This window comes from Paenibacillus sp. Soil750 (assembly GCF_001428045.1).
Classification (GTDB): Bacteria; Bacillota; Bacilli; order Paenibacillales; family NBRC-103111; genus Paenibacillus_E; species Paenibacillus_E allorhizoplanae.
In genome coordinates this window covers 517,913-575,583 of record NZ_LMSD01000034.1, presented here as the reverse complement: position 1 = coordinate 575,583, position 57,671 = coordinate 517,913, and the positions used below count along the sequence as shown (strand labels likewise).

At 43.5% G+C, this 57,671-nt stretch carries 52 protein-coding genes, 1 riboswitch and 1 other annotated feature (1 of these 54 cut by a window edge); of the genes, 8 read left to right on the top strand and 44 right to left on the bottom strand.

From position 1 onward, the window contains the following. The 5 genes from ASL11_RS27245 to ASL11_RS27225 all read right to left on the bottom strand — a co-directional run. Positions 1-837, bottom strand: partial view of an ABC transporter substrate-binding protein gene (locus ASL11_RS27245; protein ID WP_056621757.1) — the 5' portion only. The gene continues 810 nt to the left of window position 1, outside the view; the window shows 837 of its 1,647 coding nt (coding positions 1-837); its start codon is at positions 835-837; the stop codon falls past the left edge of the window. A gap of 14 nt (positions 838-851) precedes the next feature. Further along, positions 852-1,745: a carbohydrate ABC transporter permease gene (locus ASL11_RS27240; RefSeq protein ID WP_056621755.1), complete on the bottom strand. Its 894-nt coding sequence runs from the start codon at positions 1,743-1,745 to the stop codon at positions 852-854. Between the two features lie 13 nt (positions 1,746-1,758). Then, positions 1,759-2,733, bottom strand: coding sequence for an ABC transporter permease (locus tag ASL11_RS27235; protein ID WP_082595866.1), 975 nt, complete (start codon positions 2,731-2,733; stop codon positions 1,759-1,761). Between the two features lie 96 nt (positions 2,734-2,829). After that, positions 2,830-4,635 carry a sensor histidine kinase gene (locus ASL11_RS27230; protein WP_056621752.1) on the bottom strand — a complete coding sequence of 602 codons (1,806 nt, stop codon included), beginning with the start codon at positions 4,633-4,635 and terminating at the stop codon, positions 2,830-2,832. Next, entirely contained in the window at positions 4,635-5,657 is a 1,023-nt protein-coding gene (locus tag ASL11_RS27225; RefSeq protein ID WP_056621751.1) for a response regulator, read from the bottom strand. The genes ASL11_RS27230 and ASL11_RS27225 overlap by 1 nt, the downstream gene beginning before the upstream one ends. A 521-nt stretch (positions 5,658-6,178) precedes the next feature. On the opposite strand from ASL11_RS27225, the gene ASL11_RS27220 reads away from it, so the two are divergent. Further along, complete coding sequence (locus tag ASL11_RS27220; RefSeq protein ID WP_056621749.1) at positions 6,179-7,150, top strand: helveticin J family class III bacteriocin; 972 nt, start codon at positions 6,179-6,181, stop codon at positions 7,148-7,150. Between the two features lie 88 nt (positions 7,151-7,238). Here ASL11_RS27220 and ASL11_RS27215 read toward each other — a convergent pair whose 3' ends face one another. Further along, positions 7,239-8,159, bottom strand: coding sequence for a hypothetical protein (locus tag ASL11_RS27215; protein ID WP_056621747.1), 921 nt, complete (start codon positions 8,157-8,159; stop codon positions 7,239-7,241). A gap of 203 nt (positions 8,160-8,362) precedes the next feature. Between ASL11_RS27215 and ASL11_RS27210 the strand changes: the two genes are divergently transcribed. After that, positions 8,363-9,427: an LLM class flavin-dependent oxidoreductase gene (locus ASL11_RS27210; protein WP_056621745.1), complete on the top strand. Its 1,065-nt coding sequence runs from the start codon at positions 8,363-8,365 to the stop codon at positions 9,425-9,427. A 192-nt stretch (positions 9,428-9,619) separates the two neighbouring features. Here the strand turns inward: ASL11_RS27210 and ASL11_RS27205 are convergent, their stop codons facing one another. From ASL11_RS27205 to ASL11_RS27195, 3 genes are all read right to left on the bottom strand, one after another. Next, complete coding sequence (locus tag ASL11_RS27205; RefSeq protein ID WP_157257066.1) at positions 9,620-9,931, bottom strand: hypothetical protein; 312 nt, start codon at positions 9,929-9,931, stop codon at positions 9,620-9,622. A 115-nt stretch (positions 9,932-10,046) separates the two neighbouring features. Then, positions 10,047-10,979, bottom strand: coding sequence for a D-2-hydroxyacid dehydrogenase (locus tag ASL11_RS27200; protein ID WP_056621741.1), 933 nt, complete (start codon positions 10,977-10,979; stop codon positions 10,047-10,049). A 386-nt stretch (positions 10,980-11,365) separates the two neighbouring features. After that, on the bottom strand, positions 11,366-12,433 hold the full coding sequence (locus ASL11_RS27195; protein WP_056621739.1) for a metallophosphoesterase family protein: 1,068 nt from the start codon (positions 12,431-12,433) through the stop codon (positions 11,366-11,368). A gap of 469 nt (positions 12,434-12,902) precedes the next feature. Here ASL11_RS27195 and ASL11_RS27190 point away from each other — a divergent pair, with 469 nt between their 5' ends. Continuing rightward, entirely contained in the window at positions 12,903-13,343 is a 441-nt protein-coding gene (locus ASL11_RS27190) for a DUF6376 family protein (protein ID WP_056621737.1), read from the top strand. 91 nt (positions 13,344-13,434) lie between these two features. On the opposite strand, the gene ASL11_RS27185 is transcribed toward ASL11_RS27190, so the two are convergent. From ASL11_RS27185 to ASL11_RS27155, 7 genes are all read right to left on the bottom strand, one after another. Continuing rightward, a complete protein-coding gene (locus ASL11_RS27185; protein WP_056621735.1) occupies positions 13,435-13,875 on the bottom strand; it encodes an SRPBCC family protein in 441 nt (146 codons plus the stop codon). Positions 13,876-13,880: 5 nt separating this feature from the next. Next, on the bottom strand, positions 13,881-14,378 hold the full coding sequence (locus ASL11_RS27180; protein WP_056621733.1) for a MerR family transcriptional regulator: 498 nt from the start codon (positions 14,376-14,378) through the stop codon (positions 13,881-13,883). A 136-nt stretch (positions 14,379-14,514) separates the two neighbouring features. Next, the gene (locus ASL11_RS27175; RefSeq protein WP_056621731.1) at positions 14,515-15,036 is read right to left on the bottom strand and encodes an SRPBCC family protein; all 522 of its coding nucleotides are present in this window, start codon (positions 15,034-15,036) and stop codon (positions 14,515-14,517) included. Between the two features lie 48 nt (positions 15,037-15,084). Further along, the gene (locus tag ASL11_RS27170) at positions 15,085-15,426 is read right to left on the bottom strand and encodes an ArsR/SmtB family transcription factor (protein ID WP_056621905.1); all 342 of its coding nucleotides are present in this window, start codon (positions 15,424-15,426) and stop codon (positions 15,085-15,087) included. Between the two features lie 160 nt (positions 15,427-15,586). Further along, positions 15,587-18,754 carry an ATP-binding cassette domain-containing protein gene (locus ASL11_RS27165; protein ID WP_056621729.1) on the bottom strand — a complete coding sequence of 1,056 codons (3,168 nt, stop codon included), beginning with the start codon at positions 18,752-18,754 and terminating at the stop codon, positions 15,587-15,589. Between the two features lie 52 nt (positions 18,755-18,806). Further along, positions 18,807-19,334 (bottom strand): DinB family protein, encoded by a 528-nt coding sequence (locus ASL11_RS27160; RefSeq protein ID WP_442953096.1) that lies wholly within the window; start codon positions 19,332-19,334, stop codon positions 18,807-18,809. A 16-nt stretch (positions 19,335-19,350) separates the two neighbouring features. Continuing rightward, positions 19,351-20,085 (bottom strand): MBL fold metallo-hydrolase, encoded by a 735-nt coding sequence (locus tag ASL11_RS27155; RefSeq protein ID WP_056621727.1) that lies wholly within the window; start codon positions 20,083-20,085, stop codon positions 19,351-19,353. 285 nt (positions 20,086-20,370) lie between these two features. Between ASL11_RS27155 and ASL11_RS27150 the strand changes: the two genes are divergently transcribed. Continuing rightward, complete coding sequence (locus ASL11_RS27150; protein WP_082595863.1) at positions 20,371-21,594, top strand: epoxide hydrolase family protein; 1,224 nt, start codon at positions 20,371-20,373, stop codon at positions 21,592-21,594. Positions 21,595-21,652: 58 nt separating this feature from the next. Here the strand turns inward: ASL11_RS27150 and ASL11_RS27145 are convergent, their stop codons facing one another. From ASL11_RS27145 to ASL11_RS27095, 11 genes are all read right to left on the bottom strand, one after another. Then, positions 21,653-22,264 (bottom strand): class I SAM-dependent methyltransferase, encoded by a 612-nt coding sequence (locus tag ASL11_RS27145; protein WP_056621723.1) that lies wholly within the window; start codon positions 22,262-22,264, stop codon positions 21,653-21,655. Positions 22,265-22,429: 165 nt separating this feature from the next. Further along, positions 22,430-23,152, bottom strand: a complete 723-nt coding sequence (locus ASL11_RS27140; RefSeq protein WP_056621721.1) for a DNA alkylation repair protein — start codon at positions 23,150-23,152, stop codon at positions 22,430-22,432. An 83-nt stretch (positions 23,153-23,235) separates the two neighbouring features. Next, positions 23,236-23,712 (bottom strand): MarR family winged helix-turn-helix transcriptional regulator, encoded by a 477-nt coding sequence (locus ASL11_RS27135; RefSeq protein WP_056621719.1) that lies wholly within the window; start codon positions 23,710-23,712, stop codon positions 23,236-23,238. 12 nt (positions 23,713-23,724) lie between these two features. Then, complete coding sequence (locus ASL11_RS27130; RefSeq protein WP_056621717.1) at positions 23,725-24,498, bottom strand: pirin family protein; 774 nt, start codon at positions 24,496-24,498, stop codon at positions 23,725-23,727. A 220-nt stretch (positions 24,499-24,718) separates the two neighbouring features. After that, complete coding sequence (locus tag ASL11_RS27125) at positions 24,719-25,855, bottom strand: NAD(P)H-dependent flavin oxidoreductase (protein WP_235550590.1); 1,137 nt, start codon at positions 25,853-25,855, stop codon at positions 24,719-24,721. Then, a complete protein-coding gene (locus tag ASL11_RS27120; protein ID WP_056621715.1) occupies positions 25,821-26,054 on the bottom strand; it encodes a tautomerase family protein in 234 nt (77 codons plus the stop codon). Before ASL11_RS27120 ends, ASL11_RS27125 begins: the two co-directional genes overlap by 35 nt. Before the next feature lie 60 nt (positions 26,055-26,114). Further along, the gene (locus ASL11_RS27115; protein WP_082595860.1) at positions 26,115-26,747 is read right to left on the bottom strand and encodes a DsbA family oxidoreductase; all 633 of its coding nucleotides are present in this window, start codon (positions 26,745-26,747) and stop codon (positions 26,115-26,117) included. Further along, positions 26,744-27,286 (bottom strand): NAD(P)H-dependent oxidoreductase, encoded by a 543-nt coding sequence (locus ASL11_RS27110; protein WP_056621710.1) that lies wholly within the window; start codon positions 27,284-27,286, stop codon positions 26,744-26,746. The genes ASL11_RS27115 and ASL11_RS27110 overlap by 4 nt, the downstream gene beginning before the upstream one ends. A gap of 58 nt (positions 27,287-27,344) precedes the next feature. Continuing rightward, on the bottom strand, positions 27,345-27,668 hold the full coding sequence (locus tag ASL11_RS27105) for an NIPSNAP family protein (protein WP_056621708.1): 324 nt from the start codon (positions 27,666-27,668) through the stop codon (positions 27,345-27,347). 44 nt (positions 27,669-27,712) lie between these two features. Next, complete coding sequence (locus ASL11_RS27100; RefSeq protein WP_056621706.1) at positions 27,713-28,456, bottom strand: SDR family NAD(P)-dependent oxidoreductase; 744 nt, start codon at positions 28,454-28,456, stop codon at positions 27,713-27,715. 68 nt (positions 28,457-28,524) lie between these two features. Next, positions 28,525-29,103 (bottom strand): TetR/AcrR family transcriptional regulator, encoded by a 579-nt coding sequence (locus tag ASL11_RS27095; protein ID WP_056621704.1) that lies wholly within the window; start codon positions 29,101-29,103, stop codon positions 28,525-28,527. Positions 29,104-29,245: 142 nt separating this feature from the next. On the opposite strand from ASL11_RS27095, the gene ASL11_RS27090 reads away from it, so the two are divergent. After that, positions 29,246-30,613, top strand: a complete 1,368-nt coding sequence (locus tag ASL11_RS27090) for a catalase (protein ID WP_056621899.1) — start codon at positions 29,246-29,248, stop codon at positions 30,611-30,613. 204 nt (positions 30,614-30,817) lie between these two features. Continuing rightward, a complete protein-coding gene (locus ASL11_RS27085) occupies positions 30,818-31,915 on the top strand; it encodes a phosphodiester glycosidase family protein (RefSeq protein WP_056621703.1) in 1,098 nt (365 codons plus the stop codon). Between the two features lie 61 nt (positions 31,916-31,976). Here the strand turns inward: ASL11_RS27085 and ASL11_RS27080 are convergent, their stop codons facing one another. From ASL11_RS27080 to ASL11_RS27070, 3 genes are all read right to left on the bottom strand, one after another. Beyond that, positions 31,977-32,420: a cell wall hydrolase gene (locus ASL11_RS27080; protein WP_056621700.1), complete on the bottom strand. Its 444-nt coding sequence runs from the start codon at positions 32,418-32,420 to the stop codon at positions 31,977-31,979. 162 nt (positions 32,421-32,582) lie between these two features. After that, complete coding sequence (ileS, locus tag ASL11_RS27075) at positions 32,583-35,663, bottom strand: isoleucine--tRNA ligase (RefSeq protein ID WP_056621698.1); 3,081 nt, start codon at positions 35,661-35,663, stop codon at positions 32,583-32,585. Positions 35,664-35,746: 83 nt separating this feature from the next. Next, positions 35,747-36,004 (bottom strand) — a binding site (T-box leader). Between the two features lie 54 nt (positions 36,005-36,058). After that, complete coding sequence (locus ASL11_RS27070) at positions 36,059-37,060, bottom strand: glycoside hydrolase family 130 protein (RefSeq protein WP_082595856.1); 1,002 nt, start codon at positions 37,058-37,060, stop codon at positions 36,059-36,061. A 108-nt stretch (positions 37,061-37,168) separates the two neighbouring features. Here ASL11_RS27070 and ASL11_RS27065 point away from each other — a divergent pair, with 108 nt between their 5' ends. Then, entirely contained in the window at positions 37,169-38,026 is an 858-nt protein-coding gene (locus ASL11_RS27065) for a helix-turn-helix transcriptional regulator (RefSeq protein ID WP_056621694.1), read from the top strand. A 330-nt stretch (positions 38,027-38,356) separates the two neighbouring features. Here the strand turns inward: ASL11_RS27065 and ASL11_RS27055 are convergent, their stop codons facing one another. From ASL11_RS27055 to ASL11_RS27010, 10 genes are all read right to left on the bottom strand, one after another. Beyond that, complete coding sequence (locus tag ASL11_RS27055; RefSeq protein WP_056621688.1) at positions 38,357-39,568, bottom strand: VWA domain-containing protein; 1,212 nt, start codon at positions 39,566-39,568, stop codon at positions 38,357-38,359. 3 nt (positions 39,569-39,571) lie between these two features. Then, positions 39,572-41,938, bottom strand: a complete 2,367-nt coding sequence (locus ASL11_RS27050) for a DUF5682 family protein (protein WP_056621686.1) — start codon at positions 41,936-41,938, stop codon at positions 39,572-39,574. After that, positions 41,896-42,987 (bottom strand): ATP-binding protein, encoded by a 1,092-nt coding sequence (locus tag ASL11_RS27045; protein ID WP_056621897.1) that lies wholly within the window; start codon positions 42,985-42,987, stop codon positions 41,896-41,898. The genes ASL11_RS27050 and ASL11_RS27045 overlap by 43 nt, the downstream gene beginning before the upstream one ends. Then, on the bottom strand, positions 42,963-44,801 hold the full coding sequence (locus tag ASL11_RS27040; protein WP_056621684.1) for a HEAT repeat domain-containing protein: 1,839 nt from the start codon (positions 44,799-44,801) through the stop codon (positions 42,963-42,965). The genes ASL11_RS27045 and ASL11_RS27040 overlap by 25 nt, the downstream gene beginning before the upstream one ends. A gap of 24 nt (positions 44,802-44,825) precedes the next feature. After that, on the bottom strand, positions 44,826-46,262 hold the full coding sequence (locus ASL11_RS27035; protein WP_056621682.1) for a hypothetical protein: 1,437 nt from the start codon (positions 46,260-46,262) through the stop codon (positions 44,826-44,828). A 259-nt stretch (positions 46,263-46,521) separates the two neighbouring features. Continuing rightward, positions 46,522-47,481: a D-2-hydroxyacid dehydrogenase family protein gene (locus ASL11_RS27030; RefSeq protein WP_235550589.1), complete on the bottom strand. Its 960-nt coding sequence runs from the start codon at positions 47,479-47,481 to the stop codon at positions 46,522-46,524. A gap of 18 nt (positions 47,482-47,499) precedes the next feature. Continuing rightward, complete coding sequence (locus ASL11_RS27025; RefSeq protein ID WP_056621680.1) at positions 47,500-48,483, bottom strand: glycoside hydrolase family 43 protein; 984 nt, start codon at positions 48,481-48,483, stop codon at positions 47,500-47,502. A 45-nt stretch (positions 48,484-48,528) separates the two neighbouring features. Beyond that, positions 48,529-49,038 carry a GrpB family protein gene (locus ASL11_RS27020; RefSeq protein WP_056621678.1) on the bottom strand — a complete coding sequence of 170 codons (510 nt, stop codon included), beginning with the start codon at positions 49,036-49,038 and terminating at the stop codon, positions 48,529-48,531. Between the two features lie 42 nt (positions 49,039-49,080). Continuing rightward, positions 49,081-49,875 carry a Nif3-like dinuclear metal center hexameric protein gene (locus ASL11_RS27015; protein WP_056621676.1) on the bottom strand — a complete coding sequence of 265 codons (795 nt, stop codon included), beginning with the start codon at positions 49,873-49,875 and terminating at the stop codon, positions 49,081-49,083. 42 nt (positions 49,876-49,917) lie between these two features. Then, on the bottom strand, positions 49,918-50,346 hold the full coding sequence (locus ASL11_RS27010; protein WP_056621674.1) for a GNAT family N-acetyltransferase: 429 nt from the start codon (positions 50,344-50,346) through the stop codon (positions 49,918-49,920). Between the two features lie 234 nt (positions 50,347-50,580). Between ASL11_RS27010 and ASL11_RS27005 the strand changes: the two genes are divergently transcribed. After that, positions 50,581-51,630, top strand: a complete 1,050-nt coding sequence (locus ASL11_RS27005; RefSeq protein ID WP_056621672.1) for a rod shape-determining protein — start codon at positions 50,581-50,583, stop codon at positions 51,628-51,630. A gap of 47 nt (positions 51,631-51,677) precedes the next feature. Here ASL11_RS27005 and ASL11_RS27000 read toward each other — a convergent pair whose 3' ends face one another. The 4 genes from ASL11_RS27000 to ASL11_RS26985 all read right to left on the bottom strand — a co-directional run bounded on the left by ASL11_RS27000 (position 51,678) and on the right by ASL11_RS26985 (position 57,286). Then, positions 51,678-53,072 carry a sensor histidine kinase gene (locus ASL11_RS27000; RefSeq protein WP_056621669.1) on the bottom strand — a complete coding sequence of 465 codons (1,395 nt, stop codon included), beginning with the start codon at positions 53,070-53,072 and terminating at the stop codon, positions 51,678-51,680. A gap of 224 nt (positions 53,073-53,296) precedes the next feature. Further along, entirely contained in the window at positions 53,297-54,244 is a 948-nt protein-coding gene (locus ASL11_RS26995; protein ID WP_056621666.1) for a sensor domain-containing diguanylate cyclase, read from the bottom strand. A 159-nt stretch (positions 54,245-54,403) separates the two neighbouring features. After that, on the bottom strand, positions 54,404-56,092 hold the full coding sequence (locus tag ASL11_RS26990; protein WP_056621664.1) for a methyl-accepting chemotaxis protein: 1,689 nt from the start codon (positions 56,090-56,092) through the stop codon (positions 54,404-54,406). Positions 56,093-56,160: 68 nt separating this feature from the next. Next, positions 56,161-56,258, bottom strand: a riboswitch (guanidine-I (ykkC/yxkD leader). 128 nt (positions 56,259-56,386) lie between these two features. Continuing rightward, complete coding sequence (locus ASL11_RS26985; RefSeq protein WP_056621660.1) at positions 56,387-57,286, bottom strand: polysaccharide deacetylase family protein; 900 nt, start codon at positions 57,284-57,286, stop codon at positions 56,387-56,389. Positions 57,287-57,671 lie beyond the last annotated feature (385 nt).

Sequence of the window (57,671 nt, the reverse complement as noted above, 5' to 3'; positions counted from 1 at the left end):
GTACTTCAAAGCTTCTTTCCACTCTGGTTGATTATAGGCAACTTGAACTTTTCCATCCTTCACAAAGCGCAAGTTGAAATCCTTCTCGATAAAAGCGCTAGGCAGGAAAAGATCTAACGTCGAGGATGGTCCATTCGTGGCACCAACAAGTGGGATCTCATCTGCTTTACCGTTGCCATTCGGATCTTTTTCTTTAAAAGCTTTAAGTACTTGATAAAACTCTTCCGTCGTTTCTGGCATTTTTAATCCAAGCTTGTCAAGCCATGGTTTATAAATCCACATTTTTTGACCAAGCGAGCAATGGTAACAATCATTTACCTGTGGGACGGAATAAATTTTACCATCAGGCATCGTAATCAGATCTTTTACATAAGTAACCTGTTCGAACATCTTTTTCATTTCGACACCATATTTGTCGATGTAGGGATTCAGCGGAATAAAGACGCCGTCTTTCCCATATATCGATTGCTGAACCGGTGATACACTCATGTTAAGCAGCACGTCAGGGTAATCACCACTTGCGAGTGAAACGTTAAGCTTTTCTGCAAACGTTTTTTCCGGAGCGACTTCCCAGTCGATATGAATATTTGTTTTCTCTTCCAGCCACTTGGTGAACTCATTTGTTGCGAAGTTTTCGACAATGCTGGAGCCTTTTACCATAACTTTGAGCGTTGTCTTTTCTTTCGTGATCGGGAATTGACCAGCTGGCGTTACTTGATCATCGATTATTGCTTCCGTCTGTTTGGCAGCCTCCTTCGATCCACTGTCCGAACAAGCGCTTAGGAGTACTACTGACGATGCCGTAATTGCTACTAATGCTTTTAACCCTCTTTTCATGTGAAAACCTCCCTTTAGCCTTTTAATGAGCCAATCATCATGCCTTTGACAAAATGCCTTTGTATGAACGGATAGATGATGAGCACGGGAAGCGTAGACACGACGATAAGGGAAAACTTCAACAACTCCCGCAGACCATCTCTTGCCGCTTGATCAGCAATGTCGGTTATCATCGACGCGTCGACCTCGTTTTGCACCAAAATATCCCTTAACACCAATTGAATTGGGTACAACTCCTGATGTTTCAAATAAAGCAATGCGCTGAAATATTGATTCCAATGTCCAACTGCGTAAAACAAGGAAATCACAGCAATGATGGGGCCTGACAATGGAAGTACGATCTTTCGTACAAACGTAAAATCACTACAGCCATCCATTTGAGATGCCTCAAGCAATTCTTCGGGAATAGTCGTTTGAAAATACGTACGGGCAATGATCATATTCATAACACCAAGTGCTCCTGGAATAATTAAAGACCACCTGGTGTCGATCATACCGAGCTCCTTCACAACCAGATAAGACGGGATCAATCCCCCTGAAAACATCATGGTGAATACGAACAAAGCCATGACTGCATTGCGTGGCATAAAATCTTTTCTGGAAAGCGGATACGCCGCAATGAGTGTAAACAGGACATTAATTGTCGTTCCCACTACGGTATAAAATACAGAATTCAAGAAGCTCGACATAATCAAACGATGCTTAAATACGGCTTCATACCCCGCTAGCGTCGGCTCAACCGGATACAACCAGACTTTGCCGGAAATAACCGCGGTGGATGAACTGAACGAAGCACTAACAATGTAAATCAGCGGATAAAGAATCGTAATTGTAAAAATGAATAAGATGATGTAATTCACTATTGTAAAAAGCCTGTCATCCGTACTTTCTTTAATGCTTCCCGTCATTGACGCGCCTCCTTTACCACAGACTGGTTTGCCCTAATTGTCTAGCTATCCGATTAACCAGAACCAGCAGGATCAAATTAATAACTGATTTAAACAACCCGATGGCAGATGAATAGGAATAATTGATTGCAGTTGAAGCCAAACCGACTTTGTACACAAAGGTATCGATGACCTCAGATGAGCTCATATTCAGTGGATTCTGCAACAGCAACACCTTCTCGAAGCCGATGTCTAACACATGTCCGGTGTTCATGATTAACAGAATCACGGCAACCGGCAGAATACCTGGAATGTCCACGTGCCACATGCGTTGTACCTTATTGGCTCCATCCACAACAGCAGCCTCATGGAGCGAAGGATCAACGGCTGCAAGCGCTGCCAAGTAAATGATGCAAGAAAATCCAACATTCTGCCAAATACCGGACCAGACAAAAACATGTGAAAACCATTCGGGTATGCCCATGAAATTGATGGTAGGGAGTCCGATAAATTTCATAATCTTTTGAATGAGGCCAACCCGAGGGTCCATCATTTGCAAAATGATACCTACCATAACGACCACGGAAATAAAATGCGGCGCATAGGTGATCATTTGCACGGATTTCTTAAAGAATCGAGAATTGACGTAATTCAGAGAAAGCGCCAGTATGATGGGGAACGGAAACCCCGCAAGTAAACTATAGATGCTGAGCAAGACTGTGTTTTTCATAATCCGAACAAATTCATAAGAATGAAAAAAGCGATCGAAATGCTTCAGTCCCACCCATTCACTGCCCCAGACACCTTTTGTCGGAAGATAATTTTTGAACGCAATCAAAGCGCCATACATCGGCACATACTTGAAAATGATCAAATAAATAATTGGCAGCAGCATCAGCACATAGAGCTGCCAATGGTTAGATGCATTTTTCTTAAACCTAAACAAGTAATTTTCCTTTTTAACGACAACTGTAGACAGTGTGTCACTCTTGCTAGCCGATATGTCCATAAATCCCTCCCTATTTCGATGACCATAACTCGGTATGTGTATTGTACTTCTGTATACAGCATACAAAAAGCGAGGTGTGCCGAGCATTGTGTTCATTTACACTGCTATGACTTTTTTTGCACTGGAAGATGGCATATGAATCGTAACTTTCGTACCGATCCCCTGCTCGCTTTGAACAGAAAGACCATATTGCTGCCCGAACACCATCTGAATCCGGTTATGTACATTAAGCAGCCCGATGCTGCCTTCAAATGTGGGTTGCGAATCCACCAGCTTCTCTTGTCGACTGTTCAGGAGTCGTGTGTTTAATTGCTGAAGGGATTCCGCGTCAATGCCGCAGCCATTATCTTGTACGACGACATAGAAATCCGCTTCCTCCTTCCATGCGTCAATAATTATCGTGTGCGTATCCTCGATCCCATAGGGAAATGCATGTTTAAATACATTTTCGACCAAGGGCTGAAGCGTCAAGCGAACCATGCTGTCCAATAAGTAATCCGTAGAGATCCGAACATCAATCTCGAATTCGCGTTGGTTGCGATATTTCATAATCGACATGAAGTACAGAATGTGTTTAAGCTCATTCGCCACCGTAATTTCCTCCAAGTCCGTGCGGATGGAATAACGCAGCATGTACGACAGAGAACGAACGATGTCTTTGATTTCGCTTGATTTTTGAATGACGGCGTAGCAAATAATGATTTCCAACGTGTTGTACAAGAAATGTGGGTTAATCTGTAATTGCAGCGATTGAAACTCGGCTTGCTGCCGTTTCATTAAATTATCCTGATTGCGCAGCTCGGTTTCGTAAACTCGCTCAACAAGCTCTTCGAGCCTAGAGACCATCGTATTGTAGCTGATAATAAGCTGATCCATTTCATCAAGACTTCCAGTAAGAGGTACTCGAGTCCATAACCCTTTTGCCGTCTGACGCATCCCATTCTCTAGTAGACGAACTGGACGAACAATCGATTGACCGAAACGATAAGCTAGGAATGTGGCCAAGAATAAGGTGATGATGCCTACAATTAATATCGTTTGCCGCAAGTCTGAAATAGGCTGACGTTGTTCAGAAATCGACATACTTGCCTCTAGTGTCCATCCGGAGTAGTCAGACTTTCGACTAAAGAATACCCTCCCCGGTTCTCCGGGCAATTCAAATACTTGATTTGTTTTGGCTTCAACCGTATTGAAATGCATACCATCAAGCTGTTTCCCGACCCGGTTCGAATCCGGATGATACAGTATTTTCCCACGATCGTTTACGATAAAAAAATACCCTGAGTTTCCGAGTTTGATGCCCTTCCAGAGCGTGTTTAACTCCCCTATCTTTAGTTCAAAACCCATAAGTCCTTTAAAAGTAGTTGATGAGGTTCTATCCGCTAATTTGCGAATCAGTGTGAGATGACCGTCCAGAAATCCGGAATCTTTGATCGTCAGTTTCCCATTAATCGTATCGTCTTCCTTCATCTGTTCGACATATTCATCAAAACCTTTGTAATTAAAAGGGACAATGTGTGCATTAAAATCCGTTGCCTGGAACCCGTTATAACCGACTATGTATGTCATTGAGATTTCAGGGTTGTTAATGAGAACGGGTTGAAATACTCCCTTCATCGCAAGTTCGGATGAATAAAATCCAGAAGTGGCATGGTATGGCAGATCTAGAGCCTCTTTAACTACAGGTGAGATTAGAATAGAAAGTGTTGCCCTCTCATAGCTTTTCAGAAATAGATCAGTTTCATGTAGGACATTATCAACGATTTGAGTCAATAGCCCTTCATACTGCTTCTCCAGTTCGTTGGACGACCGCCAATAGCCGGTAACTCCCACCGTTACCAAAGCTAATGTGATAATGATGACGAAGTAGATGTAAACCTTACGTACAAGTCTGCTATTCATTACTTAATCCCGAGCAGTCCGCGATATTCGGTGGGGGAATATCCAGTTGCCTTTTTAAATACTCTGGTAAAATGCGGGTAGCTCTCGTAACCAACTTCAGCTACAATGTCGATAATTTTGTAATGAGGTACGGCAAGCAGTTGTTTAGCTCGATCGATTCGTTTGCGCATCCGGTGTTGCACGAAGGTTTCGTTCGTATGTTTCTTAAAATAATGGCTGAAATAGGTCGGTGTTAATCCTAGCTTCCCTGCAACTTTCTCCAGTGAAAGCTCATCCTCGAATAGGTGCTCATCAATGTATTGAATCGCAGCCTCCAATACATCGATTCTCTCATGATTGCGATACTCGCTCAGTCGCTGAATCCAGCTTCTTATTTCGGACTGAAACCTTTCGTACGTAATCGTGATGCCTGTACTCTCCTCTACAAACGGTTTCACCTCAATCCTGTAAGCCCCTCTAGCATTCAGTTTCTTGTGAAGCAGCCTGACAGCGTCGGATACTCGCAGGTGTTGTTGGATCTCCGTATCAACATCGAACAACTCCCGTCTGCCCTCCTCAAGTAATTCATCGACCCGTACCCTGTCCATGATCCAAGTCGCTTCCTCTAAATGATCGATCCACTGTTCAAAATGGGTGAAGGAAATAAGTGCAGCTTCCCGCATGGAAAGCATTTTATCCAATATTGGAAAAAGCTCAATTTCAGTAATTGGCTTCAGTAGATATTCCTGTACGCCGTACGACATACATTTTTGTGCATAGGCAAAATCCCCGTACCCGGAAAGCACGACAACTTTGGTGGGGAGCCTTAGCTGCTGAATATGTCGGCAAAGCTCTAGACCATCCATTCGAGGCATTCGTATATCTGTCAACACAACGTCAGGAGGGTTGGCTATAATGTTCGACAATGCTGACTCACCGTCAGTAAATGTATCGATCTCACTAAACCGGTTATATTCCCCGATAAGAATTTTGAGGCCAACACCGATGATAGGTTCATCATCAACAATACAGATTCTAGCCATTCGATTGCCCCCTCGTGTTTCAAAAATGAAAACCCTCGATCGCCTCCGACAAGAGGGCACGCCTTAATTATGTTCCGATATCCTATCCTCTGAATACCCATCAAAACATGAACATCGTCATCAAAATCGAAACTAATAACCTTTACTTATCCGACTGGGTGTTCAAAATACGAACTGACATCTACATTTGAAAGTTATCGAATGTATTTTGTGAATGTGTGAACAAACACCTTCGCTATGGCTCGTTGACTTTCTACAAAGAACCTGTTAGGATGAATTTGTAAGCACTTTGGAAGCGCTTACCATTTATTCTTTACTGAATTCTAAATGTGACGGTTGGAGTCCTTGAGAAAACCCGAACAATTTGATTCGCTCGCTTGCGAGCATATCTTATTGTTCGGGTTTTTATTTTTTTACCGGGTCTCTGTCAAGGAGGTGGTACACTTTTACAGCTAGAGGATATGTATCATGTAGCGTTGAATCGAGTTGATGAGGTTTGCATACTAAAGGAGGTATTCTGTATGATTCAAGGTAAAAACCGATTAAAACTACTCCTTTCTATCGTTCTCTCCATTCTTATTTCGGCCATGTATGTCGGGCCTGTATTTGCTGCAACGCCACAAAATACGTTAAATGCATCAGCTACACTTGCTTATAACCTCAAAGGACTTAATCACAACCTGGCTGTTCAAAAAGCTTACATTGCTTCAACCTATCTCTATGTAACTCAGCGGTCTGGGGGAAACTGCTATCTTTCAAGATTGCTTATTAACGGAAGTGACGCAACGTATGTTGACGAAATGACCGTTACAAATGCCGGTCATTGCCAAACCCTTGATATGTACACATACAATGGTATCAATTATTTTTATTTCAGTTCGAAAGCAGATTTCTCAACTAGTAATTACTGGTCACTCCAAGTAGCTAGACTTCAATACGCAGCTGGCACGACATATGATTATACCGATTTACACCGCTTCTCCTATATGAATTACGCCAATACAACTGGTACAAGTCTAGGTGAGACATACCGTGTTGATGCCGGCGGCAACAGTACGCATACAATCTTCCGTGTCCAAACAAAAGAAGGAACCGTTACGTGGTCCATTTATGACACGGTAGCATTGAATCAATTGCTCGACAACAATGAACTCGTACAAATGGACAGTGCTGCGACAGTAAGCGCCTGTGTTTCCAGCTTTACGCAGTCAGGCACAGCAATCGTGAGACCAAATGATTCTTTCCAAGGTGCTGATATGCTCGATAACACAGAAATATACACATCTGGCGGTGGGGAAGGTGAAACTCCACAAATCGCTATGATGTCAAACACAGGCACATACAAAACCCTTGTTAAAATCACAAACGTGGGGACCCACGAAATCGAAGGTGTACAGACTAAAAACAATAATGTTTATTTTATTATCGTGGCAGACCCTGTTAATAAAACGAATACGCAGAAGCTTTATTACGTGCCTGATAGTATATTTTAAAAACAATGATACTTGGATTGAACGTCACAACCTTAACAAAAAGAAGTGCTGCCTCGATCAAGGCAGCACTTCTTTTTGTCTTATGTCGTTATACGCGACGTAACTTCGTTATACGGCCATCGATTATCCACTCGGCAACATAGACATCCCCCAATGAATCTACGCAAACACCATGAGGTGAGCTGAAACGATTATCCCGATAGTATTCCTTGGGCAAATTAGGCCAACCCTGCTGTTTGTAGGCTAATTGATCCTCACCAAGATGAGCGACAAGCGAATCATCCTCCGAGTTGAAAACAGTCACCCTGCTATGTAGGTCAGGGAAGAACATGAGCCCCTCATGAAAATAGAAAGAGCATGGCATATCCATATCGTTATCGATAAATCGCTTGAAATCTCCACTCAGTGTGAATACTTGAATGCGATGATTCCCTCGATCAGCAACATAAAGCTCAGGTTCGCTTCCTGTGAGTTTGACTGAAATGCCATGTGGGCATTTCAGTAAACCTGGTTCACTTCCTGTTCCACCCCAAGAGTGGATTCGGTCTCCTTGGGCATTATACTGATGAATCCAATGCTGACCGTAGCCGTCTGTCACATATATGTCGCCATTTGGTGCAACAGCTAGATCTGTTGGCTTATATTTTTTTTCATCAGAATAAATGTCACCTAGATCAGGTGGAGTCAAACGAAGAAGGACTTCACCGTTAAGTGTCGTTTTGACTACCGTCCCAAGTCCACAATCCGTCATGTATAAATATTCACCGTCATGCTCTTTATGGAGGTATAAACCGTGTGCATTGGCCTCAATACCTTCTACAGAGAACGATTTGAGCCATTCGCCTGAACGACTGAATACCGTCATATTCGGCACGCCTGTATGGAGTACATAAATATTGTCTTCCGAATCGGCAACAATGCCATGCGTATAACCAAAAGTCTGACCTTCCGGAAGTCGTCCCCACCCATTTACCACTTCTGTTCGAAACATGCGATTTCCTGTTTGCATACTTAACCTCCTGAGCGATATGTGAATTTGATATACAACATGTATTATCACACATCACTTTTAGACATTTGTAAAGCTTTTTCGCTCTTGCAGTACTAGATAACTGGAGATTGTGTTAATGCTGCTATGATATTCGCTTACTTTTGTTGAGTTACAATATATAATATAGTATAATATCTATAACCTGAAAGGAGCGATTCACTATGTCCAACCATACAACTTCAACTATTGAAATAGGAATAAGTACGTTTCTCGAGGCTGCTCCGAGAGCTAATGGCATCTCGCACGCCGAAAGGCTCCGCCAAGCGGTAGAGGAAATTAATTTGGCCGATCAGGTTGGCCTAGACGTTTATGCCATTGGTGAGCATCATCGAGCGGATTATGCGAGCTCAGCGCCAGCCGTTATTCTGGCAGCAGCAGCTTCCACAACCAAACAAATCCGGCTTTCGAGCGCTGTGACCGTGTTATCTTCGGATGATCCAGTACGCGTTTATCAGGCGTTTTCCACGTTAGACGGATTATCCAATGGACGTGCAGAAATTATGGCGGGCCGCGGATCTTTCATCGAATCCTTCCCGCTATTTGGATATGACTTGAATCACTACGATAGTCTATTTGAGGAAAAACTGGAGCTTCTGCTCGCGATCCGCGAATCAGAGAAAGTAAGCTGGAAAGGCGGACATCGCCCTGGCTTTAACAACTTAGGCGTTTATCCGCGAGCTGTACAAGAGCCATTACCTGTATGGATCGGAACTGGTGGAAATCCGGATTCAGCGATTCGCGCGGGAATACTAGGACTGCCTGTTGTCTTTGCGATTATTGGCGGCATGCCGGAGAGGTTCGCTTCGTTAGTCAACCTCTATAAGGAATCGGCCGCTAAGGCGGGACACGACGTAAGCAAACTGCAGATCGCGACGCATTCGCACGGCTTTATATCGGATACTAGTGAGAAAGCCGCCGACTTGTTCTACCCTGCAACGGCAGCCATGATGAACACGATTGGCCGTGAGCGCGGCTGGGCACCCTACACGCGTGATACGTTCGATGCCGCAAGAAGCCTGCGCGGTGCACTGTACGTCGGCGATCCTGAGTATGTCGCGGAGAAGATCGTACTGCTCCGCAAGAACCTCGGCATAACACGTTTCCTTCTGCATGTGGACGTCAGCACCCTGCCACATCATGAATTGTTGCGCACGATCGAGCTGCTCGGCACGAAAGTCGCGCCAATTGTTCGCAAGGAACTGGAGCGCGAGGCAGCACAAGGGTAAAGTTAATTAAGAATGCCGATTCGTATATCGGGATTCATTAGGCTAACGCAGCACGTAGTTGCTGGTATGCCGTACTACTTTCAGGAAAGAGGGTGTCCCTAGCCAAGTAAATGGCGGGGGACACCCTCTTTTTGCGAATTGGTGACGTGGAAGTGCAAGATAGTCGATTATTTCGACTATCTCGCCTCTCTACTACTTTACTCCTACAACTGGCAACTCAATCATCAATAAACATCCGCTCGTACCTTGCTCCTCGTCCCCAGATATCCGAAGACTGCCACCTAATTGTGTGATTCGCTCCATCATCGACTGTAAACCGAAGCCCAGAGCAGTCGCCTCGTAGCGCTCACTGTCGTTCCATAACGAAAAGATCAACTTGTCGTCACGAGGCGTCAACTTAAACTTGAAACTCTTGCAGCGGCCGTGGCGAATTCCGTTGGTGAGTCCTTCTTTGAGCTCCAACGTGAAGCGTGACAGCTTCAGTTGAATACCAACTCGGGCCAACAGTTCATGCCGAGTGAACGGTTTAACGTTGTAATCATTTGCACCGGCATCGAAACCTTCCAGTAGATCGGTTAGATGGGCTCATTTCTGTGCTGTGATACTCCTTTAATAGGACCTAATATCCTCGCTTTACGTCCACCGATTGGCTAACTTTCTCTTGTCCATTATCCATTTCTCCAAGCACTGCGAGCAGTCCTTCAATTGCTTCATCCACCCCAGTAACAGCTGAAATATGCGGAGTAATGACCACGTTCGGATGAGCCCACAACGGCGAATTTTCGGGCAGAGGTTCCTCCCTAAACACATCAAGAACAGCTCTACGCACTTGTCCCTGTTCAAGCGCTTCCAGTAGTGCATTCTCATCCACCGAAGCTCCCCTACCGACATTAATGAAGCCAGCACTCTGCATGTAGCAAAATAAGTTTCTTTCAAATAAACGTTCCGTGATTAGTGTTAAGGGTAAAGTGTTAATAACCCAATCGGCTTGTGGTAACACGGTGTGCACCTCGGTAATCGGTAGGACCTTGTTAAAATGAGAGTTCGCTGCGCCGCTGCGAGATATTCCGTATACGTTTACCCCAAAAGCGCTAAGCATCTTCGCCACTTCCTCGCCGATCGTACCTGTTCCGAAAATAACGATGTTCAATTCATGCAGTAGCTTCTGCTGCGATGGTAGCCATTGTCTTTGGGTTTGTGCATGCTGGAAATTATCATGACGTTGTAGATCGGCAAGTAGATAACTTAGGCAATATTCCCCTATTTTCCGTCCAAAACTGCCGACCGTACGCGTTAACACGACATCCATTTTCCATTTGCGATCGAATAAAAATGCATCAACGCCAGCTCCAAGCGCATGAACCCACTGCAAGTTACCGAATTGAAACGACTCTGTCGGTTTGAATGCCACATAACCATCTGCCCAATTGAAGTGATTCGGACGTACTTCCGTCTCTGGTAGAAACAGATACTCCCTCTTCGTGTCCATTGAAGCAAGCTTTTCTAGCTCTTTATACATTCGACCTGTCACTAATATTCGTTTGATATCCAAGCACAACGCCTCCTCAGAATCCGTAAAACTACGCGATAGTAACTTATTGTACCACGGTAGATAAATAAGAGGAAAACGTCGTTTGGTAGTCATTGGCGGATATGCCTGTTTATTTGTATGAACTGGAAAACATACATCTATTTAAAGGGGACTCCCTCTGACATTTGATTTAGCTGTAAAATATGTAGTTAAAACTGCCACTTTTGTGCATCTCGAGAAAAATGTCTAAAATTACCTGTAGCTTAACCATCAAAACTAATATTCGACGAGAAATCACCAAATTTAACTGTATAAAATCCATCTATTCGCGCGGAGCACGGGATAAAAAAAAGACATGCCCCATGTGCATGTCCTTTCCCCTAAATGCCATTTATATGGTCATACAACTATGCTTGTTTGGCATGAACCATGGGTACGGTGTATGTTGCCGATTCAATCCAGGTCTTATCGGAGAATTCTCGGCCACGAACCACCACTTCGTTGTTGTAGATTTGAACATACATGCCTTGCGCACAATTTGGATTGTCTGTACTGCGTGTTTTGCCGACAGAAGCATTATTGAACCAGTGAAAGGAATTCTGTGTGTTATAGTGATTCTCTGTTGCAAAGTTACGATGGGTATGCCCTGACAGTACAAAAACATTCTTATAAGGCGCTAATATTGCCCGAAACTCCTTCGCTCTGAGTAACTGAGGCGGTTTCCCGTCCATATCCGGCGCTGGTAACGGCTGATGGATGAAGATGAAAGCGGGCTTTCCATCCTCATGGGACTTCATACAATTCTCGAGCCAAGCAAGCTGCTCATCCGAATACCATGCGCCTTCCCCAACCTCTGGGTTCTCCTGCACATAGGTTTCTTGAGACATCATTATCAGATGCACATCATTCATCCAGACATCCTTATAGGGCTTATCCTTGTAGCCGAAAAACTTCATGAAGCGTTCACGGGACATCGCATCGGTTTTCCCGTTGGGCACCGTTTCAGCGGACCAATCTCCCTTGCTGCTTATCCAAATGTCGTAATAGTCGTGATTTCCCATATTCGCGTATAGCGGCGGAAGTTTGTAGTTGTCTAATACTTTTCGGAAAAGCTTGTAATCTTGATCCCGGCCTACATCCGTGATATCCCCGCCGAATACGATCGTATCTACGGGCGATTCAAACCGAGTGATATCTTTCAACGCCGAATGAAGCTTATCAATAATCGTAGTAGTCCCATTGTTGGAAATATGCACATCGCTGAGTAAGAAAAAGGATAGCAATAATCGATTATTGGTGGAGTCAACCGAAACTGGTTGTGCAGAAGCTTGCGGAATGATTTGCTCCTCCGAGGCATCAGCTACCGCTACGTTTGTCTCTGGCCCCTTTAGAGATTGTTTGAGCAGCGCGCCGACACCAGTTAATGCGAACGCCGTTGCAAGCAATCTTTTGATAAACTGTCTTCTTGAAATCATGAACTTTCCCCCCAGGGATGTACCGTCTTTGTAAATTACATATTAACATGTTAATTTTATCATATTGTTGACACTAGTTTAGTAAAATTCTTCGAAATTTTTCCCATAAATTCAAGTCGATTATCGTTCATTTGATAAAACATCTTCTGATCATTGAAGTTGATCCAATCCACACAACTCAAAAAAACCGAAACAGCTCTTCATCAAGCGTGATCGGTTTTCTTGCTGTACTGTATAACCTGTAGCCGTATGTATGGAGCCTATCTTCAAATGATTCACTCCTTCAATGTTCACGTGTGCAGTGTTACGATTTGATAAAATAGTAACACACATTGTGTTGGAAATGAACTAATTTTTCCATTATTCCAATAAGCCCAGTTAAGCTTGAAACCCGTTTTCTAGAAAAACGTAATAAACAACAAGAAAAGTTGATTTATTCTGAAATCGAACCGTAAAGGAGAGCAAATACATGAAGAAATTGATGATATTACTAATTGTAATTTTTACAACGCTCCAATTGAGTGCCTGTACGTTAATTGAAAAAGTAAATAGTTCCTTGGATTACGCAAATCAAGCTACTGACCACATCAATAAATTGAGTACTTTTGCACAACAAGCACCTCAAATGATGAAAGATGCGGCTTTGAATCCAGAGACAAAACARGCACTCGAAAATCAATTAATCGGGATAAAAAAAGATATCGAACAATTTAATCTGAAAAGTGTCCCCACGATTGCAAAGGATATTCATCAACAATTGGTAGATAAGAATAAAGTGTTGCTGGATGAGATAAATAATGTGTTAGTCAATGGTCATCTGGTACTTGATAAACTTCAAAATTCACAAATACTCACGACGATTAGCGACATAACCATCTTCATCAATCGCATTCAAAATTTAGGATCTTAAGAACTTCTCACTTATGAGGAGTTTTTTTTCATCATAAATGAACGCAATAAAACCGACCTTACGGTCGGTTGGTGATATCGATTATGCAAATTTAGAGGTTTTCCAACTGTTTGCCCAGATTGTCCAACATGATCGTAGTCCCATGCTCACGTTGTTCAGGTGTATCATGGCCATCTAGGAAAACGCCTTGTTCTGTAAAAATCAGCTTTGTACCCGTACCCTCAGGCTTGAACTCGACAGTTGTCACAGAAATCGACATTCGATTATTATCCATATCCAATGTGTAGCTATAAACAATGCGCTCGTTCGGAACGATGTCTTGATACGTGGCATCGAAGGTGAATATAGGTCCACCCGGAGGGCCTCCCTGACTCATTTCCTTACCACCAACCCGGAAGTCAAATTCATCCGCTTTGGAAAACCACATCTCTTTCAGTTTAGGATCCTCCCAAGTAGCAAATACGCGGCTAGGCCAGGCTTTATATATTCGTTCGACGACGAAAGTGTTATGTACGGCAATTCGTTCGTTCATGCTTGTCAGCTCCCTTGTTTTGATTCATCGGATTTTCCGTCTAGGAGTTCACCTAGCAGATCTAGGCGGCGTTCCCACGACATCCGACGTTCGATGATCACTTTCTCATGGCTCTTCTTCATGGTTTCCAGTAATTTGGTAAAATCGTCAACCGTCACCGGTTCTTTCAACGACATCAGATTGGATACGTACTCCAATTCGAGCAAAAGATTCTGCTCCATCCGAATATTTTCTTTCAGTCGGGCAATTTGCAACGAAACAATCTCCAACGGACTGAATTGCTCTCCTGTTAATACGGACTTAACCTCATCCAGTGATAAACCGAGCTCTTTTAGCGATAAAATTTGCTGCAGCCGCGACAGATCAGCCTCATTGTATAATCGGTGCCCCGATTCGGAATGCGCCGAAGGCGAGAATAAGCTGATTTGATCGTAAAAACGCAGTGTTCGTATCGTGAGTCCTGTTAGTTTAGCAAGCTCTCCCACTTTCCAAAGCTGCTTCATAATCATCTCCTTTAGGCTGTGCTAGCTGTTTACCGGTAACTATACTATAAAACATGACGTTACGTCATGTGCAAGTGTTGAAGTCATTATTTTTCAAAATCACAAGGAAAAGACCGCTAGTTAGCGGCCTCATCTATTATTTATGAACTTTTTGGATAGACTCCAAATGTTCTTCAAGTCTGTTCCAAGTATCCGTGATACCTTCCATCATCCCCATATCCAGCACCTGTTGTAGGCTTTCAGCTGATGCATATTCTCCGCGGTTAATGAGCTTAGTACCCGTTTCTGTTTCGATGAAGGTCAGCGTTACGCGTGTAGATGGCATGTTTTCCGCTTCATTGCCTTCCGCATCAGAGAAAAAGTCTACATACACAATTTTCTCCGGTACAACGATCTCGCTGTAAACGGCCTTGCCCCATGATTCCATACCATAGTAATCGCCTTGATTCTTGTCTTCACACTTCATGCAATAATGCCAAACCCCACCGACGCGGAAATCAACATGACATACTGGAAGTGCCCAACCTCTTGGACCCCACCAATGTTTCAGATGTTCGGCTTGCGTGAATGCCTGGAAAACCAACTCGCGAGGGGCATTGAATTCACGCTCTAGAATAAGAACTTTGTCCTCTACCGTGGAAACCATTTGATTTGTCATGTTTAACTTCCTCCTAGAATGTTCATTATTTGTTTAAAATAGTTCTAATCAATCAGTCTTGCTGTCTTCCTGCAATTGATTGTCCTTAAGCTTCTGTAAATAGTCATCAAGTCGGTTATACCGCTCCTCCCAGATGACACGGTAGTTCTCCAGCCAGTCGTTCAGCTCTCGGAAAGGATCAGGCAGGAGCTTGTAAATACGACGATTTGCATCCACCCTTACTTCGACGATGGCAGCCTCACTAAGTACACGCAGATGCTTGGATACTTGAGGCTGACGCAGTTGAAGCCGTTCCGCGATTTCCCCTACAGTGAGTGGCCGTTCACGCAAAAGATCAACAATCCTCATGCGGTTAGGCTCTGCCAATGCACTCATGACGTTAGGATCCATGCTCATCATCCGTCCTCTTGCTGTAATTACGTGCGTTTCTCGTTGTGTTTGGAGGCTGTTTTTCTTACTGAACTCAATATACCATACGGGGAATATTCTCGCAAGTGAATATTGATAATGACTTAAAAAAAGCGCTAACCCGAAGGCCAGCGCTTATTAATCACTTCAAGCTATGATAAACAGCCATCATATCTTGTTTGTTCAATTCACGAATACGATTGTAGATCGGTATATCAGCAACGGACTCCGCTACTTTGCTTTTATCAACAACATCACTTACTTTGCCAGTAAGCCATGTTTGCACGCTTACGCCATCAACGATTTCCTTGCGTCCCTCATCATTGATGCCACTAACATGACAACTCACACAAGGAACGGACAATTTATGTACGCCATCATGGAGTCCATCTTCGGAAATAACTCGCTTACCGCCACAGAATGGGCATGGATGACTCCCTTTGATCTTATTAATTTGGGTAACTATTTTATTGTAACCAAAGGCTTCATAGACATAAGTTAGTTTTTTATATTTTCCATTGGTGAAATACTTATCAATAATGGTTTCTCTTGTTTCCGTAATATCAGCAAAGTCACAGATAGTTATCAAGTTGTTGGAGCTGATCGCATCAAGATTACCTTTAATCTTGTCCCAGAAAGGCACTGCATTTTGTAAAACCACTTCATATCCCACAAAGCTAGCAAGCTCCAGCTCGTACATTTTAAGCGCAACTTGCGTTTCCCTAGGCAGTAAGGAGACATCTTCCGAAAGTGCAAGGTCACCGCCAACAATGGATTTTAATTTTTCTAATTCTGGCAAGTTGCCTACGCTTTGTATAACCTGATCCAGCGGTTGCTGAATAATCTCGCGAATATCCGAGCCATTATATTTCAATTTTTTATGATGGTTTAACACGGTTCCATGACAGACTGGGCAAGTAATCATTTCTCTTGAAGCTTTCATTGCTTCTTTAATCGTAAGGTTCTTTGAAATAACCATATAACGCCCAAGGATGAGATTAAAACCTTCCCAGGTTCTCGAAGCCTTACCCGCTTTATCATAAAATGACTTTTCCCAATAGCCATATAGGAACGTATTCTTTTCTGCTTCTGTCATCTCATTATAGCTTTTACTAATATCATGACCGAGTTCATTCTTTATCTCTTCAAAAAGGAAATGCAACTTGGCATGCTGATAATATTTCAAGACATCCATGACTTCAGGCAATAATAGGCCATCCCAGAATGGTACTGTTTTATCTTGAATGAGAACATCCATATCAAATCTTTCTATGACACGACGACCAGAGCAACATGGACAATGATTATCTTGATAATAGAAATCGAAGCTTCTTGTATCTTTATTGGTCGGATGAGAAGCTATAATATGGTTGATCAGTCCACCGATTTCATAGAGAAAACTATATTGACTATACAGGTGTCGTTCAAGATCAATCGCGATCACAGGTGCAATTTTGTCCGATTCGTATTCACCATAGATCAAGCGGGCCATGGAAGATAAGCTTTTTAGGATACCGCCCTTATAAATGTTTTCTGCCTGTTTAAAATAGTTGATCTGATTTTCTTGTACGTATTGAATACCTTGTTGTTGCTTCAGCGCGGAAGAAATATGCAAAGGGGCTGAATGATCTTCCCTATTTTTAAGACGATAGTAGTCATCATGAGGGACAACATCAAGATGCTCAATCGGTTCAGGCTGTCTTTTGCCAAAATCAACGATAAAATCCGAGCTTTCCAGCATATAGGCATTATGTTCAATCATCAGGATGGAGACAGATTCATCTTCTAGAATAACCCTAACGCTATCGATGAATTGATTTAAAATATTTTGTGATAACCCCTTAGAAGGTTCGTCAAAAATAAACAGCGTATGCGGGTTTCTTGAATTTGCAAACAACTCCGATACTAAGTGCACACATTGAAATTCACCTGTAGATAACGATTGTGTTTTTCTTTCTAATGTCAGATAGCCAAGTCCAAGTTTATTCAATAAGCTCAATCGTTTACGAGCGATGTCTTCGTTCGGCAGTTCTTCAATAATATCTTCGATCGAACGTTGGAAAATATCATCCTCCGTTTCATCGTTATATTTGGTGAGTTTCTTCTTGATATCAAGAAAAGTAGCGACGGTTGACCGGCTTGTGATCGATTGGTTGCGATCTTGCCCAACCATGACCAATTTATCTTTGGGGTAACGTTTCTGAAAATCTTTGGACATGCACTCATTCACGAGTGTTGATTTACCGCATCCTGACTCGCCAGTAAAGGTTACTAGTCTATTCTTGGGAATTTGAATTTCAGCCATTTGAATATTTCGACAGTATAGATCAAGAAATTGATAATAGTCCGTTGGCACGTCTTTATTTTGCTCCCAAAGGACTGGTTTAGGACGAGGTGATTCTTCAACAATTTTCCCGCCATATTTACCGCTACCTGGTCCAAAAAACAATTGCTCATCTGTTGTATCCAGTACCGTATCTGAATGATCAATGAGCCATATTTGATTCTTATAGCCTAATTGTTTAATTTGTTCTAGAATTTTCAAAAGCGTTTCATGGTCAAGACCAACGGAGATTTCATCAATAATAATAACGGTATTCTCACTTGTAGCCATGAATTCAGCCAAATAATGACGTGTTAATTCCCCCCCTGATAATGTCCCCATAATACGATTTAATGTTAAGTAACCGATATTCATATTGATCAAATTCTGGAGAATATGTTGCTTTGCTTCACTAATATGTAATTCCTCGGCAAGAGAAAGGATGGTTTCGATACTTAAGTTATTGATGTCGGAGATGCTATGAGGTTGATTCCTTAACTCCAGCTTGTGCGTCTCAACTTCTGGACTGTAGCGCTTCCCTTTACACTTCGAACATTCTACATTTTGTGTCGTGCTGCGACCTTTACAATCCGGGCACCACCCTAATGCGTTATTAAAGGAAAAAACTTCAGGAGAAAGATTGAATTGTTCGGCCATTCGATCACGAATCTCTTTGAATACGCCCGTATGCGTACCAATGGTTGAACGAGGATTGGATGAAATCGATGATTTTCCGAGAAAAAGAACGAGAGGCATTTCCTCCATCTTGATGGCACTGAAATTCGTTTCCATAATCTCAGGAAATAGATATTGATATTCAGCTTTCGGCAATAAGGAAACGAGACGTTTCTTGGATTCTTCCCCAATTGTCTGACAGAAAGTTGTCTTGCCTGACCCTGATAATCCAGCAACTCCTAAAGATTTATCTACGGGTATTGTTGCATCTAATCTGTTAATGTTGTTCGAAATTAATTGATTTATTTGCATGTGTACATCCTTTCTATTGATTACACTTATTGATTCCATATTAGCACATCTACTATACCTTCACTCTTTTCTTGATCAAATTGATCTGACCTCTATGATTGATTTCATCTTCAAACACATGAAACCACATAAAATAATGATTAGCTTGTTTCTTATACCAGAACTCTTCTTCTTGGTATAGCCATTCATCATCAACTGTTTTGAATAATTCGTATGTACGATTTCTAACTTCATTTAGCCTATCTATATAGTAGGCAAGATCATTTCCTTTAATCTTTTCCCGCCCTTCTGCACCTAAATTCACAGCGGGACCCCAGATTGCCATATCTTCATCATTCAATTCTCTTTTTTCAAAGGTCTCCAATTGATAAGCGTATTCGACCGCCGCGAAATGCATTAACAAGGCGCCAATTGAATTACTTTCCTCATCTAGTAGAAAATCTAATTCATTTACGGTTAAATTTTTGACGGATTCTAGTGTTGTATGTCTGACATAGTTCATCATCGACAGTAAGCGGCTAATCTGCGGTGTATAACCAGGTATGTCTGTAATGAGATAAATTTGATTCATATTAAACATGCTTTTCCTCCTTATTTTATAGGACGACTTGTAAGCCTAGATCAGCTAAAACAACCTCACCACTAAACATAAGTGCTGCTTCTTCCCTCAATAATTGATTCTCTCCGAAGTGAGGTAAATGTGTTAGAAGTAATTTCTTTACTCCTGCCTTCGATGCTAGCAACCCAGCCTCAGTTGACGTCATATGACCATACCGAGCGGCATCAAAGTTGGCATAGAAGGAAGCTTCTGTGAGAAGTAGATCCGCATCCCTCAAGTAGGGGACTAAAGATTCATCGTATCTTGTGTCCGCCGTATACACCAAATTTTTCCCCTGATAGGAAATTTTCACGCCTAAGCAAAATACATCATGATCCGTTCGAAAGAAAGTTAAGGTTAGGCCATCCTCGAATGTTACGATCGTATTTTGGTTAATTTCTTGTTCAATTGTTCCTTTCAATACAGGAATCGCCCATTCGTCTTTAGAATCCTTGGCAACTAATAAACGCAAGGGTGTATCACGTTGTTTTAAATCCATATCAATTAAACAAGCATATTGAAGAGAACCTAAGTCTGCCATGTGATCGAAATGATTGTGTGAAACAAATACAGCTGTTAATTCATGAAGTTTCATGTAATTTTGTAAAACGGATAATACACCGCTGCCACAATCCAGCAAGATTTTATGATTGCCTACTTCTAGAAGAAAGCCTGCAGTTGCTTCTCCTCGCTTTGGATAAGCGCCCCATCTACCTATGACTCTTAGTTTCATACGGATGCTCCCCCATTTCATAACTGATGTACCAATAAAAAAAGAGCTGCATTACGTAGCAACTCCATTTTCACTCCACTTGTTCGATAAAGAGCTACGCTTTTCCTGCTTAAAATATAATCACCTACTGCATGGATTCTGCTATTTTCATTACATTTTACCCATCTTCAATTTTCGTATCCCCCTACAAACCAAGGTACGATTGGATGAAAGCATGAATATGGTGTTATACCCAGTTCTCATTCTTCATCCCATTTAGCCAAATTGATTCAAAGGGAGTACAAAATGATACCAAATAAGACAAGACAACTCAGTTTTGAGCATTCTGCGGATAACAACGTCATTCGAGGGCCATTTCATGTGAATTTTCCGGAAATCGAGCTTGCTCAACTACGATGTCGCGTAAACGCGGCAAAATGGCCTGATAAGGAAACGGTCGCAGATACCTCTCAGGGTGTACAGCTTTCAACAATTCAAAAACTCGCACACTATTGGACAACAGATTACGATTGGCGCAAGTGTGAGGCGAAGCTAAACGCATTTCCGCAGTTCTTTACCCATATCGACGGTCTAGACATTCATTTCATGCATATTCGTTCGAAGCATGAAGATGCTTTGCCACTCATCATCACACACGGATGGCCTGGCTCGATCATCGAGATGTTGAAGATTGTTGAACCACTTACGAATCCTACAGCTTATGGCGCGAAGGCATCGGACGCGTTCCATTTGGTCATACCGTCGCTGCCCGGCTACGGGTTTTCTGGAAAGCCAACTACGACAGGTTGGGATACCGTCCGAATCGCACGTGCCTGGGCAGTACTGATGAAGCGACTTGGCTACACGAGGTACGTGGCACAGGGCGGAGACTGGGGAGCGATTATCACCGACATGTTGGCATTGCTGTCACCACCGGGGCTGGTTGGTATGCACACGAATATGCCCGGCGCGGTTCCCCCTGCTATTGACAAGGCGCTCCAAGCCGGCACCCCACTTCCATCTGGTCTCTCAGAAGAAGAAATGCGTGCATGCATGCAGTTGAGTTTTGTATATAAACATATCGGATATGCCCAAATCATGGGTACACGGCCGCAGACGCTAACGGGATTGGTAGACTCTCCAGTTGGTTTGGCCGCTTTCATGCTTGATCATGATGCTTGTAGTTTGGAGCTAATTACACAAGCCTTTAACGGACATCCCGGTGGACTTTCACGCGAAGATGTCCTTGACAACATCACACTGTACTGGATGACCAAAACTGCGATTTCTTCTGGTCGTCTGTTTTGGGAGAACAAGCTTCCCTTCTTTGCTGCCAAAGGTGTCACTATTCCCGTAGCTGTGAGTGTGTTCCCATATGAGCTCTATCAAGCTCCATTGAGTTGGAGTAAAATGGCGTACCCTCATCTTATCTACTACAACAAGGTCGACAAGGGTGGACATTTTGCAGCCTGGGAACAGCCAGAACTATTCGCTGCAGAACTCCGTGCAGGATTCAAGTCGCTGCGCTAATTCATGTTTTCCATACTAATACTTAATCCGAAAAACAGGAGAAACATTAGCAATCGACTTACTCCTCCTCCAATGGTTTGTCCCAAGAAAGACTATAACGGAAGTAGAAACGTCGTCGAACTTTAGCCCCTGGAAGTATCTGCTGTACAACTTGACGAATCTCCCTAATGCTTTCTGTTGGAGCCGTAATTCGAACATTGGGGTTACGCATCCCACCATGAAATCGATCCATGATACGGATAGGAAACAGCAGTATTCCAGAGAAAACCAAATCCACCAGTGACTTGTCATCTGATAAGCCAATGATGAGGAGTCGACCGCCGGGTGCGAGTACTTGGCGAATGAGCAGCAGTGCGCTTCTCAAATCCATATGATGCAAAGTCGCGACACAGATAACCGTTGCATAACATTCCTCTTGCTTAGGAATTGGCGAAGCAAGGAAGTCACCGTTAATGAGTGTCACATTCGAGATCGAAGTAAGTCGCGTTTGTGCAATCTCTATAGCCGTATTATCGGGGTCGATCCCGATAACTTGTTGGACGAACGGCGCGAGTCGTTGGAGAAGTAACCCGTCACCACACCCAATATCGAGTACACATCCGCCGCGTAGCTTAGCGTCTGCAATTAACTCATCGTGAAAAGCTGTATTGTGATTCCAATACGTATCCATTGCTAATTTCACTCCCGTACACTATCGTCTGTAGACTCGAATAATTTCCAAGGATTGGAACCCTCTCTATAATAGACGATAATTCGGGGATTCTGTTCAATAACAAAAAAGCCCGCGAAATACTCGGACTTATTCTTAAACTTAAACCGTAAATTTTCACAAGACCTAACACCTTACATGCTTACGCTTGAATCCGATTCGAGCTTTATCTACGGCCTTTTGAATATTAGCCGAAGCGCTTAGAAATTTACTCTTCGTCTTGTCCTGAATGATTTCGACGGGACCAACCGCTATTGCCGTCTCAACAGCCTTATCATGCAGCGGCAAGTAAGATACAGCTACTGTGAAGATGAAATTATTCATCGCATATTTAGCTCGTTCTGGTGCAGTGTGAATCGTATTTTTCACCAATTCAAGCATATCTGATATTTTACTAACGTTAAACTCAGTGTCTTTGCGATTCCCCAGAAGCCAACAGTAGCAACTCCACCCCGCTGACATTCTTAATTCCTCACCGCTCGCGATCCATTTATCCGCAACTTCTTGCGCAATATCCGCTTCCGATAACGTTACAGCAACGACATAATCGGACAGCATATAGAAATACGCTGCATCGATCCAACGATCATAATCCTCTACAGTCATTGCTTTGGGGTCTGCGATGATGCCGGCAAAGTACATAGCGTCGTAGTTCCCTGTTGCGTAAAGTTGTTCAGCTAACGATTGGTTGATTTTGATTTGCTTGACGAGCGGTTTCATCGCTCCTGTTGCCACTCCAAATACAGGTTCATGAGCGCCATTAGAAATATACATTTTCTTCATTCGTTCCTTGCCTAGAGCTTCGAGTTCTTGCATGACTGATTCTGCTTGTAGAATGGTTGCTGTCATAATGACTCCTCCCATAATCAACTTTATTATGTCATCATAACTATTCTTGAAACATCGAGCAATGTTAGCTAACTAATCCGAAGTTACTCAGCGCTTTCCACTTGTCTTTCTTGCGCATTCTTAATCCCATATCCTATCTTCTTAAGCAATTCAATGAGTTGGAGCTTCTCCTCATCCGTTACATAAGACAAATTGTTAGAAATGGTTTGCACATGTTTAGGGAAAATCGTATCGAAGTAGTTTCTCCCATCCTCAGTTAATGCCACATTCGTTTTACGTCGATCTCCTGGAATGGGAAGACGTTCCACGAACGCCTTCTTTTCCAACTTATCAACCACATAAGTAATACTCCCACTTGGAATGGAAAAGGTATCACTTATTTTCTGAATGGGGTGCGGCCCTTTATTGTAGAGTAACTCAAGAATTTGAAAGGTTTCCCTACTGAGCCCATAGCTGTCAATGTCGCGTTCTAAGCTGGCATACAGTACGTTCACCATATTTTTTAGTACGCGTGTAAGCCTTAAATCAAGAGCCTTACCTTCAGCGTCGCGTTCAGTCATTCTTCAACCACCTTATCTAGCTTTATTATACAAAGGATAATCGACTTCAGTAGGAACTTCAATTAGAAATATTCGAAGTGTTTCATCAGCAGCACGAATGATAATATCATCCTCTTGTTCGGTTTGGGCGATAGCAAAGTCTTTATTCACAAATTGGACGGGCTCATGTCCCGCTATTAGGAAGGAGCCACCGGTTCCTCTAATCGCCAGTCCGGCAAACGTGCGGTTCGGTAATAGCCGATGAACATACGTTGCGCCCGCCTCTACTTCGACGTCTAACATACGTGCATCTGCAACAAGTTGGCCGATAGGTGATCCTTCACCCAGAATGGTCTTTACCTTAACACCTTCCTGGTCTGTCTGAGGGAACTCCTCGTGCTTGAACAATGAGTAGGTTGGCTCTCGTCGCACAGCTTCATTCAAGTAAGGCTCCAGCCATATTTGAAAGCTTTCAAATCCAGCTTCGACGCTCTCAGCATGCTGCATACCCGATCCTGCTTGCATAAGTTGAATATCTCCAGCTTGTAGTGTGCTTTCAGTACCAAGTGTGTCTCGGTGAAAACCATGACCAGCGATGCCATAAGAGAGAATCTCAAACCCTTGATGAGGATGAAACCCAATCCCTCCTGCCTTCTCTGCTCGTCCCCAAGCCCAATAGAATAGCGGACCTAGTCTCACAGTAGCGGCCCCTTGGCCAGAGAATCCTAATGGTTTCTGCGCCATTATTTTACCTCCATCAAATTCCTCTTTCCCTTGCTGTTCTGGTCCTAGTATTTGAATATTCATAGGAATATCTCCTTATCTGATCGGATATAATGATTATTAAATTTAATATCCTAATAATATTTATTCTAACAATATTCAATATAGACCTATTATAGGAATCAGTCAACATGCAAATATAAGCAAGATTACCACCTTATAATCCCTACTTTTTCGAATCCCGTACTACGAGAAAAGGATCCCAATGCCATAATGGCTCTGGGATCCTTTCAATTGAAATATCTTAACCTTTTTTTATTTGGGTGAGAATCGTTTGTGCTTGATCGATGGTTTCCTGAATGATACTCCCAGCACTTTGGCCAGCGGTTAACATCCGCAAACCTTGCCCTGCCCATAATGACATATAATCGGAATTATTTTGCTGTGCAGCAGCATTTCGAATATCTCTTGTTGCCGTATTTTGGGTCGGAAACGGTAGCGGTTCTACCCCACTTTGATCCCAGACTTTAATAAATTCATTCGTGATACCTCTTGCGGGTCGACCCGAAAATACCTTCGTGATTACTGTACTCTCCTCGGTACTAGCCAGCAGTTTGTGTTGGTAAGCAATATGAGCTCCCGATTCAATCGAAGTCAAGAATCGCGTCCCCATCTGAACCCCCTGTGCCCCGAGTACCAGCGCGGCAACTAGTCCACGACCATCCATAATCCCACCTGCTGCAATGACGGGTACCTGAACATGGGCAACAATTTGCGGAACTAACGCCATTGTGCCTATGTTCGCGCCCATGGGACGATTGGCAATGTCGAATGTCCCGCGGTGACCACCAGCTTCACTTCCCTGAGCCACAATCGCGTCACATCCGGCTTGTTCAGCAAGTATGGCTTCATCAACGGTTGTCACCATAGTCACAATTCGAATCCCCGCCGCTTTAGCTTGCTCTGTCATGTGAGGTGGGAGTACCCCGAAAGCGGTACTGATCACCGGCACTTTTTCTTCTAGCAAGACGGCAAATTGTTGCTCAAAATGGTCGGGTGTCTTCACCTCTTCTGCCACAACATTTGGTATACCGAATTTAGCTCTCATCACATTCAGTTCCTGTTGAACTTCCGGCGTTCTCGAATTGTCATCTTGAGCTCGAGTTACAAATAAATTTACGCCGAATGGCGCGTTGGTTAACTTACGAATGTCCCGAATGGCTGTACGAATCGCTTCAGGTTCCATGTAGGCCGCTCCAAGGGTCCCCAATCCGCCTGCGTTCGATACGGCTGCCGTCAAGCCGACCGTTCCAGGTCCACCTGCCATGCCTGCTAGGAAGATGGGATAACGAATTTCAAATATGCGGCAAAGCGCTGTATTCAGATGAATGATCTTCTGCCTCCTATCACTTAAGAGAGGATCGCTGATTGCGGTATTCAAGTGCTGGTAAACCGCCCCATCCCCAATTGTCCAATTCGACTTCCTCAATAATAACATGAGTTGATTCTAATGGCTTGTTAAGCACGTTAAGAAGAAGCTCACTGACACCTTTAATAAGCGCTGCTTTCTCTTCTGCCGTAACAGACTGATGCTCTGGGGTGGTTCCCTCACGGGTTACTTTAATCGTAACGACTGGCATAGGTAATGACCTCCTTGAATTTGTTAGTCCAATCATTCATCTATCTACTAAAAGGTAATCTTATGGCAGTTCTCGCCAAACCTTAATAAATTGTTCAGGGGACTGCAAACCAGACAAGCTGACTTGCTCATTAATCACAAAGTACGGAACCCCTCTAATTCCTTGCTTTTGCGCATTCTTTTGATCTAACTCAACTTTATCAAGACCCTCACCGTCAGTTAGGCGCTTTTTTAACTCCGTAATGTTTGAAAGTCCCACTGCTTTGGCCATATTGACAAGTTCGTCGATATCCCCAATATGAATCCCATTCTCAAAATAGGCCGTATAGATCTGTTGAATCAATTGCTCCTGTAGGTTCTCAGGTGTAATAGCGATTAATTGATGAGCTAATGTTGTATTTGGCGTATACTTTACTCGATCCATATTATACGTCAGACCATAAGCATCACCGTATTCTTGATATTGCTTTAATCGTGCCTCGAATTGCGAAACTCCACCTAATTTGCCTATCATCACTTGCCGATAATCTTCACCTTCAGCACGAATACCGTAATTGATCTGAAAAGCATGCCAACGAACCGAGACCTTCGTTTCTTGAGGTAATTGTTTCAAAGCACTCAACATACTAGTGGTTCCCATGCGACACCAGGGGCAAGTTACATCTATATAGGCGTCAATTAGTAAGTCATTCATTTCGTTACCAGAGCAGGCTTTACTGTTCGAAGATGGTGAATGTAGTCCTTGCTGCTCTGTGCTAGCCGCTCATCGGTAACTGTAGACGTATCGTTAAGTGCAAAGTGCGGCAGATAAGTAGCGCTGATAAATTGGGCAAGTGCTTCCATTGGACGCAATATTTCCTCAAGTGTAAAACGATTAGAACCTGTATGCTGATAAGAAGCTTCCGTGCCGTATGTTGAAATCGCTACACCGATTTCTTTGCCAGCAGTTTTACTGCCATCTGGACCATATGCCCATCCATATTGTAAGACGGTATCAAACCACTTTTTAAGTAAAGAAGGCGTACTGTACCAATAAAGCGGATATTGGAAAATAACCCGGTCATGTGCTTCAATTAGCTGTTGTTCTTTGGCAACATCGATATTCTCGTCTGGATATTCTTTATATAATTGATGAATGGTATAATCACCTTCTGTTTGTAAGGCTTCTAGCCAAGCTTTATTCCATTGGGAGTTTTCGATATTCGGATGCGTAATGATGATTAATGTTTTCATAATAGGTTTGCTCCATTTCTAATTATAGGATTATTTGCGAATAGTATAATGTCGTGTTTCATTTGTTCTCGAAGAAGGCTACGTCTTTCATAAAAATACTTTCTTGATTGTTAAGAAAAGGTCCATCCATTTCTGAAATCCGTTTGACTTCAATCCATTCCGGATCTTTTCGGAAACGTTCATAATTCAGATTGCGACTTTCCATATCGTCATGCTCAACAAAATAATAGAGCCGGTTATTTGCCTCATTGATATCTTCCCAATATCGAATAATCTTCATGCCATGTTTCAAAAATAAATCAATCACATGATCTCTGAATCTCTCATGAAGAGCCTGCATTTTGCCAGGATTAACATGATAAATTCGCAGTTCATATAACATGTTTCTCACCTCCTTATTAAAGTAATTAAGTAACACCTATATGCTTACCATTGGCCAGCGTTTTGACCGCCATCGACATGAAGAATCTCTCCGGTTACGAACTTTGCTGACTCCAGATACACAATCGCGTCAACAATTTCTTGCACCTCACCCATTCGACCCACAGGATGGACTTTTGCTAGAAAATCATGCGACTCAACCGTATGCATCGGCGTTTTAATCACTCCAGGTGCCACTGCATTCACCCGAATGCCTTTGTCTGCATACTCAATGGCTAGCGACTTCGTTGCCGTGTTCAAACCCCCTTTGGACAGCGCGGCAAGTACAGCGGGGACAGATTTGAGCGGCTGTTCCGCGACGCCACTTGCTGTAATGTTGACGATATGGCCAGAGCCTTCCTTCAACATTGAGCTCAGAGCCCGCTGGGTTACATGGAAGAATCCTGTCATATTGCTAGACATAACTGAGCTAAAATCTTCTTCCGTGTATTCCGTAAACGATTTTGATATAAAAATACCGGCATTGTTCACCAGAGTGTCGATACGTCCGAAGCGTGAAAGACCTTCCTGAATTAATCGCTCAGCAACTTGAGGATCTGAAATATCGCCAGTCACATAAGCCACTCGTACACCTGTAGGATCGATTTCTCTTGCAACCTCTACTAACGCATGTTCACGGCGACCATTAATGACGACAGATGCGCCTTGTTTCGCCAGTCCAATGGCAACTGCTTTTCCAATACCACTGCTTGCACCTGTAATGACGACTACTTTATTTTGAAAACTCATATCCACATCTCCTGGTTTTCTACCTATTAAAAGGTAGGTAATAATTATAAAATAATCCGCCTACTCTTTCAAGTTAAAGCGGATATTAGACCATCGGCAATCTTATCATACTTACTTACATCGTGAAAACTTCTTGCTAGTAATTGTGCACCTTGAAGTGCAGCTAGAAATTGGTGTGCTTGTGCATCCGCGGCGCCTTCAAAGCTTAATTGATCTTCGCGCCGTCCCTCATCTAATACGCGTTCCAACCATTCTAGATTGGCCGTGAAAAACTGGGATAACCCGGTCTGCACTTTGCCAGATAATGTAGCCAAGTCAGTCGAAAGCATGACACTTAGGCAAGCACAATAATCTTGAACAGGACCACTGTAGAGTAAGATGAATTTGCGCAACTTCTCTATATGGTTCGGCGTCTCAGCATCGATTCCAGCAACATATGCTGTAAAGTTTCTGAGATAACGTGCAATCAACGCTTCTCCCAAATCCTCCTTATTCGGGAAGTAGTAATGAATACTTGCATTGCGTATGCCTACTTTTTCTGCAATATGCGAATAACTGAATCCGTTAAACCCATATTGCTGAACCATCCCTTGAGCTGTGTCTAGAATAAGTTCTGACGTGTTTTTGTTGTTGTTGTTTTTGGTCATGTCGTCATTCTACCTTTTAGTAGGTAGTATGTCAACTCCTTTTCTAAAACATGTGGATTGGCATAAATTTTGAATTGCACGCATAACGATCTAAATCAGTGATATGTGTACAGGAGGTTGAATAATGGAAGATAACAGAGGAATGCCCCAAAAACCTATTCATCAGAAAGGTTCTTCATTATGGTCAGGAGATGCACCCGCGGAATTTCATTCTCAAACCGTTGGTGATCGAGGACCTGTCCTGGAACAAGATAGTGTCTTACATGAAACTTTAGAAACTTTCATACATACCAAGATTCTTGAAAGACCTGTTCATGTGAAAGGTAATGGTGCTTTTGGCTACTTTCAGACCGTGAATTCGATGACACCTTACACGAAGCTTCACTTTCTACAAAAACCTGGCCAGCAAGTCCCTGTCACGGTCCGATTCTCCCTAGCTGTAAGTAATAAAGGTACGCCTGATACGTCCCGAAATGTGCGCGGCTTCTCTACGAAGTTCTATACAGAACAAGGTGTTTTCGATCTGCTATGTAATCATATCCCTGTCTTCTTAGTTCGAGATGCCATTCGATTTCCAGAGTCAATTAAGGCCTTTCTGCCATCGCCAGTTAACAATTTGATCGACCCTGAACGTTTCTGGAGTTTCATTGCCCGCGCACCGGAAGCCACTCACTTCCTTGTCCATTTATATTCGGATGCTGGGACTGTTAAAAGTCTCCGTCATATTCCAGGTCATAGCGTTAACACGTATGTCTGGCGGAATGAGCAAGGTGTACGTACGTTTGTGAAATATCACTGGTACCCCTTGGCAGGTATACAATATATTGATAGCCGCGAAGCAGCTAAGTTAGCTGGGGAAAATCCTGATTATGCCGGTAAGGATCTCTTCGATACACTGGCAGCAGGCCAAACCGTCGAGTACGGGTTGTATGTTCAATTGATGAATCCCGACGATGGAACCAAGCTGTCCTATGACCCGCTAGACGATACCAAAGTCTGGGATGAAAAGCAGTTCCCGATGATGCCTGTAGGCCGACTCGTACTAAACCGCAATCCAGATAACTATATGGAGCAAGTCGAGAAAATTGCCTTTTCTCCAACGAATCTATTGGAAGGAGCCGAACTATCGGACGATAAAATGCTGCAGGGTCGTACGAATATATACTCGGATTCACAGCGTCATCGCTTGGGGTCTGATTTTCGGAAGATTCCCATTAATCATCAGCAGAACTGGACGCCTCGTGCACTCGAGACTAGCGGCGAAGGTAGATATGTGGAAGGTCGTCTCGTTCGATCCGATATACCTAATCCGGATAATTTCACACAAGCGGGACAGTATTATAACGCCCTCCCCCCTGTCCAACAGGAACATTTAGTTCAGAACCTTGCTACCGATCTATCTGGTATATCCTCTGAGATTCAACGTATAGTTCTTACGTATCTATTCCAAGCATCACAAGAATTGGCCAACAGGGTTTCACAACGGATTCAGCAACCTAACCAAGGTTAATTTTACGAATTGGCTATCCCTCGGGGTGGCCTTTTGTGTTTCTTTCTACTACTGCTTAATAGATTTATTTGGCAAGATTGGGTCTATTTACACGGCTTATACAGAAAGATTTTAAGCTTATTTTCATCTTTTCTACAGGTTCATTTCGTATACTTAAACTAGCTATATCTGATTCAAAATTATATGAAAGTAGGCATTATTATCATGAAGCTAGCAGGAATTACTTACAAACATGAGCAAAGCGTAAGCTGGCTGAAACGTTCATTAATCATATGTCTGATACTTGTGTGTCTATTAGTAAGCTTTCTATTCTTAACTCCACCAGGATCGAAAATTCGTTTATTCCTTGCGGATACCTTTATTGCTACCCAACATCGGGAGTGGGCATGGATTTTTGTAGGTGTGAAGAAACGGGATGAGATGATTCAAAACGTTCAGCAAATGAGTGAGAATAACGCCATTGAGAAGCAAGATTTGAATGCAATCACGATTCAAAAACAGGATGGCAAGATCATTGATGTTGAAGATATCACCGGACGTGGCTGGGTCGGCAAAAAAATGGTTGTCTACGATCCGAGAGCAATTCGTGTCGTTGTTCCAAGTCAAGTAGGTCAAGGTGAGACAATTAGTTCGATGGTGAATCGTACAGGAGCACTTGCAGGTATTAATGGGGGAGGCTTCGATGATCCACAAGGTTTAGGAAACGGGTTTGCTCCAATTGGGGTTATTATGTCTGGAGGTAAGATTTTGTATACGAGCGTTGACGGCACTGTTCCACAACAAGTCGTCGCGTTTGATAATACGGGGAAATTAATTATTGGAAAATATTCGATTGATGAATTATTAGCTTTGCATGTGACTGACGCTGTATCCTTCTATCCGCGCATTATTGCTAATGGAAAAGCACTCCCTGTCGTTGGTGATGGTCTTAACCCGCGGACAGCCATTGGTCAACGCGCAGATGGCGTTATTGTTATCATCGTCATTGACGGACGTCAGACCAAGAGTATTGGCGCTTCTTTAAAAGATGTTCAAGACATTCTATTGAAAGAAGGTTGTGTCAATGCCGGGTTCTTAGACGGAGGTGCATCCTCTGAAATGGTTGTCGGGAACGATCTCATCACGCATCCATCCAGCCGATATGGCGAAAGAAGGCTGCCTTCAGGTCTCCTTATTTTTGAACACCCGGATCAAGTTGATGTCGCGAATATTTGGGAAGGTGTGACCGACATTGATCCTGGTGGTGCTTATGATAATCCAGGTTATCTCGCGGAGCACAATAAAAAGCAGTTAAATAAGTAAAAGAAAAAGAGCTGTCCATTGGCAGCTCTTTCTTCATGTCTAAACGATTCTATTCGCACTATTAGAACGTATTGTAGACATTTTGACACTCTTTGGCCGTCGGCTCATAAAAACAGTGCTTTCTGTAACGGCCAGCTTTCGGCTGGTTGTACCAAGTATCTGGACATGGTCCAGGATTCTCGAACGTTCCTGGACGGAAATACCAGAGTGAGAATTTACCTGGCCAAACCCGCTCGCCATTTACAGCTCTTTGTGCTAAGCGCCGCTCTCTTTCTCTTGCGTTTTGATAGTACAACCCGTGCTGTAACGCTTCAAACGCATGTGGTTGGTTGATCATTTGGGGAATTGTTCGGAGATTTTTAAAATCAGAGCAATTCGCTCTTATTCGATTAATACCAACATTTCCAACAAGCAGCATACCCGTTTCGCCCTCGGTTTCCGCTTCAGCCCGAAGCAACCTTGCTAACATGTCGATATCCTGCTTTCTAGCTTTTACGACTGCCATTCGCTCACCTCAATTGAGTATATGTCTAGACCCATCATATTGTAGGTGAAGTGGAAATGTGACTTACTTACCGCGAAACGATAATATAATCTGGTTGTTCTTCGCTCGCAGCGAATAAGTAGCATCTGGCATCTGGCGTCTTGCCTTACTCTTACTTTCTTTTTACACGATTAGCAAACTAAATTTACTCTCTCCATACGATACGGTTTCCATATTGGGCTCTGAAGCATAGCGAACATTGTTCAGTAATACATGTTCCTGTAGAACATGATCAAATCGCACTAATGCAGTTTGTAATTGTACATCTACATCTAGGACAAGATCGACGCGCTTTTCGATCGGAAGCCCTATTTTTTTACGATAATCTTGAATTGCCCGAATGACCTCTCTAACCATGCCTTCCTGTTCTAACTCTTCCGTCATAGTTGTGTTTAAGGCAACGGTCATTTGGTATCCTGAAGCCGAGGCGTAGCCTTCATTCGCTTGCTTCTCGATAAGTAAATCCTCTAGCAGAATGTGCAGGACTTCATCATCGATCTTCACATCAATGAAGCCGTTATCTATGACTGCTTTAGCTTCTAGAGCAGATAACTGCTTTAACTGTGCTTGCACGGGTCCTACGAATTTCCCGAACTTCTTACCTGCTGCTTTCAAGTTTAACTTGAAAGTAAAACGAACGAAGCTGACATCGCTAGATACAATTTGGATCGATTTCACATTGATCTCATCTTGGATGATATCTTCGAATCCTTCAATGGTATACGCACTGTCAAACGAAACGTATAACTCCGACAGCGGCATCCGAGTCTTGATCCCTGTTTCATTGCGGATATTGCGAGCCAATTCCACGATTTGCCTCACAGTTTCCATCTCTTTCTCTAACGATTCATCGTATAACGTTTCATCCATTGTCGGATAATCAGTCAGATGTACACTTCCCTTGCCTCCCAGATTCTCATATAAATCATCTGCAAGGAATGGCGTATAGGGAGCAATCATTTGTGATAGTGTTAGCAGAACATGGCGTAAGGTTTGATAAGCTGCTAGTTTATCTTCGGTCCATTCGCTACCCCAGAACCGATCTCGTGAACGTCTGATATACCAATTGCTAAGTTCATCTACGAAAGCTTCCATTTGCTTCGCGGGATTCAAGAAATCATTGATTTCTAGTCCTTTTACTACATTGTGCAAGGTGCTGTTTAATCGAGATAAAATCCAACGATCCAACACATTCACGGAAATTATTTGCGGATAATCATCTGGGTGATACTGATCAATTTGTGCATACAACGCATAGAAGGCATGTGTGTTATTGATCGTGTCAATGACTTTGGATTTCGCCTCGGCGACAATCTGCTTGGAGAACCTCTTACTGCTCCAAGGTGCGCTATCGGATAACAATGCCCATCGGAATGCATCGGTGCCAAATTCGTTTATGATTTCCCAAGGATCAATCCCGTTACCCTTGCTCTTTGACATTTTTTGTCCATTTTCATCGAGAACATGCCCCGTTGATAATACAGATTTATAAGGGATTTGCCCATTATAAAGGGTAGAGACCGCCAGCAAGCTGAAAAACCAGCCGCGCGTCTGATCGATCCCCTCGCAGATCATATCCGCGGGATACTGCTCTTGAAACAGTTCCTTGTGTTCAAATGGTTGATGATACTGAGCAAATGGCATGGAGCCGCTATCGAACCAGACGTCAATGACTTCCGAGGTTCTATGCATGGTCCCGCCGCAATCACAGCGCAGCTTCACTTGATCCACGTAAGGTTTATGCAGCTCAAGGCTTTCCTCGATCGGATCTATTGATTTATCACGAAGATCCTTATGGCTGTGTGGTGCATATTCTGCGTTGCAGCCTTCGCAGATCCATACATTGAGTGGCGTTCCCCAATAGCGATTCCTGCTGATATTCCAATCAACGAGTTCTTCTAAGAATTTACCAAATCGGCCTTCTCGCAGATGGGAAGGATACCATGTGATTTTACTGTTGTTCGCGATCAACTGATCTTTAATAGCCGTTGTTTGGATGAACCAACTCTCCGTCGCGTAATAGAGAAGCGGCGATTTACAACGCCAGCAGAATGGATAGCTGTGCTCATAACGCTCCTTGGTAAACAACAGACTACGCTCAGCTAAGTTTTTAACGATATCGATATCACAATCCTTAACAAAACGACCGGCAAAATCGATGATCTGATCGACATAACGACCTCTAGCATCCACAACATTAATGAAATCCAATTCATGTTGGCGAACGGTGCGATAATCATCTTCTCCGTGAGCTGGCGCAATATGGACAATCCCCGTACCGCTGGTGTCGCTAACATAGTCAGCGTCTACGACGATATGCCCTTTCGCCACATGTAAATAATTAAAAGGTGCCACATAAGGTGTTCCCACAAATTCAGAACCTTTGTGCGTGGATAGGAGCTCATACTCCCCTTTCATGACTCTATCGACAAGGTTCTTTGCTACAATGTAGACTTCGCCATGCTGTTTGACTTTGACATAATCGACATCTTTATTTACAGCTAAAGCGACATTGGCAGGCAACGTCCATGGGGTAGTCGTCCATGCCAGAAAATGTTCCTCTGCGTTCTTACTTGTGAATTTCACAGTAGCACTTAGATCTTTTACATCTTCATAACCTTGAGCCACTTCGTGAGAGCTGAGTGTCGTTTGACAATCAGGGCAATACGGGCTTACACGATGACCTTTATACAGATGCCCCTTTGCATGTATCGTGGATAAAATGTGCCAAACACTTTCGATATAATCATTGGTTAGTGTGACATAGGGGTTATCCATATCCGTCCAGTAAGCGATCGCTTCGGTCATTTCACGCCACTGCTTCTCATATTCGAAAACGCTGCTCTTACACGCCTCCACGAATTTGGCGACCCCATAGGATTCGATTTCCTGTTTGCCAGAAATACCTAGCTTTTTCTCTACGCCTAGCTCAACAGGAAGCCCATGTGTATCCCAACCTGCTTTGCGTATGACACGGAAGCCTGACATCGTTTTGTAGCGACCGATGAAATCTTTGATTACTCGTCCCAGCACATGCCCGATATGCGGCTCACCGTTCGCTGTTGGGGGGCCTTCATAAAAAACAAAGTTGGGTTGTCCCTCTCTATTCTCAATCGATTTTCGAAATGTGTCACTCTGTTTCCATTGTTCTAAAACTCGGAGTTCTCGCGTTCTTGCCTTCTCTTTCACATCTACTTTTCTCATAGTTCTCATCCTCTCATTTCATCCAACATAACGTTCGTTCCTTGACGAAAAGGTTGACTGAAAAACGCAAAAAATCCCGTCCCATAAGGGACGAGATTTCATCTCGCGATACCACCCTAGTTCCGTAGGGATTATGACTACCATAATCCTACGACACCTCTACCTACGTACCATCATACGCATCCTTAGTAACGGCTGGAACCCGGGTCAGCTTACTTATTTACTTCAGCTTTCCTTCTCGGAGAGGATTTTCTACGAAGTCTTGAACATTGGCTCTCAGCGGTGTGCCAACTCTCTGGGGATCAAGGGCTTCCTATACTCTTTCTCGTCAATGAATTTAATCGAACATTCAGTTAACTCATTCTTACATCTTCATCAGCAAAAGTCAACAGGCGCTATTTATTTCCTTCCAAACATAACTTCACCAAATCATCCACATGTGCAGTTGCCAAACATTCAACGGTATCCGCTGCCCCATAGTAGATTTTCACTTCACCATCATCTTCTAGAATCATACCTCCTGGGAAAATGACATCATTACGGAAGCCTCCATCAGTTTCATAGCTAACTTCTGGAGCTAATAATGGCTCTTTATAAAGTCCAATAACTTTCTTCGGGTTATCCAAGTCAAGCAGCATAATACCCGCTGTATAACGCTTTTTCCATGTTGGCTCCCAGCCATTTTTACCACGGTTTGCATCGATATCAACGGCATGGATCGTCGTTAACCATCCCTTGGACGTACGTATTGGTGGTGCGGCAGGACCAATTTTGTCATTCGCATAAGGCACATGCTCAACACCTAGGACGAGGTCCGTGTCTCCCCAGTATTTGAGATCAGGCGACTGCGAAAGCCAAATATCAAATTGATCTTTCCCACGGCTGTAAACCGGGAAAGGACGCTCCAGACGGACATAATTACCATTAATTTTCTCAGGAAACAAAACCATATTCCGGTTGTCTGGTGCTGACATGGACAAAATATCAAACTTATCAAAGTCATCCGTTACCGCAATCCCACCTCTAACTCCGTGGCGCGTATCTACTGCGAAGCACATGTAAACACGTCCGTCCATCACCGTTAGTCTAGGGTCATATATGCGTGTGATTTCCTCGTCATACAGCTTCCAACAAGGTTTCGACTGTACATCCCAATGAATGCCGTCTTTGCTGTAGGCAAGGCCGAGATCTGTCGTATGCGAAGGCTCTAACGTTTGATCTTTGACAGAGCCGTGGTCATTACGGAACACCATAATATATTGGCCTTGGAATTTGGTAACACCTGCATTGAAGGTAAGCGCTGTAGGATAGGGCACGGAATCTGCCGTGAGGATTGGGTTGGCTGGATGTCTTGTAATTACAGAACTAGATGTTAATGAACCGATTGTTAATGTCATGAGAGTTCCTCCTTCATTCTTATCTATCAATAGGTTACAATAGGTGTGCGCAGGTTTCCTATCAATCCTTGAACAAACCTCTCATTTCTTGAATAGGCAGTGATTCTCATGACATTTCCCATCAATAAGCAATTATCGGATTATCCCAATATCGGATCATTCCCCTTTCATTTATCCATTAATCGGGTTGATCAGCATTTTCCCAGCCATCGTCATGATTTCTTGGAATTCTCTTTGGTTGTTGAGGGCTATGGTTACGAAACCGTAAACGGACAAATACATCCCATGCAGCCTGGAACCTTCACCCTTCTGCTTCCCTATCAAGTGCACGAAATCACAGCGAACCCTGGAAGTCCGCTCATTCTGTTCAACTGTATGTTTGGCTTAGAGCTGCTGGGAGATCCAGCGGAACGACTGCTCCTTTCGGATCATAATCCGTTCCTAACTCACTATGACCTGAGCGCTGAACAAAGTGAAATCGTGAGTCAGAAACTACAAGGCATGCTTCGTGAATATGAGCAATCCGCTGATATTTGGCAGCCCCTTCTCTTGAAAGGAGAGCTCCAACGCATACTTGCGTTTCTTTACAGGCTCCATCCCAGCAACTCAGACGTACTGCCGAATGTTTCCGAATTGACGTCCAAAACGGCCTTACCCTGGGCCATACTTCGCTATATTCATACTCGTTACCGTGACCCGCTCACGCTGGAGCTGATCGGCGCCCATTTCCATTGTCATCCCTCTAGGGTGACGCAAATCTTATCTCAACATCTTGGCGTGACCTTCGTAACCCTACTGCAGGAAACTCGGATTCGACACGCCTGTAGTTTATTAGCTACGACCGAAATGAAGGTAACGGATATCGCGTTCGAAGTTGGTTACGAATCCTTCGCCAGCTTTAGTCGTAATTTCCTAAAGCTTGTGGAGGTTTCACCGACCATGTATAGGGCCTCTATGAGGGTATAGTTAAAATGAATCAGATATAGAAAAAACCGACTGAGCTGGTGCTCGGTCGGTTTTTTCTGCCTGCTAGAGGCGGGGGGTTGTAATTCTCCTGTGCGATGTACACCTGATGAATAGATGGATTTTATACAGTTAAATAGTGCGATTTTCTGAACAATCGTAGAATAGATGGAAAACCTGTAGATAATTTTGGCGATTATAGCCAATCTGAACAATAACGGTAGTTTTACCTACATGTTTTACAGTTAAATCAATTTTCCGAGGAAATCCATCGTAAATAGCTGTATATTTTCCAGTTAAAGCAGATGTCTCCATTTGTGAGCCGCTCATAACCTACTTCTGCCCCTGCTTCACACGCTCGGCAAGCACGGAAAGGTCTTGCCCTTTCAAAGCACCTTCAATCAACTCAGGCAGCTTATCTGGTGAACAACCAAAACATGGAATGCCCTGCTGAGCCAGCTTTTTCGCAACAACATCGTCGTAAGAAGGCACGCCTTGGTCTGTTAAAGCAAGTAAACAGATCGTTTTCACACCGGATTGATGCATGTCGATCAATCGTTGGATCATCTCTGTTCGGTTGCCTCCTTCATAGAGATCCGAGACCAAGATAAACAACGTTTTCTTCGGCTCTGCGATAAAAGAAGAGCAATACGCGAGGGATTTGTCAATATCCGTCCCCCCGCCCAGCTGAATCCCAAACAACATATCTACGGGATCCGTTGCACATTGTTCGGTTAAATCCACAACCTCCGTATCAAAAGCCACCACACGCGTATCTAACGCAGGCATACTGGCGAAGATCGAACCGATGATAGAGGCATAAATGACGGAGCCCGCCATGGAACCGCTCTGGTCAATATCCAGGATGACGGTCCACTCCTTGCTTCGCCTAGCACGATCGAAGAAATATACCTTATCTGGCAACAAGAGTCCTCTCTCTTGGTTGTAATTTTTCAAATTCTTACGGATGGTTGTGATCCAGTCCAATCCTGAAGCAGACGGCAGTGGTGAATGCTGTCTGCGGTTAAGCGCACCAGTAACGGCTCTTCGTAAATCCTGCGAAAGTCGCTTCACGATTTCATCGACAACCGCTTTTACGAGCAGCCTCGCGGTTTCTTTTGTTTTCTCGGGTATTTTCCCTTTGAGCGCCATTAAAGTCGCTACCATCTGAATGTCAGGCTTTACTTGAGAAAGCAGTTCGGGCTCAAAGAGCAATTGTTTCAAGCCCTTGCGTTCAATGGCATCGGATTGGATGACAGAAACAACATCTGGCGGAAAAAACGTTCGGATATCGCCAAGCCACTTGGCTAGTTTGGGTGACGATGGTCCTAGTCCGGCTGCCTTACGTGAATTGCCGGTCTGTACAGCATCCTCTGCGCTGATGCCGCCTGTGTCATCATAAATGGCTGCAAGCGCCTCATCCATTAGCCGAGACTCTTCGTCGAGCATAGCTTCTCCTGCACCATATGACTGCAACTTCTCTTCGGAAGCTGCGCCCAATATCAACCGCCAACGTTTCATTTGCTCTCGATTGATCGTTGTCATAGACTACAAATCCCCAAAATCAAATTCATTGAGCTCATCCAGCTTCTCCTTCTCTTCCTCGCTTAAAGGTTGCTGTAAAGCAGCACCTGCTGTATCTGCACCAACACCCCAAATATCACCCATCATTTCAGCCACTGCCGCCTTCTCCCTAGGCTCGAATGAGCTAAAAGCTCGGCGCAGAAAGACAAGCGAGCGATGGAAAGCGTCCTTCTCCAACGAACCGATATACGCATCGAGTTGTTTCCACAGCGTTACCCTTGATAATAACGCATATCGGTTTCGCATGGACATCCCTTCGAACCACCCTGCACCCAAATCGACGGGAATCCCAGGAGACAATCGGCGTGAAACCTCCCGTTCGACCTGTTCATCCGCTATCTCATTACGTTCAAGCAGAATGGCGAAGGCGAAGCCCGACAACTTAGCATTCCGATCATCGCGTGAAGCCAGATCCTGCAGTTTGTTGAACCATAACCTGTCATCGACCTGGTTATAATGTTCTTGGGCAACGGTATGGAGCGACTGAATCCCCCGCACCATGCCCCCAGCGGCATCGTCGTTGCAACCAGAAGCATCGAGAAGCAACAGCGTTCCCCGAAGAAATAGTTGCTGTAGCAGCGGAACTAACGTATCCGTTTCAATGCGGCGAATAGATCCATATCGGATCAGAACGGACAGTTCATAAGCAGCGCCAGCTATCTGTTCAAAGTTACCAGCGTCTACGGCAAGACCTTGCAGCGTGGTTATGGCTTGATCCATGAGCTCCGTTAAATTGCAATCGCAAGCAATACGAATCATGTGTGAAGCTTCCGCAATATCTGCGCACGCCTCAAGCTTTTCCTTCAGCACGAAAGCGGCTGCCAGCTCGATTGTCTCCCCTTTCAAGGTGGACTCAACCGCCTGAATCTCGCTCTCTGGTGTCCAACGGAGCACCCAATTCTCTGCCCAGGAGGCGGAAGCTTGGTGGACACGCTCTTTCCTGGCAAACTGAATACCTAGCAGTTCCAATCGCTGTAAAAGAACAGAACGCTTTAAGTCCAGATACGCAGCTTCCTCGGACTTTACTCTTCGGTTTTCCCGCAAGTCCAGCTCTAGCGTCGTAGCTACCGCTGTTTTATACTTATCAAGCTTAAGTCTCCTAAGCTCTCTATTCAAATCATCTTGAATTGGCGTTTGGCTAACGCCTTCGGGCAAACGACCTATGGCCGTACCAATATCCGTTCTTGCCAATGCTTCGGCAATCGTAGAGAGCTCGCCAAAACCAAGGCAGACAATCGCCGCGTCGCGCAAGTCTTTCCAGGTCGGCAAGTTTCCATCGTGCATAGAAGCAAGCGCCTCTGCAAGCCTTACAGCCTCAATCAGCGAAGCGGTCGACCGATAAGTGCCATGCGCTCTTAGATGAGCCGCTACTTGGGAGAAATAGAGCGCAGGAAGCCTGTGAAGATCGCCGCTTTGCAGACACTGCCAAAATAACTCGTAATAAGCAGGAGCCTGATTCCCAGCGCCATAGCCGGAATGCGAAGATAGCTTATAGTACGAGTAAGGCATCAGCGTCAGTTTCGTTGTTGTTTTCGGCAAACCCTTCAACTCTTCATCTGTCATAGCTGGAGCTTGCAAATTCATCGCTGAGGCGTGATGTGCACCAGTGACGACAACAATCTTGTCAGGATCATGACCCTCAGCTATGGCATCTTGAATTTTACGCCTCATATACGATTCTCGGATTTCATTATAGGCTGCTTCCTGTGGGGCAAGCTGCATCTCCTGCCTTGAAGTAAGCTCACGCATTTGCTTGGAAAACTGATGAATACTTTGCCGGTACGCATCATGATTCAAGTTATGTTCATAATGCCGTTCCCAATACGCCTCATAGTCCGGCTCCTCGGAAAGTTCAGCAATCCGTTGATATATCGTGCTTTGTTCTTTAGCATATACGTGAAAGTCATCAGATTCTTGCAACTGAGAATCGGTTGCAATTCGCTTAAGCTGCCGCTGTTCATATAGCGCCAAAGCATGCACAGACGGCAAATCAATAAATGCAGCTTGCACCTGGTTTTGGCTAGCCCATACAAAAGCCTGATACTCTGGCGAATAATTGGCATACGGATAGAGGAGTGTCCTTACCGGCAGCCCATCCGTGTAGGCTAGAATCGCAATCGGCGGCACAACACCAAGCGATGTCATCTCACGAATCAAATGACTTGCATCGCTAGGACCTTCAATGAGTACAATCGTAGGCTGTATCTCTTCTAAAAAAGCTACAAGGTGATGCGCCCCAGCAGGCGATAGATGTCGTATTCCAAATACATGAAACCCAGGATTTGTATCTAGTTGTTCATCTCCGAACACGCGAAGTACAGATTTCTCCATGTCGATCCTCGCTTTTTCATCACATTTTCAAGATATTCCTTCCAGACGACGCGATCCTTCTCTTCGTCCTTGACAATTGCGCCTTGAAGCCCTGCTGCGATATCTTCCTCACTGATGCGTCCGCTGCCAAAGCTTCCGGCAAGGGCCATACTGCCAGTCAGCAGTGAAATCGCTTCTGCCGTTGAGATAACCCCGCTCGGCCCTTTCACCTTCTCTTTGCCGTCAAGCGTCATGCCACTTCTTAACTCGCGGAAAATCGTCACAACCTTCCGCACTGCCTCCTCGTCCGGAAGCGTGGCCTTCAGTTCATAGCTGGCGGAGATTTCGCTGACCCGCTTTCGAACAATCTCCACTTCCGTCTCGATTTCTGATGGAGACGGTAGCACAATGATGTTAAAACGGCGTTTCAATGCCGCTGACATCTCATTCACGCCACGATCACGCGTATTGGCTGTCGCGATGATGGAGAAGCCTCTGGACGCGAATAGCTCTCTACCCAATTCCGGAATCGAAATGGTTTTCTCCGATAGAATCGAGATTAAGGCATCCTGCACTTCAGAAGCACAGCGGGAAATCTCTTCGAATCGCGCAATTTGGCCAGATTCCATCGCGCGGAATATAGGGCTTTTAATAATCGCCTGATCAGAAGGTCCTTGTGCTAGCAGCATCGCATAATTCCACGAATATCGGATATGCTCCTCGCTCGTACCGGCTGTACCTTGGATGACCTTTCCGGAATCCCCAGTAATCGCAGCGGTCAAATTCTCCGAAAGCCACGACTTCGCTGTCCCTGGCTCCCCAATCAACATCAGAGCTCGATCTGTTAATAGCGTAGCGATAGCCATTTCCACTAATCGTTTATTCCCGATATATTTTGGTGTGATGGTAACCCCTTTCACTTGACCGCCTGTTAGATAAGTAAGCACGGCTTTCGGTGAAAGCTGCCAGCCAGCGGGCTTAGCATCCTGATCAAATGCTTTCAATGCCTCTAATTCTTCAACATATAGCCTCTCGGAGGGCAATCTTACGACATCTTGCTTTTGATCCATCCCCATATTCCCTGTCCCTTCTCTACATAATTTGAATGATCTTCAGATACGGTTTCTGGCTCGAATTCCTGTTTTGCCGCAATGGTATCAGCGATATCCAGCAATTGACTTTTCATGCCCTGATAGGATAAGCCTTCTGCGAATTGTCGCAGTCTTTCCGCATAGAGCTTAGGCAGCAGCGTAAGCAACAAAAGTTGGATACGATCCAAGTAGTAGAACTGCTTGTTCCCGCCTTTCTCCAGCAGGTTCATGAGAAGTTCAGGTGCCTCTGGAACGTTCTGACGGAATAAGATCAGAAAGGCATGTGATATTTTCGTTTGAGTAAAGTTAGGATGATCTTCACACTTTTTAACGAGATAAGCTGTTACTTTCGGGTCTGATTCTTGAGCAAATCTGACTACCAGCTCTTCTTCATCTAATTTTATGAAAAGGTTCATCCATCTAGGATCCCATTGCAAAAGTTTGGAAGAAACGACAGCGTCATTGGCATACAATTGTGCATGCAACGATGGCGTCACTTCATACAAAACACGAAGTAATTCCTTGGCTGCTGTTGATTTTTTGTCTTTAAGATCACGGTAATAACGCTCATAAATATCTTCAGGAGGGAGTATTCGCAACGCCGCTCGAAAGCTATACGCAATGAATTTACGGTTGTAAGCCTCGTGTAAGGATACAGCGAACTGATTTGCCTCCGGCAGATCCAATTCCAGCAATAAATTCGCAGCTGCCTCTTGTAGAGCTTCCGTTTCTGGAACGATAAAGCTGGACGAAGCCAGCATATGCGCTAATAAGTTAGCGACTTCAGGCACTCTTTTACCATGTAAACTGCGGATGTCGGCCATCAATTGTTGTGTGGATTCCACGACATTCGTGAGAAGGTTAATGTGGTTAATCATCGTAGTGGCATGATCAATAATGCTTTGTGTCAGCTCATTTGCCTTACACAATTGGATCGGCTCAATGGCGATATCCTGATCCTTGGAATTGAGCGCTTTATATAAGCGAGCAATGGCTTCCTCTGTTCCAAGACGAGACAAGGCGAACAATGCGGCTCTACGAATCTCCTTTTTCTTATCATCGGCCTGCTCCAAAATGAAAGCTTCTTGCTCTGGAAAGTCACTCAATAGCTCAATGGCCATAGAGCGGACTTCTGTCGATCCATCTTTTGCAGCTTGCAGAATCAGTTCTAAATCTGGTACAGGTTGTAAACGATGAAGGAGCTCCAGCCGTCGAGCATCCCCTTTCCCACCCTCCAACTTAAATTGCTGCTTCAGAGCAGGAATTGCTGCCACGCCAAGTGCTGGTATTACCTGATTTTGAAGAAAATCAGGGATCTCCGCATAGCTGTCTTCTAATGCAGAAACGGCTGCTGGAATTACGCGCAGATCATGATACAACAACTCTTCTTGACCAAGTCGCAGCTGCTCCATCCGTCCTTGACCCTTTTGTGTCAACGCTTCAATCAGCGGATAGACTTTGCGATGAGGATTCGTTGTGGGAGGTGTACTTGCATGATCAACTGCCAATACAGGGGTGAGCTCATCTTGGGACTCCGTCTTCCCTTGAGTGTACAGTACCGAGTTCAGCAGTATGCCCAGCTCCAACAGCTTCTCAGCTGAATGGCTCGCTCCTGTTTCTAGAACTAGGCTAACTGACTGTGCGATTCGCTTAAAAACCGGTGCTGATTCGGCCAGCTTGTTTAATTGGGGAAGCATTTTCTGCAAACGTAAATCGCCCGCCGCCATCCCGCTCCCCGCGATAAACAAACGCCGCACTTCCTGCTGCAGGTCAAACAATATGTCTATACTCATGGAATCGTCTCCTAATTCTATTCATCAATACAGCAGGCGAATGATTTCATTGGCAGAAATAATACTCAGTGGCTGTGCTTCAAGCCTGTTATTGGTCCAATTGTGTTCAAACATGACAAGCATTACCTGATTCTCGAGATGAGGTTTCGCTAACATGGCAATCAACGAAGTTGTTACCTCATGAAGATACGGAATATTGGCTAGGGGTAGTTGTTTACCATGTTCATCTAATAATACATAGCCAGTTGCTGTCTTCTTTATTTCTGCATAACGAAGCAATACAACCGGATGCTTGTCAGAAAGTGGGTTTTTTATGAGATTTTTCACTTGTTTGATGACATCTGTAAATGATTTCGAAGCTGCTTGTTGGATGTTCTGAAAATCTTGCGGTCCCGCCTCCCGATATGTTGCTTCCTCGAATCGCACCCTTGTGTTCAGTTCACCAGGGTAAACAGCAAGTTCTTTCGCATGTACGACCTGAAAAACAGAGTCTTCTTCGCGAATGTATTTGGCAGCTCGAAAAGGTCTGTACGTTCGTGTTATATGGATTTGCCCAGTTTGAAGATCAGCCCAATACCCCTCATCGATGAACTCACCCCTCGCAGCGTCCGAGTATGATCGGAATGATAACTGCAGCAGGTCAATGTCGTTGCGTACACGGGAAAGTTCTCTGAGCTCGGCGATTTGCCAGGCATGTCCGATCCATTCTTCCAATGTTGTTACTGCATCGATATGCATCTCCAGATTTTCCAATCGACTGCTCAGGTACTCTTTACTTTTCTTAAGCAAAGCATGTAAGATTGTAAGCTGTTCAATGCTTAACGGATACACTTTCTCTCGTTCTAACTCGCTTCTGAATAAAAGAATGAACTCCCTAAGTGCTGATTGGATGCCTGGAATGAAGTAGTTACCTAACTGTTTCGCTTGCTCATCAGCCGTTTGAAGTGCTTTTTTATCCAAACTGCCAAGCCCAGAAGTAACCAGTTGGAGAATCAATTTCTCAGCTATACTTATACCCTCAAGCTGTGCCGTGATTTTTTTGAATAGCGACGACTTGTTCGGTTTACGCTTAGGAGCAGGAGCATCCGTGGCAGTAGCTTCCTTCTGCTTCTCTTCCCGTTTTTCAGCTTTTTCTCTCTTATCAGCAATATCTTGAGGTATGGGTGCAATCGTAAATGTCTTACCTGAGGTGAATGCATACATCAATCCGAGGTTGTGCTTGCAAGGGAATTGTCGGCTTGGACATGTGCACCGGAAGACCGGATTGCCTTCTTTTATGACATCGACTGAACATTGATAGGGATCCTTGCCGCTTCCCTTGCACTCCCCAAAAATGATCGTTCCATCTTCTGACTGACAGAGTAGCGGAAAGCTGTTTTTCTTCACCAAATCTTTGCCATTCTTGATTGCACTGCTATTGAGTGCCAGGCTGTCCACATAGGCTTCCGTTAAATGTTTCATCGTGTACTCCTCATAACTTGGTCATACAACCCATTTCCACACAATTCCTGAATTTCCTTTTTCATGGGCAAATCTTGCCATAATGCATGTGTATGCAAAATAAACACGGCTATGCCGTCCTTCAAGAACGGGAGCGTTTATGGAGAAATATAAAGCAGTGTATAAAATGAAACTTATACTTTCTTATATTAAAAAAAACCTGAGACATAGTCTCAGGTTCCATTTTCTGTATCTTTTATCAACACACTACACAGACTAATTAATTTAACCTCCGAATCGGTGTTCCGGATAAATAGGCTTCAATATCTTCAACCACTTGTTTGTAAAAGGCTTCATAATTCGCTTTCGCTACATAGCCAATATGCGGCGTCGTGAGTAGATTCGGGAGTGACCGATAGATATCATCCTTGGGCAATGGTTCCACTTCGAACACATCCACAGCCGCTCCAGCGATCCATCCATCCTGCAAGGCTTCCGCAAGTGCAGCTTGATCCACGATCGGAGCTCGAGACGTATTAATCAAATAGGCCGATGACCGCATTCGTTTCAGGTCTTCCGCACGAATCAACCCTCTTGTCCGGTCACTTAATACCAGATGAATAGACACAAAATCACTGTTTACCAGCAGTTCCTCTTTAGAAGCAGCAAGTCGTACACCGACCTCCTCGGCCCGCTCTTTCGTTAAATTCTGGCTCCAGGCTATTACATCCATGCCGAATGCCTGGCCAAACTTGGCAATCTTCGTGCCCAAATTACCAAGTCCAATGACACCAAGCGTCTTGCCGTACAAATCTGCGCCAACCGTACTTTGCCATTGTCCATTGCGAACCGCATTGTGTTCCGTGACAATGTTACGAGCAAGGCCTAATAACAGTGCCCACGTGAGTTCGGCAGTTGCATTGCCAGCCCCACCCGTGCCGCAAACGATAATGCCTTGCGATGCAGCGGCGGTCATATCTACAGAAGCATTGCGCATCCCCGTCGTAATAAGCAGCTTCAACTTAGGAAGCCTTGCAAGCAATTCCGCGCGGAAAGGAGTCCGTTCACGCATAATGACGATAATTTCGCAGTCTGCGATCTGTTCAACCAGCTCCTCGATTTGGTCAATATGCCGATCAATACGCTTGACCTCCACTTTATCCAAAATCTGCGACCAATCCGCAGAAGACAACGCTACTTGTTGGTAATCATCTAGTATTGCACAGCGTAGTTTCATCATAACGATATCTCCTTCGTATTAATCTAATTGGCGAACCACTTTGAAGCTATCTCCTGTGTCTTCCATTTCGAACACTTTGCACCTTGATTTAGGCATTTGAAAAGGTTGATGAAGGATCAGCATCCAGATCCCTTCAAATGTCTGGAACATCATCCCGTGACCACTGTCTTCCTTCACAAGTGGAGGAAGCTGTTCCCATGGACCTTGCAAATTACCGGTAATCGACCGGGCGATGGTTTGCACATAACTGCCTGCCTGATAACTGGACCAAAGCATAATCAACTGACCACCTGAAGTTCGATACAATTGGCAACCGTCCGTGACATACACACGAATGTCGCCTACGGGGAGTGCCTCTTCGTTATCCCAAAGCGCTTCCGAGCCGTTGAACAAATGAATCGGTTCACCAGCTGCTTCAGATAAATCATCCTTCAACCGCACAGCTTCAATCGTACCATCAATGGTTTGAATCCACTCATGACAGTATACCATCCAAGGTATTTCATCTTCATCCACATATAAAGTTCCGTCTAGTGTCATCATCGTTTCTGGAAGAACAGGGGATTCTTCATTCAACAATTGAAAAGGCCCTTCCAGTACATCACTAACGGCTATTACTGACCCTCTCCAATGCTTGGAATACCCTTGAATCGGTTCCCCATCTAATTGTCTGTCATTATTATGTAAGGTGACGAACAGATAGAAGCGCCCCTTGTACGCATGCACTTCTGGTGCCCAAGCGCCATGCTGCGGGTGAGCCCAACATCCTTCAGGAACGGTGAACACGATATAAGGTCCTTCCCATTCGGTTAAATTCCTGCTTTTATACATAAGGACACCATAACCTTTCATTCCATGTAACTTTGGTGACCCTCCCGTGTACAAATAATAGACGCCATTATCCTTATCGGCGAAAACGAAAGGATCGTGTGCAGGAATGTCGGACAGTTGGAGCCCTTTTTGTGGATTATTTACATCACAAGCTAAATTGTATACAGGCATATGAAATCAACTCCTTTATAAGGTGTGATCATGTAAGGATATGCACTACACTTTTTGGGCCAACTCCATCATAGATTGAATGAATGGTGCTTTCATTTGCGTATACGTCGCTCTATCTTCAACATATATGGAAGCAAGATGCTTTTTGAGCTCGGCATAAGCTGCTGCTTGCTCAGGATGACTTCTTAGATAATTCCTGAATAGAAGGTTATTTCGCCATTCATCACTACTTTGTTCATAAACATGAAGGTGATGCGTGCCCTTCTTCCGCTCCCCTTTACGAAAAAACCTACGATTGGGAAATTCTAATTTGGGAACATATTCATAGCCTATTGCACTTAATGGTTCAATAAACATATCAGCATCGTCGAGATTATTCACACTTACAGCGATATCTAGGATCGGTTTGGAAGGCATCCCCATGATTGAGGTGCTTCCGATATGCTCGATTTGAATGGCATTGCTTGGTAACACTCGTGATATCTTCTTTTTCTCACTCTCGAACTCTTGGATCCAATCTGAATTATAAGCTTCGATGACAACTTCTTGTACCACTTGCACCCCCCTTTCCTTTTCGAAACAAAGACTTCGCTCTGCTTATAATACTTGAAAAATCGGTCTTTCTTTCACATAGTGAACAGGAATCTCTGGATATATGCTTCTTAGTTTATTTGCCAGAAATTCCATACCCGGCTCTTCACTCTCCGCATGACCAAGCACGATTAATGCCTTTTGTCTTCCTTGATAGACAGCATCCCTAACGTACTCAGGCGTTTCCCATTCAGGACCTTCCCCATAAATAACTAGATCCAGTTGCTCTTTTTCAAATAGCGGTAGCGCATTCTGACCACCACCACGATAACCTGCGAGCAAACCAATCTTCGAACACGCCTGCTCACGATCACCATGTGCTCTTACAAATGTAATTCCAAGCCTTTTCTTCACATGCTCTGCGATATTATTTACAGATTCCGTGGGAATTTGCACGATAGAGTATGCAGGATGATGCTCTTGTACGTAAGGCATCCAATCGAGAGTCTGAACCAACCCTTCTATGACACCATCTGGTGTATAGCGGTGCAAGTAATCGTGGAATCGAAATAACGCAATACCCGATGATTCCAGAAGTCGTCGCTTATTCTCATAGACAGGATCGTCTTTTAGTTTGGACGTATCATCATGGTGCGAAAAAAAGGGTGCTTCGTGTGCAATAATAAGATTCGCTCCCAGGCTAATCGCTTGATCAATAACAAATTGTGTCGGCATGAAGGCGGTCACAATACCGGTCACCTCGGTGTCAGGATGACCGAACTTCAGGGTATCGACAGTTTGCTCAAGCCTTGCGACCGGTGAGATCAACGCATCGATAATCGTTTGTATGTTTACACGCATCGTTTGTCCCTCCACTCATTCATGTATGAAGTGCTTATTCATTTATAAATATTTTTTAAATCCCTTGCTAATTGAGCCGTTGTAGCCTTCCTTTTCAAAGAACATGTGAGCTCTTTCACGCTTTGCGTTACTAAGCAGCATTATTTTATGGCAGTCTATGGATATACAGTACGCTTCAACATGTTGTAAAAGTGCGCTACCAATATGCTTACAACGATGATTTTCGTGAACAATGACATTTTCAACCAAGCCATATGGTCTTAAGCCATGTAAAGCTTGAAGACATATGTTTAATGTGAGGGTTCCTAAAAGTTCTCCTTCTTCCTCGTAAACGAATAAAAAATTCGTAGGGTCCATTCTAATTTTTACGATTTGTTCTTCAAGCACACTCATTTTCTTGCTATTCGGAACTAACATTCGATAGAGTCCGAATAGTTGATCTCGATCTGTTTTTTCTGCTTCACGAATCAAATGGATCAGACGCTCCTTTTATCCTCCATGTCGAATCATATTTCTCGTTGTTTGCATACAATCACCTTAAGTTGAATGATCACCTTTAAGTGGGATTAGTTAACTATTCGTTGTCTTATAAATATTTCCTTTGTCATCAGCCCCCTTAAATCGACAACTGAACAAGAATACTATACAGACGTGAATGCCACCTCCCCACCAAGCCTGATTATAATTCAAAGGAGGAAACAAGTAATGTTCAAACAGTTCGATAAGTTATTTGGGATAGATTTAGGTACTTCCAACACCGTTATTTTCGAAAAGGGTAAAGGTATTGTGCTTAATGAACCCTCCGTCGTCGCATTCGATCACCATACAGGTGAATTAATAGCTGCAGGATCCGAAGCGCAAGCGATGATTGGACGAGCGCCTGCGCATGTGGATATCACGTATCCTTTAATACATGGTGTCATCGCTAATTTTGACAAGACCAGCACGATGCTGAACTATTTTATAAAAAAAATTCAAGGTAGACCTTCTTTTCTTCGTAGTTCGCAAATTTACATTACGGTGCCGTGTGGCATTACGAACGTGCAGAAACGAGCGATTGAAGAAACCATCGTTCATCGGGGTGCCAAAAAAGCGATTGCAGTCGAAGAACCTATCGCAGCGGCGCTTGGCGCTGGACTTATGCTCGACGAACCCATCGGTCATCTAGTCCTCGATATTGGTGGCGGAACCTGTCAAGTAGCCGTATTGTCACTTGGTGGCATCGTTGCCAGTCATACGATCAACCGAGGTGGCCTTTCGATCGATCGCGATATTATGGATTATGTGAAACGTCAATATAACATGGAAATCGGTGAACGAACCGCGGAGCTTATTAAAATGCAAATCGGAACTGCCACCCTTTCAGCGGAAGAACGCTCTATTGAGATCCGTGGACGTGATTTGGTTCATGGATTACCTCGCTCTATCCGCTTGGTCTCAAGTGAAATCTTTACGGTGGTTAATGAATTCTTGGATGCCTTGATTGAGGCGATCAGGGCAACGTTAGAGCTTTGTCCACCAGAACTTGCAGGCGATGTCATGGAACAAGGCATCTTGCTATGTGGAGGCGGTGCATTGCTTGAGGGAATCGATGAACGTATTCGTGCGGAAACTGGGGTTGCGGTACATATCGCGGAACATCCACTCGAATGCACGGCGCTAGGAACAGGATTAATGCTTGGCGTGTACAGAACGAAAAGCAAACCACTCATGCAGCAAGACTCGACTCAGGAACAAATCGCAGTTAGTCAATAAAAAAAGCTTAGTCTGCGAGGCGATGTCCCTCAGACTAAGCTTTTTGGTTATACGGACCAGAGTGGCATGATCACCTTCAGTTCCGTACCTTCTGCCGTACTATTTACGATTTCAATATAACCGCCATGTGAGTTAATAATGCGTTGCGAAATCGACAATCCCAAACCCATACCAGTTTTTTTGGTTGTATGGAATGGTGTGAAAATGTGATCCCATTCATCTGGATGAATACCAGAGCCAGTGTCTGTTAATAGGATATGAATCTCATTGTTCTTCGTATAGTAGTCAATCTTGAGAACTTTACGAGCTGATTTCTCCATGGCATCAATACTATTATTGATTAAATTGATGAAAACTTGTCTGACTTTATCTCGATCTATCGAAACGATGATATTTTTATGCGAATTGAATTCAATGTTTACGTTCTTTTCTTTCGTATGTATGGAAGTCAAGGCAATGGATTCGTTAAGAACATCCAGAATATCAGCTTCCTCCGTTTGAATTTTGCCACTTTTGATAAAATGATTATAGTTCGTAAGGATACTGTTCATATGGTCGCCAGCAATGCCAATATGATTAATCATTCCTTTGGTGCTGCCATCCAACTCCTCATTGCGTGATAAGAGGTCGGAATAGCCTTTCACAACCGTAAGCGGATTATTAATTTCATGAATGAGTCCAGAAGTCGATATTTCAATTTGTTCTTCTTTCTCTTTCCTTTTCAAAATTTGAGAGGCGTCTCTTATCATTCTTGTACTCATATGAACAAAAATAAAGAAAATGATGATAGAAAACAACATGACGGCAATTTGGCTTGAATAAATGAAAGTCCCTGCTTGTAAATTCAATACGCCGATCATATACGTTAAAAGAAAAGTAAGACTAAATAAAGTAAGGAAATTTCTCACATATTTATCTGTTACTTTTCTACTTGCAACTAACGTTAATAGAATGCTTACTACTAATAATTTAATGTGGTTAACAAATAGGCTGCCCCATGCGCCATAAATGGGGTACAAGACAGTATCCTGATTACCGATGCCTTGAATCGACTTTAACCCTAGTACACCAAGATCTGTCCAATTGATGATATAAATAAAAACAGACCATAAAACATACGTGCTAAGCGTATACTTATTTATGAGTAGATTCATCCATTTCGCTTCATCTTTTGATAGATGTTTTAGTGAAATATAGCCAACATACAAAAATGCTGGAGGCAGCATAATCGAACCAATTCGCAGGAGCTGGAACAAAAATAAGATCGAATCCGTTTTTATGACGTCGTTGCTATATAACACACTGACATCTAATTGCCATACACTCATGAAAAACATGAAAAGTACCATGGCATTAGTTAGTTTCGTTTTAAATAACATTTTGCACGACATACCTAAAAATAGAGGTACCAAGGACATAGCAGCCATTAGAATAAAATTCATAAATGAACCTACTTTCAATATCACAATTGTTTGATAATTTCCGCATACGCCAAAGTTGTTATTGCGATATCTAGCACATTCCTGAAAAAAAGACCTACAACCATCGGTGGTTGTAAGCCAGTTGTTAGGACTCCGTGAATTATAGCATATATCTCACATCTCATGGAATAGGAGTTATTACACATATTTATGGAAAATGAATGCTGAACTGTGTGGCTTTCCTTTTAAAAAAATTGATATCCGTTCTTTCCATTTGCTTTAGCCCGGTACAAGGCATTATCCGCATTTTTAAGTAATACTTTTAACAGATTGTTTTCACCTGCCGGATAAAGCACAATGCCAATGCTAACTGATAAATTGAACGCTTCTAACTGGGTATCCCACGTTGATAACCGTGAAAGCAAAAAATCAGCTAGTTTACTAATTTCTTCACGGCTCGTGAGATCAACCAGATTAATAACGAATTCGTCTCCCCCTAATCTAACCGCAAAACCTTGAAGCAGCTGTACGAAATTCTCGAGTCTTAATGCGACTTCCCTCAATACTAAATCCCCAGTTTCGTGTCCGTACAAGTCATTTATCTTCTTAAAACCATCCAAATCAAGAAATAACAAAGCGCCTCCAGTCGTGGAGCTTTCTTCGAAATATTTATAAAGAAACTGCCGATTATAGAGTCCCGTTAACGAATCCCTGTAGGCAAGTCGTTCCAAATCTAAGTAATAGGAGAATAACTTAGCTATTCTTTGGAGCATGGTTATGCTCTTTTTGCTGATTTTTTTGACATTTGTATGAACGGCACACAAGGTCCCAAATGTGTCTCCATTTGAAAGAATAATTGGAATCCCTAGATAAGAATTAATATTAGCGGCAACAAGCGCTTGCCTTAAATCATCTAACTTCGCTTCTCTACTCATATCTTCAAAAACTAAAGGGGCATTATTCTCAAAATCAATTCGGTTACAAACCGTTTCATTAATCTCAATAACCATACCTTCATTTATACCGATATTTACGTTAGTTTCGGAAAGTTTTAATATGATTTGTTGTTTTCTGGTAAAAGAAGTCAAATAAATTAAACGATCAGGCATCGTTTCTTTGGCCATCTCTAGAATATCTTTCGCAAGTTCATCAAAGTTTTTATAAAATTGCAATTCATTTAGTGCTATTAGCATCGTAATCACACTCCAAAAATTTGAATTTAAGCACTTATCCGATATTTCCTTGTATTCAACAATAAAAGACTTTACACCTGCTTGTAACAATCTTGCCTTACAATCTGATATGCAATAAAAAACGAGCCAACGCAATATGCGTTAACTCGTATTCTTCAATTAAATGTGAAAACGTTGAATCTGGATATGCAATTCATTTGCTACCTGTGTTAGTGTTGCCGCATGTTCTGTTGCGGTTTCTACCGTTTCTAATTGTTTTTGCACCATATTGGATACAAACTTCGTGTCTCTGCCAGTATGCTTACTAATTTCAGCTGCCTCGCTGAATGATGCATAGATTTGCTCTGAGCCCGCGGCCATCTGTTGTGAAACGCCGGATACTTCTAGTGTATTTTGAAAGATTAGTTGGATATCATTACGTATTTTCTCAAACATTTCCCCCGCATGCTCCATGCTCGCCAGGCCCGTACTAACCTCTACCCCTCCTTGATCCATTGCAACATCTGCCTCCGATAAGTCCGCTTGAATTTGCCCAATCAGCTGTGTGATATGTTCAGCCGATTGTGTGCTCTGACTAGCAAGCTTCCTAACCTCGTCAGCTACAACCGCGAAGCCTCTACCGTGCTCGCCAGCATGGGCAGCTTCTATAGCTGCATTAAGTGCCAAAAGGTTCGTCTGATCGGCTACCTCACGCATCCATTCAATCACCTGATAGATGGCTTGTGATTTCGCGTTCACTTTCTTCACAGCTTGATTCGCGTGCTGTACCGAATCCGTAAGTGCATACATACCAGCTACCGCAGATGCAATGGACTTGCTCCCCATCGTTGCTAGTGAAACAGATTGTTCCGATTGCATGGCCATCGTCGACATATGATCAGCTACTCGTTGGATGTCTGCGGCTATTTCCCCCATGGCAAACGAGCTCTCTTCGATCCCTTTGGCTTGCGAATTCGCCCCTTCCGCCATATCCACGGCTTTCTGATCAATATCACGGGTAATCTTTGACGTTTGTTCTGAAGACGAGACTAGATACTTTGTTGCTTGGTTAACTCTGTCGGCTGATTCCCTCACTTGATGAATGAGTCCTTGAATCATATCCATCATCATATTAAAAGATTGAGCTAACTGGGCAATTTCATCTTGGCCTTGGATTTGAATGCGTTCACGTAAATCGCCTGAACTTCCAGACAGCTCATCCAGCTTCGATTTCACTCGGTTCATCCGAGAAAGGATATGCCTCGTTACCCACAATGCGATAAGCACAGCAATTATTATCGAACATGCAAGCACCACCAGTGCAATTGCGGATCGTTGCTTCACGAGTGTTGCATTTTGAAAGGAACGTTCCTCGATATGCTGCTCCTGCAAGTGTTGAAATCGGTTTAATAATACAGCAAAGTGTACTCGAAGTTCTGCATAATCACCTGCAAAAATGCGCAACGTCTGCGCTTTGTCGCTAGCAGCGAGTTCCATCATTTTGGTTTCCAACTCAACCAATTTCACATTACCTGCATCCAAATCACGGAAGATCTGTTTCTCTTCTTCTGACTGAAGGAGGCTTACCGTTTCCTTGATATGGTTATCGATTTGTATGGCATAATTGTCATAAGTTTCACTTTCTGATTTGTTTCCAGGATCTATAATAATCCCTCTAACCGAATCCGTTAACCGGATATCTTCGTATCGTATTTGATTAGCCAAGTTTAGTAAATGAACGTCATCATGCGCAAATCGTTCAAATGAGGAAGACGTCTGACGAAGTGACGCATATAGAATGGAAAGCGAAATTAAAAATAATCCAACAATAACTCCAAATCCTAACAAAAGCTTTCTTCTAATCGTCATCTGAACCCCTCCAATAAATCACTTTATCCAAAGATAAAATAAAAGCCCGAAAGGTATCAGAATCGATAACCTCCCGGGCTTTTATCCCTCCGTGAACACAGCGCGCTGTGTGTTTTCTCTCGGACCTGACCGGCAAATAGGCCGCGGAACCCTAGAAAACTTTTAATATGTTAGATAATATAACATAAATTTCGACATTATCAAACAAAAAGTTTATCGAATAATATTCACGTTACGTATTCTTACATTATCCCGAGTTTTTTACCAATTATCTTTATTTTCTCTGAATACAGACTATTTCTGATCGTACATTTGCATCTTTTTAAGTAAAATATCAGAAGAGACATAGGGCATTCCTGCACTTATGCGTGAAATTTCCTCACTGCTCCCTGTATTAATGTCTTCCTTCGTTGTAAAAAACAAAGAAAATCCAAGCAGTTTCGCTTCCTCAACCACAGACTTATTGTATTCCCCTAGTGGGAAACAAAGGAAAGAGAACTGATTGTGAAGCTTTGTCTTCAGAAACAACTCTCCCAATAACAAATCTTCTCTCACACGCTGCTTCCTCTCTTCTTCCGTCTCCGATCTTTTCTCTATAGGCAACCAGATTCGATTCGACAGTGGAGGTACTAGGTTACCAGACTCATCTCGTCTTTTCTGATGCAGATCATAAGTATGTGAGTAAAAGCTAAATCCATCGCGTCTCATTTCAATGATTTGACTCCAGGTCAGAAAGGGCAAAGATGGATTTTCGGAATCTACATCGCTCAGGATAAGGAAATTCGTCGCCGGATAGCCCATCTGCTTCAGTAAAGGATAAGCTTTCTCATAAAATGATCGGTAGCCATCGTCAAACGTTATCACCACGGCATTCGGAGGTAATGTGGTCCGATGCGCATGGAAACAAGCATAGTCCTCGATAGAAACAACATTATAGTGCTTATCTTTAAGAGCCTGTAGGTGCTGTTTAAATTTGGCCGGAGTAATTGTGATGAAAGACTCCTGATCATCGAGATGATGATAGGTTAGAAATAATGCCTTATTTTTATAATGGATGGAAGTGGCATCTGTGTTGACGGTTGAAGAAGTACTCATTTTAGAAGCCGAACAATAGGAATCCAATGGATTTGCTTGATGTCCTGTCTGTGTCCAACCCCCTGTGAGAAGAAGCATAAGCATGAAGTATACAGGCAATTGCGATCAACCTCCCTAACAACTCCTGAACTATCCCTACAATATACTCACGGAGAGAACAGTTAGAACGGTGAGGTACCACCACGGATCACATTAGCATTTGACCGAAAGCAGCTTTAGTTCGACTTTGCCGCCTTAAAACGGGATTTACTTGGAAAATAGGACCAATATTCCGAATATGCCGAACTATTTCCCCTTTTTCAGTGTGCGAGAGATGATAGTGTCGATTTAGTTGTGCAAATTCCGACTATTGAAGATTTATAGTAGCGTACAGTATGATTAATTCGGCTAATTCGGACTATTCGGTGCTGGTTAGTAGTCAGACTGGAATTGATCGAGATTATCGGTTGAGACTAGATAGAATTGACTACATTTATGCGAGGCA

Coding starts and splice junctions, on each gene's coding strand:
- ASL11_RS27240 (WP_056621755.1), bottom strand. CDS start 1,745: ATGACGGGAAGCATTAAAGAAAGTACGGATGACAGGCTTTTTACAATA.
- ASL11_RS27235 (WP_082595866.1), bottom strand. CDS start 2,733: ATGGACATATCGGCTAGCAAGAGTGACACACTGTCTACAGTTGTCGTT.
- ASL11_RS27230 (WP_056621752.1), bottom strand. CDS start 4,635: ATGAATAGCAGACTTGTACGTAAGGTTTACATCTACTTCGTCATCATT.
- ASL11_RS27225 (WP_056621751.1), bottom strand. CDS start 5,657: ATGGCTAGAATCTGTATTGTTGATGATGAACCTATCATCGGTGTTGGC.
- ASL11_RS27220 (WP_056621749.1), top strand. CDS start 6,179: ATGATTCAAGGTAAAAACCGATTAAAACTACTCCTTTCTATCGTTCTC.
- ASL11_RS27215 (WP_056621747.1), bottom strand. CDS start 8,159: ATGCAAACAGGAAATCGCATGTTTCGAACAGAAGTGGTAAATGGGTGG.
- ASL11_RS27210 (WP_056621745.1), top strand. CDS start 8,363: ATGTCCAACCATACAACTTCAACTATTGAAATAGGAATAAGTACGTTT.
- ASL11_RS27195 (WP_056621739.1), bottom strand. CDS start 12,433: ATGATTTCAAGAAGACAGTTTATCAAAAGATTGCTTGCAACGGCGTTC.
- ASL11_RS27185 (WP_056621735.1), bottom strand. CDS start 13,875: ATGAACGAACGAATTGCCGTACATAACACTTTCGTCGTCGAACGAATA.
- ASL11_RS27180 (WP_056621733.1), bottom strand. CDS start 14,378: ATGAAGCAGCTTTGGAAAGTGGGAGAGCTTGCTAAACTAACAGGACTC.
- ASL11_RS27175 (WP_056621731.1), bottom strand. CDS start 15,036: ATGACAAATCAAATGGTTTCCACGGTAGAGGACAAAGTTCTTATTCTA.
- ASL11_RS27170 (WP_056621905.1), bottom strand. CDS start 15,426: ATGGATCCTAACGTCATGAGTGCATTGGCAGAGCCTAACCGCATGAGG.
- ASL11_RS27165 (WP_056621729.1), bottom strand. CDS start 18,754: ATGCAAATAAATCAATTAATTTCGAACAACATTAACAGATTAGATGCA.
- ASL11_RS27160 (WP_442953096.1), bottom strand. CDS start 19,334: ATGTTTAATATGAATCAAATTTATCTCATTACAGACATACCTGGTTAT.
- ASL11_RS27155 (WP_056621727.1), bottom strand. CDS start 20,085: ATGAAACTAAGAGTCATAGGTAGATGGGGCGCTTATCCAAAGCGAGGA.
- ASL11_RS27150 (WP_082595863.1), top strand. CDS start 20,371: ATGATACCAAATAAGACAAGACAACTCAGTTTTGAGCATTCTGCGGAT.
- ASL11_RS27145 (WP_056621723.1), bottom strand. CDS start 22,264: ATGGATACGTATTGGAATCACAATACAGCTTTTCACGATGAGTTAATT.
- ASL11_RS27140 (WP_056621721.1), bottom strand. CDS start 23,152: ATGACAGCAACCATTCTACAAGCAGAATCAGTCATGCAAGAACTCGAA.
- ASL11_RS27135 (WP_056621719.1), bottom strand. CDS start 23,712: ATGACTGAACGCGACGCTGAAGGTAAGGCTCTTGATTTAAGGCTTACA.
- ASL11_RS27130 (WP_056621717.1), bottom strand. CDS start 24,498: ATGAATATTCAAATACTAGGACCAGAACAGCAAGGGAAAGAGGAATTT.
- ASL11_RS27120 (WP_056621715.1), bottom strand. CDS start 26,054: ATGCCAGTCGTTACGATTAAAGTAACCCGTGAGGGAACCACCCCAGAG.
- ASL11_RS27115 (WP_082595860.1), bottom strand. CDS start 26,747: ATGAATGACTTACTAATTGACGCCTATATAGATGTAACTTGCCCCTGG.
- ASL11_RS27110 (WP_056621710.1), bottom strand. CDS start 27,286: ATGAAAACATTAATCATCATTACGCATCCGAATATCGAAAACTCCCAA.
- ASL11_RS27105 (WP_056621708.1), bottom strand. CDS start 27,668: ATGTTATATGAACTGCGAATTTATCATGTTAATCCTGGCAAAATGCAG.
- ASL11_RS27100 (WP_056621706.1), bottom strand. CDS start 28,456: ATGAGTTTTCAAAATAAAGTAGTCGTCATTACAGGTGCAAGCAGTGGT.
- ASL11_RS27095 (WP_056621704.1), bottom strand. CDS start 29,103: ATGACCAAAAACAACAACAACAAAAACACGTCAGAACTTATTCTAGAC.
- ASL11_RS27090 (WP_056621899.1), top strand. CDS start 29,246: ATGCCCCAAAAACCTATTCATCAGAAAGGTTCTTCATTATGGTCAGGA.
- ASL11_RS27085 (WP_056621703.1), top strand. CDS start 30,818: ATGAAGCTAGCAGGAATTACTTACAAACATGAGCAAAGCGTAAGCTGG.
- ASL11_RS27080 (WP_056621700.1), bottom strand. CDS start 32,420: ATGGCAGTCGTAAAAGCTAGAAAGCAGGATATCGACATGTTAGCAAGG.
- ileS (WP_056621698.1), bottom strand. CDS start 35,663: ATGAGAAAAGTAGATGTGAAAGAGAAGGCAAGAACGCGAGAACTCCGA.
- ASL11_RS27070 (WP_082595856.1), bottom strand. CDS start 37,060: ATGACATTAACAATCGGTTCATTAACATCTAGTTCTGTAATTACAAGA.
- ASL11_RS27065 (WP_056621694.1), top strand. CDS start 37,169: ATGACATTTCCCATCAATAAGCAATTATCGGATTATCCCAATATCGGA.
- ASL11_RS27055 (WP_056621688.1), bottom strand. CDS start 39,568: ATGACAACGATCAATCGAGAGCAAATGAAACGTTGGCGGTTGATATTG.
- ASL11_RS27050 (WP_056621686.1), bottom strand. CDS start 41,938: ATGGAGAAATCTGTACTTCGCGTGTTCGGAGATGAACAACTAGATACA.
- ASL11_RS27045 (WP_056621897.1), bottom strand. CDS start 42,987: ATGGATCAAAAGCAAGATGTCGTAAGATTGCCCTCCGAGAGGCTATAT.
- ASL11_RS27040 (WP_056621684.1), bottom strand. CDS start 44,801: ATGAGTATAGACATATTGTTTGACCTGCAGCAGGAAGTGCGGCGTTTG.
- ASL11_RS27035 (WP_056621682.1), bottom strand. CDS start 46,262: ATGAAACATTTAACGGAAGCCTATGTGGACAGCCTGGCACTCAATAGC.
- ASL11_RS27030 (WP_235550589.1), bottom strand. CDS start 47,481: ATGATGAAACTACGCTGTGCAATACTAGATGATTACCAACAAGTAGCG.
- ASL11_RS27025 (WP_056621680.1), bottom strand. CDS start 48,483: ATGCCTGTATACAATTTAGCTTGTGATGTAAATAATCCACAAAAAGGG.
- ASL11_RS27015 (WP_056621676.1), bottom strand. CDS start 49,875: ATGCGTGTAAACATACAAACGATTATCGATGCGTTGATCTCACCGGTC.
- ASL11_RS27005 (WP_056621672.1), top strand. CDS start 50,581: ATGTTCAAACAGTTCGATAAGTTATTTGGGATAGATTTAGGTACTTCC.
- ASL11_RS27000 (WP_056621669.1), bottom strand. CDS start 53,072: ATGAATTTTATTCTAATGGCTGCTATGTCCTTGGTACCTCTATTTTTA.
- ASL11_RS26995 (WP_056621666.1), bottom strand. CDS start 54,244: ATGCTAATAGCACTAAATGAATTGCAATTTTATAAAAACTTTGATGAA.
- ASL11_RS26990 (WP_056621664.1), bottom strand. CDS start 56,092: ATGACGATTAGAAGAAAGCTTTTGTTAGGATTTGGAGTTATTGTTGGA.